This window comes from Leuconostoc falkenbergense (genome assembly GCF_045801155.1).
Classification (GTDB): Bacteria; Bacillota; Bacilli; order Lactobacillales; family Lactobacillaceae; genus Leuconostoc; species Leuconostoc falkenbergense.
Genome location: NZ_CP174386.1, coordinates 1,905,687 through 1,959,437, shown reverse-complemented (window position 1 = coordinate 1,959,437; position 53,751 = coordinate 1,905,687). Strand labels below are relative to the sequence as shown.

Genomic DNA, 53,751 nt, shown 5'->3' with positions numbered 1-53,751 from the left:
AAAAATAATTCAGAAAAACCGAAATTAGTTGTTGACTTCGGAAAAACCGAAGTGTATACTGAAAGTATCGAAAGGAGGTGATTAAATGTTAGCCAATAAACACGCACTGTTTGACATACGAATGCAAAAGCGATTGACGCAAAAAGACTTGGCACATGCTTCTGGATTGTCTGAAAGAACTATCAACACATATGAATCAGACATTGACAATCTTCGAAATGCTCGTTACAAAAACGTTGAGAAAGTCGCGAACGCACTCGGTGTATCAGTAGATGAAATTTTTTTGTCTACCGTTTCGGAAAAACCGAAACAAAAGCAAACTGCATAGAAAAAGCCCGACTAGTAAAGTAGCCGAGCCGTCAAGAAAGGAAAGAGGAAATCGAAATGTTTGAGATTAAAGGATATGGAATGTTCACAGCAAATGAGGTTCAAGAAGAGTTTGAATCCCAATTCGGATATGTCACTGAATCCGTTGAAGAAATGGCGGACGAGTTATCGGTGGTTGGGGTTGCCTGATGACCAACTTCTTCAATCCATCTGGAGCGGCACTTACTTCCAATAAAGACGATTGGGAGACACCGGCGTCGCTATTTAAAAATTTGAACGAAAAATATTCGTTTGATTTAGATGCAGCGGCTTCAGATGAGAATCACAAAGTAGACAACTACTTTACCGAAAATGATGACGCGCTAAAACAAAAATGGGGGGGCAATGTGTTTGTTAACCCGCCATACGGAAGAAACATTCGCGCTTGGGTAGAAAAGGCGTATCAGGAAAGTGTTCGTGATCCAAACAGAAAAATAGTGATGTTGATTCCATCAAGGACGGACACGAGCTACTGGCATGATTTCATATTTCCGCATGCTGATGTTGAATTCATCAGAGGGAGGTTGAAATTTGAAGTTAATGGTCAGGGTGGTAATCCAGCACCATTTCCAAGTGCAATAGTTGTATTTGGTCAACAGAAAGGAACATAAATATGGCATTAGTGTTTGACGATAGAAAGCGTTACACGCAATCAAAAATAATTGATAAAGACCATCTCGACATGACATCTCGTACTTTTCACAAGTACTATACGAGCGATAAAGATTTCCCTAATCCACTTGAGGAATCTGGTAGTCACAAGGTATGGCTTGGCAGGTCGCTAAATTATTTTTTAGATAAGAAGTCAGGAAGGTAAGCAATATGCAAGAAATTATCAAGATTAATCAAAACGAGCAAGGCGAAACACGGGTCAGTGCTCGAGAGTTGCACAAGGAATTAGGCGTTAAGAAACGTTTCAGCGCATGGTTTGAACAATATCGGGAAATGTACGTTGAAGGCACAGATTTTACAGGCGTACCCGGAGGTACACCTGTTATTGGTGGAAATGGTAACGTTCAATATCTTCAAGATTATTCTCTCACAGTCGACATGGCAAAGAACGTAGCTATGATGTCGAAGACTGAAAAGAGTCAACAAATCAGAGATTACTTTATCCAAGTCGAAGACCGTTACAAGAAGTTAGCCAATGATCCATCTTATCAAATGGCACTTGGTCTGAAAGCGTCACAGTTACTGCTTGAGCAGAAAGACCAAATCATTGCCGAGATGAAACCAAAAGCATTGTTTGCGGACGCAGTAGCAACCAGTCATACAAGCGTTCTGGTTGGTGAATTAGCTAAGATACTCAAACAAAATGGTGTCGATACAGGCGCCACACGACTGTTCAGTTGGCTGCGTGATAACGGCTACTTAATCCGGCGCAGGGGTACAGACTACAACATGCCAACACAGAAAAGTATGGAATTGGAATTGTTTGAAATCAAGGAAACATCAATCGCTCGGAGCAACGGTAGTGTCACGGTATCGAAGACACCTAAGGTAACTGGCAAGGGACAGCAATACTTTATTAACAAGTTTTTGCAAGCGGCATGAGGAGAAAAACATGGAAAATATCAACAACCTACTAACGGGGTTTTCGGAACAAAAAAAGCTCATTGAACTTGCTGCAAAACAAGAAAAAGAGCTTCAAATAACACTTGATAAGTTAAGAAATTATCCCATGCTACTGCATTCCGATGATGGTAAATTCGTCGTCAGGTTTGAACAAGATGACTTTTAATGGTTGATTACTATCAAGCAATACAATGTTTGATGGCCAGTCATTAATGTTAATCAAATCATCTTTGTGTGAATTTACAAAGTCTATTATTTTTTCAAGCTTTTCAGCGTTAGACCACTTTGGCCAACGATGTGCAAATTTTATATAATGAGCCTTTTTAAATTCCGTCAAAAAATCAATAAGCCGCTCACTATTTGTGGCTTGATCAATACTTATAGTTTGTGTATCGCCATCCGAATCAGTGTAATGAGTCCAGCATTTACCGTCGTGGTAATCTATGAAGTTTGCCATAAATGAAATATTGTTTTTATCACTAACGACAATTTTAGGATTTACACCAAAAGCGTGAACATACAACAACGAAACGTTTTGAATCTGTCTTAAATTCATTTTAAATTTTTCCTTTCAATTTACTAGGCAGTGCAATGCCAGTAATTAAAGGATATCACCACACAAACAATAAAACATTAGAAAAGAGGTCAGCATGTCAAAGAGCGCAGATTTAGAAGACATCAGGCAGTCGTTACTTGATTACGCACAGGCAGCAATTAGCAAAGGTCGTGAGGCAATAGAGGGTGAAGTTGGTACTGGGTTTAGTCCAATAGACCAAGCCGAAAAGGCGTTGAAATTATTTGAAAGGATAAGCGAATGAAATTTACGGAAGAACAGTATCAGAAGATTGTTGACGCTTGGGATAACCAGATTTTGTATAAAAGCGCAACACAATCTGTGATTGACGAACTAAAAGTAGGTTATCTAAACATGGGTGACCAAGCACTAGCACTCGCCAACCCACTTACTCGTGAATGGGCGCATGACAAGTTTGTTGAGAAAGAGAAGAAATATTACTGGAAACACAAAGATAATTGGGAATTTGGTTTAGCTATTGATGGCATCATAATCAACATTAGTTCGAATAAGAAAAGCAAATTAACCGAATCAGAAATCAAATCATGGGGTTACAACCCAGAAATGTTCGACAGAGAAGAGGTGTGAAGTGGCATACGGAATAGTAGCAATCATTATCGTAGTTGTCGCGATCATCTACTTCTTCTATTCAGAGCGAAAGTTTGACGAGAAAGAAGCGTTGCGTGACATCAACGAGTTAATGGATAGCGGCATGACTTGGAACCAAGCACAGCGACACATTCAGCATGCAAGTGATAACACACGTGCACTTGATGAAGCTAACAAGGTTTTGAATCAAAAGAAAAACGCTTAGCACAATTGTAGTTGGCTAAGCGCAGTAGGTATAAATTGTCCTGAAAAATAATTTATACCTCGATTATAACAAGAAACGAGGTAAAAGCAAATGGTAACAGACGCATTGCATTTCTACCGACCAGACGTTGAAGACGAACGATGGCGTTACAAGCAAGATTTGTTAGATAAATTGCATAGCGAGCGTGACGATTGGTACACAAAGCGTGATGACCTAGAAAACCAAATGTTAGAGGTTGACAACGAAATATCTGAGTTAGATGCAACGATTAATAATATAGAACACGGAGATTAAACATGAGACAAGTTTATGAAGTAAAACCAACAGCGGAACTTAATGCTGCCTTCGGCAAATTGCAACAGCACTTGAAGCAACCAGATAAGACAAAGACCGGTGTTCACGGTGCAAAATATGCAGATTTGTATGACGTGGGTAACGCAATTCGCAAAGCTAATGCGGAATCAAATGCAGGGATTTCATTCACACAACCAATCATCAGTGAGTTAGATGCAAATGGACGTGAACGACTACAAGTTATGACAATTATTATGCATGAAAGTGGCGAGAAGATGGTTGTTGAGGGATTACCTTTAACGGCTGGATCTAATAACAGTCAAGAGGCAATGAAAGCTGCTACTTATGCAAAACGTGGTTCGTTAATGGCAGCCTTTGGTATCACACCAAAAGATGAAGATGATGACGGTGAAGAAATCACAGCGCTACAGCAGTATCAAAATCGTGAACTGGAGCAAAAGCGAATGGTACAAGCGAAAGTTAAGCAGATGTTGGCACTGGTCGACAAAACAAAACTTGACCTTGTATGGGCTTCAATTGGTGCAGAGCGTGGCTCAATTAATGATGTAGACAAATTGTCGATGGCAAAGGCAAGCATGATGTATGGCGCAATTAAGTTCGCAAACGCAGATTTGATGAGCGAGTTAGGAGACAAATAATGATTAACAGAGTAGTGCTTATTGGTCGATTGACCAAAGATGTTGAAGTTAGGTACACACAATCAGGTGTGGCGGTTGGAACATTTAGTTTAGCCGTTAATCGTCCATTTACGAATGCTAGTGGCGAACGTGAAGCGGACTTTATCAATGGTGTTATCTGGCGTAAATCAGCCGAAAACTTCGCTAACTTCACACACAAAGGTGCGCTAGTAGCGATTGAGGGGCGACTACAAACACGCAACTACGAAGACGGAAACGGCAAACGTGTTTATGTCACAGAAGTTGTAGCTGATAATTTCAGTCTTTTGGAAAAGAAGAGTGACAGTCAGCAATCATCACCAGAGTCACAAACACCTGATCCATTTTCAAGTAAAGGCAAACAAAATAAATTTGCTGGTAGTGGCAATACTGAAGTTGACATTTCAGATGATGATTTGCCCTTCTAAGAGGTGAGCTATGGAAAAAGAACAAGACATCAAGTATTTTACACAGATACCTGCATGGGTTGATGAACTTGATAACATCAGCGACTTTCAAGCCAGACTAATCGGGTACATCTACACGTTTGAAAACATCACAGGGACAGTATTCACGAGTAATCAACGTTTAGCAAAGAGGTTTCACAAAAGTTCTAAGACCGTACAAACTGCTTTAAGTGATTTGTACAACAAAGGTATCGTTCACAGCACTCTAGTTTATAAAGAAGATTCAAAGTTAGTTGATAAGCGTTATTTGGAGGTAGTGAAACCAACTGGCATACCCACCCCCAAAAACGAGGGTACCCTATACCCGAAAACGAGCATACCCTACCCTCAAAAACGAGCATACCCTATACCCGAAAACGGCGTAGATAATAAATCAATTAATAAATCAATTAATAGATTAGTTAATAATAACGTCGCTTTCGATGAAATTTGGAAACTTTATCCAAAAAAGTCTGGCAAGACAAATGCGATGAAAGATTTCAATAAAGCGTTAAAAGCTGGTGTTAGTCCTGAATTGATTAAGTCAAAGCTGGAAGAGTATTTGAAACAAATCAAAATCAAGGGTACACCAAAGCAGTATATCAAAAACGGTTCAACATGGTTTCATCAAAAAGGTTGGGAAGATGATTATGACTTCACACCTGATGTGCAGCGTGGATATGGCAACAAGAAACAGATTGTCGAGCCACAGTTAGCTAGTGTAACAGAACCAGTTGATGAGCCAGAAAGGGAGTTACCAGAATGGCTGACGGACGTGGCAAAGGACCTTTAGATTTTGTGCTGCTAGCAATCAGATTAAAGGCAATGGGAATACCGACATCTAGTAACAGTCAATCATTCCCAGCGGTTAATTTTGAAGAGTTGGGTAGACGATTAAAAGAAAATGGATCACTCACAAAAATGGTTAAATGCGCCAGTGCTAATTACGTTTCGATTTTAGAGGTTTGGCAGAGTGCACCCGAAGCGATTGCGGTATTGCAAAAGATGAGAAAGGAAGCAACAAAATGACAGAAACAGTAGTACACGTCACAACTTTAGAGCAGTGGAAGTCAGTATTAGATGTTTGGTTTAAGCAAGGATATCGTTGGGCATACACTAATAAAGGTTATATGGAAAAACTTTTTTATGACGGTAGTAGACAATTGGGTCTTAACGTAAATGGTGAAGATGAAATTTCTTATTGGAGTCTTAACGGTTATAAAGGGAAAAATATAATCGAATATTCAGAGTTCATGGCACAACAGAAAGAGGATAACAAAACGGCAACGGTTTATGAAGTTTCACAATCAGTATTTGATGAATTGCAAAGGATTAAAGCCCACGAAGGTATATCTCTAATTGGAGCGGTAACTTTGAGTTCACAATTTATTAAATCAATTAAGATTGGCAACAAAGCTATTCTTAGATATTTATCTGATGACCCAGCGATTGAGTTCAAGGTTAAAGAGACATTGTATCGTTTGTGGCGTGTTGATGAAGGCGATAGTAAGGTTTATATGAATTTTTTATATGGGACGCCTGATTGGACACCCCTTAGATATGACGCTTTCACAGCACCACTAGAAGAAATCAAAAAGTGGCAAACACCAGCTTGGGAAATTGAGAAGGTTGATGATTAGTGACAGAGCTATTCGCAAAACTGAATAAGGTTGACCCAAACAAAGGTCTAATCACGTTACAGTTGAGCACTGATGATATTCACACGCTAGAGAAGTATCACGCCAGCGGACAGCAACAGGTGGTGTCATTGATAGCGAGTGATGAAAACGGTGTGTCAGCACAACAGCGAAAGTTTGCGTTTGCATTGTTGCATGACATCTGGTGGTCACAGGTTGGTGGTCTATGGATTGAAACCCCAGAAACGGTTAAACAGCACTTCTATGCCATGTACAAGTATTACAACAGCTTAGACTTTGGAGAATTTAGTTTGAGTGCTGCTAAAGGGACTAAGACTGATACAAACCAGTTCATCAACATGTTGCTAGATTATGCAGCGATACATGACATTAGTTTGAGTGTGAAGCCGTTGAACGAGTTAGAACCGCAGGAAATTGCACGGTGGGAGTACAGATGTTTGCTAGACAAACGCTGCGTAATTTGTGGTAAGTCTCACGCCGACTTGGCACACGCCGACAGCGTTGGGGCACATGGTGGTAATCGTCAGAAGATAAACCATTTAGGATTGCTAGCTATGAGCCTGTGCCGTGAACATCATCAAGAGCAGCATAAAATAGGCATTCAGTCATTTATGAATAAGCACCATCTGAACGGCATCAAGATTGACGAAAAAATAGCATTGGCACATGGACTGAATATAAAGTGATTTAAGCGTTTAAAAGTAGTTTTAGTGTAATTATGCCAAACTGATGTTTGCAAGTCACAAACAGATGTTTTGGTACGAATAAGAGCAAATGAGCGGAAAGGAAACAATATGGATTTAGTGGCAGGTTTGGTAGCACGAGAAAGACAGTATGGCTATATGTCTGACGAGGCGATTTCTTGGTTCAGAAAAGAAATGTCTAAAAGCACATACAATGACGGCAATGTTGAGTATGATTCAACAGGTCGCAGGCTGCCAGCGATTGAACAGCTTCCTAAAGGTGTACAGGCAGATATTGTTGAGATGTATCGGTTGGGCTATACACAGACCGAGGTGGCTAACTATTTTGATTTATCAACTAGAAAACTATCGACGTTTTATAACAAGATGTTCAAGACTGGTGTTTTGGTTAAAAATACAGCAAAAGAGCGGTTTCAAATGCACGAAGAGTTGATACGTCAAGAAGACAGAGGACGTTTCAACAGCGCAAAGTTAAGTATCGCTCACGGTCGAAGAAAAGCATGACGATATTTAAATTTGACATTGAACCAGTGGCACAAGCCAGACCGAGAGCTGCACGTATTGGTAACAGCATCAGAATGTACGATCCGAAGAAGACAGCGAATTTTAAAACTGATTTACGCATGATGGCGCAAATAGCTGCAAGAGGAAAACACTACAAGCTTTTAGATGGTGGATTAGATGTAAGCATTAACGTATTCAGACCTATTCCAAAATCGTGGTCACGTAAAAAGCGTACAGAGGCGGCTAATGGTTTGATTTTACCCACAACAAAGCCGGATATGAGCAATTACATCAAAAGTATCGAAGACGCATTGAACGGCGTTTTATGGCATGACGATAATGCAACCGTAGATATACACGGTAAAAAAAGATATGCAGAAACCGGATATTTGACGGTTGAAATTAAAAAAATAGAGGTATCAAACAATGAAAACATATTACAGCATTTATGTGAATGATGATTTCTGGAGAGCGTTTGATACAGAAACAGAAGCCGTTAAATATCGACACGAATTTCAAAAGACACATCATGTGAAAACGGAAATTATTGCAACAGGTGGCAAGAAAGTGTGATGAGATGAAAATAGTTAGCTTACAGAGCGTGGGATTGGGAGCAGCATATACTCGCGGAGACGGTGAACGAATTATTGCACCAGATGAAATTTACGTTGGTACAACCTTTCTAAATTCTTCTGGAAATTCGTTAGGTGTCACGGTTACTGAAATAAATTATCAACAGGGCGATTTTGATGCGTATGGTTTTGAAATATACTCCGTCCACACATCAGACGGACACATCAGAGTGTTGCCAGCAGATAAGTACATTGCGGAATGGAGCGACGACACCAACCTTATCAGTCCTGATGACATCGGCAATGATATTCATGAGTTTTTACACGGAGGAGATAAGTGATGACAGAACCAGTAGCATATTTACAACTTGATATACATGGAAAAGAAATGGTTCATATTGAAAAAGATATGAATGGGTATGAAACTAAACCACTTTACACAGCAGATCAGTTCCACAAACATGTGAAGATGACTAGTAAATTACGTGATAAATTTATTGATATGAAAATGAAGTACGCAACGTTTTATAGCTTCTCAAAAGAAATATATGAAAAAGGTAATCCGTTTTATAGTATTACAGAGCATGATTTAATGAGAGCGTGGTTAAATCCAGAGGAAACGATTGAGATTATGCCGACTGTGAAGTGGTTTGTGAGAAGTAAGCAACCATATCAACCAGATATTGTTCAAGGTCTTCCTGAAAGTGGTTATCTTTATCTGACAGATGGTGGTGGTTATAGTATTGAATATTGTGAAATGACTACATTTAAAGACGACGCCACCAAATTTGACACCAAAGAAGAAGCAGAGCTTTGGACTAACCCACTAACAGAAGCGGTGCAGTTACCAGAGGAGGGCGAGTGATGAAAATATTGGCATGGAGCGTTATCACAGCAGTTATAGCATTGGTAATTTTCATTATCGTTTCTGGCTTAATGTCTAGTAATCCGTTGAATAACTTATTAGCGACAATTTCAACAGCTTTGTTAGGTGCAATGATAGTGATCTTGCTAGTTACTTGGGCAATTTATGAGGTATTTAAATGATTGAAATAGGACACAACTTACAGTATGCGATTGATGGTGAAAAGTATGAAGAAATTTAAAAACATAGAACAGTTACTAGAATTGTTAGTGATTCTATTTACCACGTTTGCACTGTTTTGCATTCTTGTAATAATGCCGATTTTGATTATATATGAAGAAATTATAAGTCTATTTATGTGATGCTAAATACGCAATAAGCAAAGAAACTAAAGAAATTAGAGTTGATAAAGCAACAGGAAGCCAAAATCTAAATGAGTCTCTTTTGTCTTTGAACAATTCGATAAATTTAGCATTTAGATCTTCGCTCTTGACATAATGAGATAGTTTTTCATCAAAGTTTTTGGTTATTTTGGTTAATTGTTGTTCTGTATATGTGTACAGTTCACGTAATTGAACATAGCTTTGTAATTGATTATTTAAGGAATTTTCATCAACATAGACCATTCCTTTATGATTGGATTTTAAAGATGGGGTCATTTACTTTCTCCGTTTATATAAATCCAAATACTAGTTGACTTTGTATCTATAACCTCACTAGAACTCTTTAATTCAACTTTAAAGTTATACAATTTTGGTTTATCAAGACCATCAATTTCAACTTCAAAAAAACCTGTGACTCCTGTTAATTTTGATGTGGAGTTGTGAATAAGTGACGCGGTAGTTTCTGGCAGATCAGTCAAATCAATGGTTTGATTGTTTAAAATTGATCCAGATTCTTGTTCTGAAAGGAAAATGTCGTATGGCACTGAGTTATCTATGTTTAGCTCAACACTATAGTTCACATGCAGCTTCAGCGGAGTGTGGGCGAAATATCCTGCAGTAGCAATTGGAACAGGAATAACATTATCTTTCACGGTGATATTCGGATTTGAAACAAATGTATTTGAAATAAAAGAATTAGGCATAATTTTATCCAATGTATTTTAAATTAATTATCACACATTGGATTGTTATATCACAATATTAAATTTATAAATATAAGAATAGTTAAAGGAGCAAAGCGTTGAATTATGACCGCAAAAGAACAATTAAAAACGTGTCAAGTTTCTTCGGTGATCCAACCGCTATAAATAGTTCAAGTGAATTTAAGGACCTGATAGACTTGGCACATCTCACAAGTAATGACTTGATGTATCATTCACCGGTTATATCAGATATGCCAAAAGCAACTTCGTTTGGTAATCACACCGAAGATGCAACGATACGGTTGATGGAAAAGATGTCGGAATCAGAAATAGCAAAGTGGAAGATACAGTGCATTCTTCGTGCTATCAGAAACATGGACGGACGGTTTGGCAACTTATTGTTCAACCGACACTTTAGAAACATGACATTTGATGAACTAGCAGATTTAACTGGCTATTCAAGTGCTAATCTTAGTAAATTACTCAATACTGCATATTTAAAACTAGCGTTATGGACGGCTGATGAACTAGATTTGATAGTTTCAGTAGATGATTAGTAGAGATAGAGTAGAGATTGAGTATAAACACAGTGAATATATATGCAGTATATTAGTAGTGTTGATAGTTAACAAACAGGGTTATTGCTCATCCATTAAAAGCAACGTTACACACGCTTGCAGGAACAAGGATTAGTGGTAATGTAAAATAGATAGGTTGAAATATCTATCATTATGACAGGTCGCGGAACAGAACGCTCCAGTACCTTACATGAGCAACTGGGTTAGAAATATCGTTTGTAAGGTGCAAATCCTTACCCTGTTAATTAATTTGGTGGTATTATTTAGTTAGGCTATGTGCCAAAAAATAAGGACGGTAACTGACCATGAATAAAGATGAGATTGTTGAAAAAGTAAAGTCATTGATGAGTGAAGGTAATCTCGACAAAGCTAAAGATTTTATAGAAGAACACAAAGAAGATTTGGGCGAAAACTTTGATAAGCTGAAAGGCATGATTGATGATAATGCTGAAGGTGTAATTGGTAAAATCAAAGGGTTATTTGATAAGAAGTAACACGATGTGTTATCAAGCTGTTTGATGAAATAAGCAGCTATGAAAAAAATTCAACACGAAATTGTCAATGAAAATTATCATACCTTTGCAATGAAAGCAGTCGCTTGCCTGCGATTGCGTACATAGGTTCCAGGTATACAAAAAGCGCTCCCGGTTATTGGTATAGATTTAACCGATTTCGTGAAGTTGATAGGACATTGCACACTGGTCAGATGTCGATTTCTAACTGTTAGTGGTAAATTCAGTTAGATGTACATAAAAACTAAACTGGTTGAAAAAGACCAGTTTAAACACGCACCTTCACAGGTGCTTTTTTATTGAAAAGAAAGAAGAACTGGTATGACAACGTTTAAAGGCACATGTCGTTTTTGTCAGCAAAGAGAAGTGATATGAAAATAGATCGCGATTATGGACTTGTTGCCAGTGATGATGAATTAAACATCTACCGCAGGTTAGACAAGCAACAAAAATATAATAAGAAACACAAGAAGGCATCTAAACGCAAGTCAAATACAGACAAGCGCAAAGATGCCTTTTATGATGATAGGAAGTGGCGATAATGGGCTACACAAAATGGACTGATGAACATAAGAATAGAGTTGCAGAATTAGGCAAGCAAGGTTTGTCATCTAGCAAAATAGCGCAACGATTGTTTGATGAATTTGGTGAAAACTTTAGTAGGCGAACGGTATCACAATATCTTAGCACAGGTTCAACCAATGGACGTGTTAGGACAAAACCCAATCAACAATCAGACAATAAAGTCAAAGATGTAAAACGTGGCACTGAAATTGTCATCAACAAAGACGGTAGCACAACATCAACAACAACTATTGAAAACATGAATCGCGAAAAAGCAAAGGACATTGACTTTGTTTTGCGAGCACATGGATTTGCTCCAGAAGACTGGGACATCGTCTCTGCTAAGAGCAATTTCTGGCAACAGAATAGTGTTGAAAAAGGTTTGATTGACCTATGCCAGTCTAAGATTACGGTTAAGCCTAAAGTTGACAACGACATTAAGCGAGCGGTTGAAGTATTAACACGTGATATTAAACCGATTAAAGTTCAACAGTCAATTAACCCATCACGTAAGCGCAACTTAGTCATACCGATTACAGACAACCATTGGGGTATCACTCATTTATCCGATGTGCAAGACAAGTTGGCAGAACTACTAGATATCATTAAGCAAGGATATGGCACGATTGTTATTGAGATGATTGGTGACATGCTTCACTCGGATAAGATTAACAGCACCGAAACAGTCAGTGGCACAGTGCTTGAAGATGTCGATATGCCAAAGGCGATTGATGAAGCTATGCAATTTACAGAAGCCATTTTGGTTACAGCGTTACAGAATGCTAATACAGTGATGATTAAGTCAGTTGGCGGTAATCATGATTTTGATATCTCGTACATGTTTATGATCTGGATTAAAGAACGATTCAAACAAGCCCAAGTAGATGTTAACAACCGTTATCGCACAGCTTACTTATTAGGTCATGTGCTTATCTCAATTCAACACGGCAATGTAAACAAAAAGAATCCTGCACAGATACTAGCTAATGAATGCAGACACTTGTGGGGAATTGCAACGACAACTGAAATACATTCAGGACATCTTCACTTTGATAAGACAGAAGACCAAAACGGTGTTGTGTTCAGACAGTTCTCAACACCTAAACCTAGTGATGATTGGGAAACCATGAACGGCTTTGTTGGTTCAAACAAATTGATGTATGCACTTGAGTACAATGATGACCGATTGAAAGTTGAACACTTTATTTAGTTGCCGAGTGGCACGTTTAGGAGAAGTATTATGAAAACAGCAATCTTCATTATTGTATATTCAATAGTAAATACCCTTATTATTTCTAATGGCGGTGACAACTTCTGGGCTGGTTGGTACATGGGATTGTCAGTTATTTTTGTTTATCGAATTTTAGATATAATTTCTGAAAGAAAAGCCAAACACGATAAATACAAAGATTGGGCTGATAAATTGAATCGAGGAGAAAAATTATGATTAACACATTATTGATTATTGGAATTATTTTTGGGTTGCTTTGGTCATTTGCGCTCGTGTTCTTAATTACCTTTGTAATTAGATATATGATGAGAATGAATGATCGTCGCAAGAAGTTTGAAAAAGATTTCGACAAGGAATTTGATAAGATGTCTAAGCGTTTCGATAATTTCTAATCCAACCCACGTCTCTCTAGTAGTATAATTACATGACGAGTAGATGAGGGGAGATATTATGTTTAGACTTGCGGCAACAAAAAATACTGATGCAGATAATTTCTACATGTATCTTACACTGGCAGCGCTAATGCTTGGCATGATGATTGTGGCGGCTGTATATTATCATTTCAAAAATCGAAGATAGATTGATTAAGTGCTTTAGTAGTATAATTACTGCTATTGGAGGAATTAAAATGAAAGAAAAGTATTCAGTACAACCAATCAACTATCTATTCAAAAGAACGGTGTCGTTAGAAGATGAAATATCGTCCAGTTTTTTTATATGTTTAACGGAGGACATCGGAAATTATCCGATTAATCAAGTAACCAAAAAAGATATTTATACAATAATTAAATCTGAAGCGGATACGCATAAGATAGATTTATACGTAAACAATGATGGTACAATCCAGGGAGAGACACCTGCTAGAGAATTTGTCGCATGGATAAATGAAAATTTAAAGTGAAGTGCAAACAGAACAAGCGCATAAGCGCTTTTTATTTTGCAGTGAATTTGAAAGGAGGTGACACGATGACATGAAATTAACACCAAAGCAGAAGAAGTTTGCTGATGAGTATATCAAGACTGGAAACGCAACGCAGTCAGCGATTGAAGCTGGTTATAGTAAGAAGTACGCTAATACAAATGCACCAAAATTACTACAAAACACTACATTAAAGCAATACATAGAAAAGTGCATGGCTGAAATAGCGTCAAACCGTGTTATGAGCTACACAGAAGCCGTTGAATTGCTTACTAGTATAGCTAGAGGTGAAGAGAAAGAAACGGTCGTTGTGGCAACTCCTGTGAGTGTTGAGAAAGTCGAGAAAGAAGCAGATTTAAAGACAAGAATTAGTGCCTTGAAAGAGATACTTAAACGTTATCCAAACAATGACAAACTCATTGAGCAACAGATACGCAAGTTGAGCGCTGAAGCTGATATTGCACAAAAGAAAGCGGAGCTGCTATCTGGTAGCAATGGTGACATCACCATTAACATCAATCCATTTGAGGAGGATATTTAATGTCTACAATCAATTGGAATCTAGCTAAAATGGTCAGTAAGGCTTATGCGCCTTTATTTAATAGTAAAGCACGGTATATAGCGTATAAAGGTAGCCGTGGTAGCGGTAAGAGTGAGGGAGTGGCTACTAAGATCATTCTTGATATTGTGACAAAGCCATATGTGAACTGGCTTGTGTTGAGACGATACGCAAATACCAACAGACAATCAACATTCACATTATTACAAAAGGTTGCTAATCGCATGGGCGTTGGTAGCCTTTTTCAATTCAATGGTTCGCTACCTGAAATAACATATAAGCCAACAGGGCAAAAGATATTGTTTCGTGGTGCTGATAAACCATTGTCTATCACGTCAATAGCCGTTGAGCATGGTAACTTGTGTCGCTTGTGGGTTGAGGAATCATACCAGTTGGAATTAGAGGACACTTTTAACACAGTTGATGAATCTATGCGTGGTGTGATTGATTATCCTGATGGCTTTTATCAAACGGTACTGACGTTTAACCCATGGAACGAAAATCACTGGCTAAAACGTAAATTCTTTGATGAAAAAACAAAGGTTGCTGACTCACTGGCGCTAACAACAACATATCGTGATAATCCATTCTTAGATGATCAGTATATTGCAAAGATGATTAACATGAAAAAGACTAATCCTAATCGAGCAAGAGTTGCTGTTGACGGTGAGTGGGGTGTAGCAGAAGGGCTTGTATTCGAAGAGTTGTTCGAGCAGAAAGACTTTAGTTTAGAAAGTATTGCAAAACTACCTAAAACAATAGGGCTTGACTTTGGTTTCAAACACGATCCCACAGCGGGTGTGTTCATGGCGATTGACCAAGTAAATAGACTTGTATACGTGTATGACGAAATATACCAGCAAGGCATGTTGACGCGTGACATTGCGCAATCATTAGCTAAACACAAAGCTTATGGTCTGCCAATAGTCGCTGATAGTGCCGAACAAAGACTAATCGCAGAGCTGACAGGTGTTTACAACGTACCTAACATCAAAGCAGCAGGAAAAGGCAAGGGCAGTGTGGTACAAGGTATTCAATTCATGCAATCATATCATTACATTTTGCACCCAAGCGTTGAGGGACTGTGGGAAGAGATGAGCACTTATGTATATGACAAGGACAATATGGGAAATTGGCTTAATGAACCAGTTGACGCCAATAATCACGCTATTGATGCTTTGCGATATGCAATGGAGCCATTCACGTTTATGATTAATAATCACTATGGAAACTATCAAGAGCGTACGCAAATGCTTAAGAATTTAGGACTATAAAATACTATGAATAATTATCTACTACAATATTGGGCTTACAATCCAGAACGTGAAACAGACACGGTGTTACGCACAAAAGATGTACTAGTATCACAAGAAACAATAGATATGTTCCTTAATGGTAAAGACAAGCAATTCTTTGAGTTCGTTATTAAGGACGGCGAAAAGATGATTCTTAATAAAGACTACATTCACAGTCTGACCGAAGACTTCACAAGGAGAAATTAATGCAAAAGATTTTTAGTGATAATCAAAAAGCTAATTTAATCTATCAAGACAGCTTGGATAATCTGACGCTACAACGTGTTATGCAGTTTGTCAAACATCATAATCAGTATCAGAGACCACGACTTGAAAGGTTAGACGAGTATTACAAAGGGTTGAATGTTGGTATTTTAGAACAAGAGAGCCGCCGTGTTGATGAAGACAAGGCAGACCACAGAGCTGTACACTCATTTGGTAAGTACATCGCTGACTTTCAAACCTCATTCAGCGTTGGTAATGCCATTTCTGTTCAACATGATGATGACGCGAGACTTGATACAGTTGAAAACATCAACAACTTTGATGAGATTAACAGTGATCTATTCCTAGATATGACACGTTTTGGACGTGCCTATGAGTATGTTTACCGAGGACATGATGACATTGAACATAGTGTGGCACTAAGCCCACTAGAAACGTTTATCATCTACTCACTAGACGTTGAGCCGCAACCAATTATGGCGGTGCGCTATCACTTGATTGATACCATTGATGATGATGTTATCTCAAACGAGTACCGTGTTGAGACGTGGACTTCAACAGAATACACAAGCTACCAACCAACCTCAATTAATGGCACACCTGTACAAGATGAGGCAAGTGAACTGTACGTGTTCCCAATGATTGAGTATAAGAACAATAAGTTTAGAATTGGTGACTTTGAAAACGTTATCCCACTAATTGATTTATATGACGCAGCACAATCAGATACAGCCAACTACATGACTGATTTGAATGACGCTATGCTTGTCATCAAGGGTGATATTGATACATTGTTGCAAGGTTCAAGCATGATGAGTGGCATTGACCCAACAGACGAGAGCGCAGCAATGCAGTTAGCTAAAGACAAGATGGAAATGTTGAAGTCTATGAAGTCAGCTAACATGTTGCTATTGAAGTCTGGCGTATCAATGACAGGACAACAGACGAACGTTGACGCAGGATATATCCACAAAGAATATGATGTAAATGGTACAGAAGCGTACAAGGATAGACTCGCACATGATATTCATAAGTTTTCACACACACCTGATTTAACAGATGAAAACTTTGCAGGTAACGCTAGTGGTGTAGCTATGAAGTATAAAGTATTGGGAACGATTGAGTTAGCAAGTACCAAACGCAAGGCTTTTGAAGTTGGTTTGTATCAACGTTATAACATCATCAAAGCATTAGAAAATCTATCAGCAAGTGGTATGAGCGTAGATCCAAATGAGATTAGCTTTGTATTTACAGATAACATGCCGGTTGATGACGTTGCGACTATTGCACAAGTGGTCAGTGCAGGCGCTAGAGTGCCACAAGAGTATCTGTATCAATTCCTACCAAACGTGACTGACCCTAGTGAAATTACTGATTTGTTAGCACAAGAGCAGGCTACACAAGTACAACAAGCCAGAAATAGTTATGGTGTTCAAGTAGATTCAGAAAAGGCAGATGACCAAAATGGCACAGAGACCGAAACAAACTAATAAATATTGGGAAAAGCGTCTCAAACAAGAACAGGCCTACATGAACAAGGCAACAAACACTGATGATATTGTCAGACGGTATGATTTAGTCATTGATGATATTACACGTAAGATTGAAGCCGAATATGCAAGACTTGAATTACGTGGCTTTGAACGTAGCATTGTTGAAACTGCCGACATTGAAGCTTATGAACGCGAAGCCAAAGAGTTAGTGGCATACGCTAACAAATTACGTGATAAGTTAGGTAGAAACGCTGCTAAAACAGACTTTACAGCCGAAATGAATAGACGAATGAAAGTCTATAACGCTACAATGCGTATCAATAGGCTAGAATATCTCAAGTCACAAGTGGCACTATCACTGGTTAAGGCTGGCGTTGATACTGATGTTGACCTGCAACAGGAATTATCAGACAAGTATGTCGCCGAAAAGGCACGTCAGGCTGGTATTCTAGCTTCAACAGTCGTACCAATGTCACACACTAAGCTATTTAAGATAGTGGCTGCACAGGTTGATGGTGCTAACTTTAGTCAAAGAATATGGCAGAACACAGACAGTTTAAAGGCTGAATTGGACGTGTTGCTGACTAACAATATCATTCAAGGACAGAACTCTAGTGTGATTGCAAGACGTTTGCGAAGTTTGTTAAACGGTCAATACAAAGATAACGCCAGGTATATCACTGAACGATTAGCACGAACAGAGTTTACACGAGTGATAGGGCAAGCGCAGAAAGACAGCTACCGTGAAAATGACATTGAATATGTCAAGTGGATGGCTGAATCTGGTGCGTGTCGCTATTGTGTCGCTGCTTCAGAGGGTGGTTTAAGAGGTGAAGGCATATACAAAATAGGTCATGAGCCAAATTACCCTCAACATCCGAATTGTAAATGCAGTTTAGCGGCTTATTATGAATAACTTGAACACTGACGAAAGTTGGTGTTTTTATTTTGACCTGAATATGTCATGAAACTGTTCAAATAAGTGTGTATGGGCTGTTATTAGCGTTGTGCGTGGGCTTAATTGTGTGCGTGGGACAATCTAAAAGCGGTAACGGTGTGTATGGGCTAAAAAGGAGAAATTAATATGGCAGATGAAGTTGAAACGACGAACGCCAATCAAGTCGTTGAGGATAATCAAAACGATGATAAATTGACGTTTACACCAAAGGAGTTTGATTCAGAGGTTGATACGCGAATTGCTAATGCATTGGCAACGGCGAAAGAAAAGTGGGACGAGGAAAAACAGGCTGAAATAAATCAAGCCGAAGAACTCGCTAAACTTTCAGCAGCTGACCGTAAAAAGGCAGAAGATGAGGCACGACAAAAGGCGTTAGATGAACGCGAAAGTGCTTTGAATAGACGTGAATTAACGGTCAACGTGTCAAGCCTGTTGAAAGAGCGTGAATTGCCTACTGATTTAGCTGAATCGTTGGTTAAACTTGGCAATGCTGATGAAATCTCAACCGTTGTTGACAGCTTACAACAAGCAATTCAACAGGGTATCAACGATGGTGTTAAAGACCGTCTACGTCAAGACCCACCAAAGAATGACGCAACAAAAATCAGCGGTGATATTGGCAATGTGGAATTTAACGCTATGACCGCAGCAGAACGTGTTGCTTTCTCAAAGAGCAACCCAGAACAATTTAAACAGATTACAGGAGAATAAATAAATGGTTAACACATTAACACAACTAGCAGATTTGGTAAACCCAGAAGTATTGGCACCAATCGTATCATACGAATTTAAGCAAGCGATGCGCTTCACACCATTGGCAAGTGTTGACTCAACACTGCAAGGACGTTCAGGTGACACATTGAAGTTCCCAGCATTCACTTACATTGGTGATGCACAAGACGTTGCAGAAGGTGCACCAATTCCATTGGACAAGCTTGGTACAACGACCAAGAGTGTGACTATCAAGAAAGCTGCCAAAGGTACAGAAATTACAGATGAAGCAGTATTGTCTGGATATGGTGACCCTGTTGGCGAATCTACAAAGTAATTAGGCTTGGCAATCGCTAACAAGGTTGATAATGACATCTTGGCGGCAGCATTGACTTCTACACAAACAGTTAACTTCGCTGCAACATCAGACGGTGTTCAAGCAGCGTTGACAGTATTTGCAACTAATAGTGATCAAGACGATTCACCTGTTGTTGGTTTGTTTAACCCAGCAGATGCAGCAGCATTGCGCAAGGCAGCACGTGCAGAGGGTACAGGTTCAGACGTTGCACTAAACGCCTTGGTAAACGGTACTAAGTTTGAAGTGCTTGGCGTGCAAATTATCGAATCTAACAAGGTTACAGCAGGACAAGCTATCTTCATCAAGGTGAACCCAAGTGTTCCAGCTTTGAAATTGGTTATGAAGCGTTCAGCGGAGGTGGAAAACCAACGCAACATCATCAACAAGACTACCGTTTTGACTGCTGATGAACATTACACAGCTTACTTGTACGACCCAACAAAGGTTGTTGTTGCAAAAGCGAGTAGTGGTGTCTAATGGTATTACATTAAGTCAAAAGACAGCAACAATTAAAGTTGGTGCAACTAAGCAAGTGACTGTTTCAGCAAACCCAACCAACGCATCAGACGCTAGTGCTGTGGTTTCAGCAACTACTTTCTCATCAAGCGATGAGGCTGTGGCAACCGTAACAAATGACGGTACTATTACTGGTGTCGCTATTGGTTCGGCAACTATTACAGCTACTAGCGGAACATTCACCGCAGGAGTTGCTGTTACGGTGACAGAATAGTCGCATGGTGTCGCTTAATAAATAAACAATACTGCAAAGGGCGGCTATTAAGGAGGTGATGATTTGGAACTTAGCGATTTAAAAACTATGCTACAAATCAAAGATAATAAGCGTGACGATATTCTCAATCTTATTATCAAAAACACAACGCAAGCATTGTCGTTTAAATTAGGTTTAAAGGCTGGTGTCTCTATCCCTGATGTCTTAGACTATATCGCACTTGAAGTGTCTGTAAAGCGCTACAATCGGCTTGCTAACGAGGGTATGAGTTCGTATACACAAGAGGGACAAAGCATTACATTTAGCGCAAATGATTTTGATGAGTTTGCAAATGATATTGATGCTTGGAAAGATGAAAACGGCGTGAAAGATAATAATTCAGGTCGTTTTTTGTTTTTGTAGGTGACGATATGAGATTTCCAGACAATATTCAATTTTATTCAGAGGTCAAAGAACACTATGACCCAAAGGTTGGTGATTATGTGGGCGGACCCGAATTGGTTGGTGAAGCAATAGCCAATGTTACTGAAACAGGCACAAACACAAGTGTGCAGGACTTTGGCGACATTACCACCAAAAACCTTGTTATACGGCTTGTAAATGATATTGACTATAAGTGGTCATATCTCACTGTAAACGGCTTAGAGCAGAAATATAAGCCTATTACAACGAGGAAACCATTGAAGAATAACACGTTGATTGTAGGTGAGATGAATGAGTAATATAAGTTTTTCTGTTACCGGAGTTGATAAGTTAAGTAAAGCGCTGTTGTCTCGTGCATCGGCTGGTGACATCAAGAGTGTTGTCAAACGTAACACCACACAAATGCAACAACAGGCGATGTCTAATGCTTCAAGCGTATTTACAAAGGGGTATTCTACCGGAGATACAAAGAAAAGCATTGGTGTTTCATTCAAGGATAGCGCCATGAGTGGTGTAACTGGTTTGGGTATGGATTATAACCAATATACCGAATTAGGAACTCGTTTCATGTCAGCTGAACCATTGCTAAAACCTGTTTTCAATAAACAAAAGACGGTATTTAAGTCAGATTTGGAGAAGTTACTCAAATGATTAGTCCGCAAAAAATACTGTTCGATACTTACTACGACTTGTTACAGAGTGACGGCTACAATGTCTATGATTATTTACCGCTTGAAAATGAACCGGTTGATTATCCAATTGTGGTGATAGGTAACATACAACAAACTAGTGCAACAACTAAGTATTCACGCAATGACCATGTGTTCTTAACAATCGACGTATGGGGCAGTAAGAAACAACGCAAAAAAGTTAGTGAAATAGCTGATTACATTTATAATCTGGCGATTGGATATATTCAAACAGACAGCTACACGTTTTATGGGCAAGCAAACCAACAAAACATGCAGATGTCTATTGATACATCAGTGCCAAACACAACGTATCAGCGCGCTAACATACAACTAGAATTTACAGTAGATTAAAGGAGATTATTTAATGGCATTATCAACATTAAAAGGTGTCAACGCAGTAGCGTTCGCACGCAAATTGAGTAACGCTTCAACAAAAGAAGCCGAACTTATCCCATGGCAAACATCATTGTCATTTGACCCATCACGAGACAGTGATTCAACCGTGACTAAAGACGGCAACGTCAATACACAATCAAGTGTTTCAACAGATCTTGAAATTGAGTTTATTAACAACACATCAGCGATTGCAGACGCATTCTATGACAGTTTGCTAGATGGCGACAAGATGGAATTTTGGATCGTACACAAAGACCGCAAGAATGCAGAGGGCAAGTATTTCTCGTGGTATGTACAAACATCTGTATCAGAAGACAGTAACGACAACGATGCTGATGATAACTCAACTCGTGATGTTACATTCTCTGTTGACGGCACACCAAAGCGTGGCTGGACTGCACTAACAGAACAACAGTCAAGTGACGTTGACTATGTATTCCGCGGCTTGGATAAAGTTGCAGGTACCGGTCTTAAAGAAACCAATGGCGGTAAAGCTTGGGTTAAAGAGACTGACGGCGGCGTGAATGGCGCTCCGTCCGTTACGTCAACTGCAGTGTAACAGCCTTACGAAAATAATTAAATAACACAAAGACAGAGACGATTGAAGTGAGACGATAAAAGGAGAAATCATGCAAGTTAAAATCAACAATAAAGAAGTAGAATTGAAGTTCGGTGTGAAGTTTGTTCGTGAATTGGATAAGGTGGCAGGTCTGGACGTGAATGGTGCTTCATTTGGTATGGGACTTACAAAGTCTATCCCAGCACTTAACACAGCAGACCCAGCCGTATTGGCAGATGTTATTTATTCAGCTGCTTCAACTAACAAAGCATTCCGTCCATCACAAGATGATGTCGATAACTTTATTGATGACTATGATGGCGACCTTGAAAAGCTGTTTGATGATGTAACTAAAGAAATGTCAGCAGCTAATGCAATCAAGGTGGCTTTAAAAAACGCACAAGCCTAGATGATGAGGACACAGGAGAATACAAAACTAGTGAGCAAACATATCATGAAATTGTATTGAACAGCCTCACTCGTCTAGGCTTTTCTGTGTATCAAATGTATGAAATTGAGACTATGACGCTGCCTGATTATCAATTAGCTATGGAAGCGTACGCTATTAGACAGGCTTTGAGACGTGAAGACATAGCTTTACACGCTTGGTATAACCAAACTGTTCAAGCTACCAAAGGGAGCGACAAGCACCCTAAACCACGTTATCAAAAGTTTAGTGATTTCTACAATACAGCAGAACAAGAAGATGAAATACGTGCAAGTTTTGAGAGTGATTACACTTCCGAATTGACACGTAAACGAGAAGAAGAGGCGCTTATTCAACAGCGTTTCGCAAAGCTTCAAGAATTAAAACAAAAGAGGAAAGGTTAGTGTAACAAATGACAGAATCATACAAAATCACAAAGAAAATTGAAGCACATGGTTTAGAAGAATTAAAAAACCTGACCGAGCTATTGACTAAACAAGTTGGTCAGGTTGAAGAAACAATCAATAAAATAAATGATCTTGAGGTTAATTTTTCACTTAAAGATTAGATGAGGTATTGATGAATATGGAAAAAATAAGTATTGACAATGATATAAAGCAGTTAGCACACAAGGTTTTAACAAGTGATGGCATAGAAAAAAGCCCTGAAATGATCGGAGCAATTTCAAGACTTTTAAACACTTACTATGGATTTCATTAAACGGTAAAGTGGGAGATTTTGTTGGCATCAACATAGTTAATGTTTTCTTTAAAACCCAGCATTATAATATCGCTTTCATGATCAACTAGTCTATCGACGGCTATGGTAGAACCACTGTCCATTGTCACAATAACAGGTTTATGCAAAATTCCGTTGTCGTTTTGTAAAACGGTGACTAGTCTATTAGAAATATTACTCATAAACAAACTCCTTTCAATTACTAGGCAAATGAGCCAGTAAACAAAGGATAGCACAACAAAAATAGAAAGGAGGACAATAAATGGAAAGTTATTCGGTGCAAGCCGTGTTATCTGCGGTTGATAGAAACTTTAGCAAGACGTTTGCTTCAGCGACTAAAGCAGCAGATTCATTTGGTAACAACACAACCAAGTCAACAGGTCTTGGCGGAAAGGGCATGATTAAATTCGGTGCTGTGGCTGGTGCTGCAACGGCTGTTGTTAGCAAAGCATTGTCTGTGGTTACAAGTAACGTCGGTAATGCCGTAGATCGTTTTGATACCTTGAATAAATATCCCGTCGTGATGAAAGCGTTGGGATATTCGACACAAGATACTGGAAAATCAATGAAGTTGTTGAGCAATGGAATTGACGGACTGCCAACATCTTTGAATGAAATTACAAGCGCTGCTCAACAGTTTGCGCCATTAACAGGTAGCGCTACATCAGGCGCTAAAGCAGCATTAGCATTAAATGACGCATTTCTTGCTTCAGGTGCAAGTGTTGCTGATACATCACGTGGAATGCAACAGTACACGCAGATGTTAGCTACTGGGAAGGTTGATATGCAATCATGGCGTACATTGCAAGAGACAATGCCTATTGCGCTTAGAAAGACGGCTAACGCCTTTGGGTTCACTGGTAAATCAGCTGAACAAGATTTGTTTAAGGCACTTCAATCAGGACAAATCACGATTGATGATTTGAATAAGAAATTTGTTGAGTTGGATAAGGGACAAAATGGCTTCTCATCACTAGCAAGAAAAAACAGTGTTGGAATTAAAACCTCATTCACTAACTTAGGAACAGCTGTCACAAAAGGTTTAGCTGGAACATTAACAGCTATTAATAATGGCCTTAAAAAAGCCAAGCTAGGTGGAATAGCTGATTTAATCAACAACATGAAGGGCGGTATAAACACAGCTTTTGACGCTATAAATGGCACGATAACTACGTATATACCCGTAATTGTAAATACAATCAAGACAATGGTTGACTTCGTTAAAAAGAATAAAGGGTGGATTATGCCACTTACGGCTGGTATATCTGGTTTTGTCGCCGCATTCGTAGCAATGAATAAAGTTATATCAATTGTTAAATCTGTCGGAAGCGCAATGTCAGGTCTGTTTAGTATTTTGACAGCAAACCCATTTGTCTTGGTGATTGCTTTAATTGCTGCGTTGGTTGCTGGGCTATATTACTTTTTCACACAAACTAAAATAGGAAAGAAACTTTGGGAAAGCTTTTCAAAGGCTGTTGGTGGTTCTGGTAATGCTATAAAAATTGCCGGACTGGCGGTAGTAGCATTGGGGACTGGATTGTTAGGACTAGTGCTGGCGTTTAAAAAACCGCTAGGAATGGTAAAACAATTCACAGGAACCACTAAAGCAGCAGGAAAGTACGCAGGAATATCAGGTGGACAATTAGCTGGTATGGGAGTTAAAGCAGCGGGAATTGGTATCGGAATAGGTGCCGCAGCGGCTGGTATTGGTGTACTAGCGTTTGGTATTGCTGCATTAGCTAAAACAGGGACTAAAGGTTTGGTTGCACTTGGTGCAATGACTGGTACTATTATCGTATTAGCCGCTACATTTGCTATATTACAAGGTCCACTAACCGCTGCTGTTCCTGCAATGCTATCGTTGTCGGCGGTTATGTTAAGTGCCGGAGCTGCTGCGTTAATGATTGGTGGTTCCATCGCATTGGCTGGTTTAGGTATCAAACTAGCCAGTCAAGGTGTCATGATTTTAGTACAAGCATTCATTTTGCTTGGAAATAATATTAATATGATTATTCCTTTACTAACAGTGCTCGGTGCTGGATTAGCAGCTTTGGTTGTAACATTTCTATCAAGAGTTATTTCAGCCGTCCCACAAATTGCAGCTCAATTTTTTACAATGTTTACCACGTTATTGAACATGATTGCAACATATACACCAGTCTTGGTTGCTGGATTTGCAAGCATTGTAATTGGTTTCATATCATCACTAATAACTTACGTACCTCAAATAGTTGCTAAAGTTGTTGCACTATTGGTTGCTATGATGAATGCGGTAGCCCAAAACGCACCGTTATTGATAACGGCCTTTGTGAACATGGTTGTTAAGATACTACAATCGTTGACGGATAATCTACCAAAGTTTATATCAGCCGGTGTTGATTTTATTGTTAGCTTATTGAAGGGTGTTGAAGATAGCATTGGGAAGATTGTACCGGTTGTTATTGATATAATTGTTGAATTTATAAATTCTATCGCTAACAATTTGAGTAAAATAATCAATGCAGGTATCAATTTACTAGCTAAGTTCATTATGGGTATTGTGAATGCAATACCGAGACTTGCTTCAATAGCTGTTCAGGCAGTTGAAAAGTTCGTTTACGGTGTTGGTAATGCTTTGGGTCAGGTTTTGCGTTCAGGTACGAAATTGCTTGGAATATTCGTTCAGGGGATAATGGACGGATTCGGTAAAAGTCGCAGCAGTGGTAGTGGGGCTGCCAACGCTGTAAAGGACGGTATTATGAGCATCAGCCTAAGTGGTGCCGGCAGAGCAATTATGAACGGTTTCTTGGGTGGCTTACAGTCAGCGTGGGGAGCTGTTCAATCATTTGTTGGCGGAATTGCTAGTTGGATAAGGCAACACAAAGGTCCTATTAGTTACGACCGCAAGTTACTTATCCCAGCTGGTAACGCAATCATGACTGGTTTGAACGCTGGACTGGTTGAAAACTTTAAGACAGTACAGAAAAATGTCAGTGGCATGGCTGGAAGTATTTTAGACGCAGCAACAAGCGTCGGTAATTTAGCAACGAATGCTATTGGTGACCCGATCAATGCTTTGAATAATAACATTGGTGGTTCGTACTCAAGCGTGATGACACTAGATCATACAAGTACGACACAACCAGCCAACATCACAATCGGCTTTGATAAGCACGGTTACACTGCTTATGTTGATGACATTAACAATCAACAAGGCAAAACGGCGCTATTAAAGAGAAATAATAGTGTTCAACTATAACAGAAAGGAGGACACACATTGAGCTTATATGAATTTACAGACCTGACCGTTGGAACATCTGCGGTTTCATTGCCAAGTGAATCTATCACGTTCAACGGTCATAAGCTGGATAGTGAGCTAGTGGGCTACCAAACTCTAAACGTTGAGGGGCGGTCAAGCTTCACAAGGTCATTATCCACGGCTACTGGTTTGGCAGACGGTGACTTATTTTTATCATCAAGGATAGAATCAAACAAAATCAGTGTGAAGTATATGGTTTCAGCTAAAACAAATAGCGATTTCAACACCTTAAATGATACCTTAAACAAGTATTTACAAGGCAATGAAGTCGCTTTTAATTTTGCAGATGAAACTAATTACACGAGATACGGCACGGTAACCGCTAATAACTTGGATAATGCAGGTCGATTATCAACTACCGGTGTGTTTGAAATTACAATGTCAGACCCATACAAGTACGGCGCAGCTAAGAGTTCGTCTGGAACAACAGCAATAACTGTTTCTGACGCGTCTTTAAGCTTTGCACAAGGCTTTGACACGATTGTCTTAACCAACAAGGTGGACGTCTCTAAAATCGTTCTAACGGTTGATAGTTACACGTTGACATTGGTTGGCTCGTTCAAGGCGGCTAATGTATACACAATCGACTACAAAAACAAGACAATCGCGGAATTAACACCAAGCACTAATGTTAAAAAGTCAGTTAATGCAACAATCGACATCAACAACAGTAATATTTTTGAAGCCAAGATTAAAAATGGTACGAAAATTGCTAGTACACAGGCAAGTTCAATTGTGTTGTCTTATCGGGTGAAAGCACTATGATTTATATTTTTGATAAAAAACAAGCAATTATAAAGGCGCTGACCAATGATGATTTCACGGCAGCACATCTAAACTTTAAAATTAACACGGCAACAACGTTTGAGTTCTCGCTACCTGCAAGCAAGGCGTTGCCAAGCGGTTCAAAGTATGTGGCGACACCTCACCCATTAAACGACAGCAAGTTTATTATGCTGCGTTTGACCGAACGTGTTGATAACACAGAAACAATCGACTATTCAGCCTATGAGTTGGCTTATCAAGAGTTGGCTACCGATGGTTATATTGAAGATAAGCGCCCACAAAATCAGAGTGCATTGAATCTGATGAAAATTGCACTTAATGGTTCAAATTGGGAGCTTAACAACGTCAACGTTTCTGGCACAGCGACAACTAATTTCTATTACGTTGACCGATTAAGCGCAATCAGCAAAGTTGTAGACCTGCTAGGCGGTGAGATTGTATTTTATATTGAGATACAAGGAAACGCCATTAGCGGGCGTTATATGGACTATCTAGCACGTCAGGGAGCAGATACATCAAAGGTGTTTGCAAGTGGTTCAAACTTACTAACAGTTGAACGACAAAGCGATACTTCGAACATCTACACGGCTATCCTACCACGCGGTAAGGGTAAAGAAATTGACAACGGAGAAGCTGACACACCAGACGGCTATGGTCGCAGAATTAACATTGCTGACGTTGAATGGAAAAAGTCCGCAGGTAAACCATTAGATAAGCCAAAAGGCTCAATCGTTCTATCAGACCCAGACGCTACGGCCGAATGGGGACAGATTAACGGAAACGCTAGGCTGTTGCTACAAACGTATGATGATATTGATGATGTCAATGTTTTAATCAATTCAGCATATAAAACTCTGCAATCTGTTAATCACCCACAAATTCAGTATTCGGCTACGGTTGCTGATGTTGGTGGGCTATCACTTGGCGACACGGCCTTAATCATGCACGGTGATAGAGATTTGAGCTATAAGACACGTGTGTTTGAAGTGAAGTATGATCTGTTATCGCCAGACCAAACAGAATTGTCACTTGGTGATGATTTAAGTTCAAACAGTATCACTTCGCAACTCAACAGCTTGAATGCTGTTGCAGACACTACTAGTAGTCAAACACAGTGGACGATTAACCAGATTGGCAGACCGGGAACAACCTATGGCGCAACAGCTCCCAATAGTCCAAAAGTTGGTGACATCTGGTTTAAATACTTAGCAGATGGTGGGACTGAAATATACCGCTGGAATGGTAATATATGGGAGTTACTCGCTTCACCAACTACCGCTGATGACATAGCCGCTGCCGTCACTGACGCAGTCGCACAAGCCAAATCACACACTGATGAAGTGAAGCAAGGTCTTTCAAGTGATATTGCAACAGCAAAGTCACAGGCAGCTTCACTAGCTAATGCAGCAGAGGCTAATGCTAAGAGTGCGGCAACGTCTCAGTTTACGCAGGCACAGAACGCTTTGTCTGATGCTAAAACAGACTTGACGAACAGCATCGCTAGTGAAGCATCAGCTCGTAATCAAGCGGTAGCTGCTGCTAATTCACAAGCACAAACTTATGCTAATCAAGCTAAGGCTGACGCACTAAACACAATAGCCAAAGAGGTTACAGACCGACAGAATGCAGTTAGTGCATTAGACACTAAAGCCACTAACGCAGTTAATCAAGCTAAAAGTGATATTACTGATACGATTAATGCTATTAGTGTTGGTGGCAGAAACCTACTATTAAACTCAAAAACTTTATCATGGGGTGTAGGTACCAATACAGCTACAACATCAACCAAAGTTTCCTATGATAGTACCACAAATATGTGGCATATAACGTCGCCTAAAGGCGGTTCTGGAAATGCGGGTATTTATTTTTCACAGACTAATAATGTCAGTAATTTAATTACAAAAGGGCAACAATGGGCGTTTAGTTTTGATATTAAAGGAACTGGTGTTTATTCACAATTTGGTATTGAAGCCTCATTACCATTTAATAATATATCTGGAAATGTTCCTACGGACTGGACTAGAGTTTCTTCGACAGGAACAGCTACTGGAACAAATTCAATTGTCATTTACTTTAATAGTATTGACGTTGCTTTAGATGTATATATTAAACTACCTGAACTAGAAACAGGTAATCTTCCAACCGACTGGACTCCAGCTCCAGAAGATGTTTTATTAGACTATACGACTAAAGATGACCAAATTAAAACAACTATCTCGCAGTATCAGACGACTAACGATGGCAAGGTTACTAAAGCACAAACGGACGCCACAACCGCTTTGGGGCAAGTCACAACAAAGGTATCACAGACTGATTATGACACTAAGACAGGTGATTTAACCACGAAATATACACAGGTTAAGCAAACTGCCGATTCACAGGCTGCGGATATTGTTGACATTAAGAAAACAGCCATGAGCCAAGCCTCTAAGATTAACAGTATATCAAGTGATGTTGATGGAACTAAGCAAAGCATAAGTGACATCGAGACAACACAAGATAGTCAATCTGATAAGATTAACCAAATTACAACTGATGTCGATGGTACAAAACAATCCATCACTGATATTCAAACTAAAGATGGTAAGCAAGACACTAGAATGGGGACTATTGAAACCTCCGTATCTGGCGTTAAAAGTGACTTCAGTAGTTATAAGACCACTAATGATGGTGTTGTTAAAACAGCTCAAACAACCGCACAAACCGCAGTTGATGGTTTGAAAAATAAGGTTAGTCAGACTGACTACAATACTAAGACTGGTCAACTCCAGACAGACTTAACAACTACAACGCAAACCGCTAATCAAGCGAAGACAGATATTGTATCTATCAAGCAAAAAGACGGTGACCAAGATTCTCGAATGACGCAGATTGAATCTGATGCCTCTGGTGTAAAAACAACTGTTAGTGACCTTAGCACTGCACAAGGCAAACAGTCTGGTGACATCAGCACACTACAACAGAGAGCTGACGGTTTTGATGCAACAGTTACTAAGGTTGATAGCCTAGGACAAATTAACCAATTGATGAACACAGAGTTTAGTCCTGATTTTGCAGGTTGGTATGACAGAGGTCTTTATGGCAAAGATATTGCCGCTAGCTTAGGAGCTGCTGTGAATGGGTCAAATGTATTTATGAAAGTTGATGGCGGTCCAACTAGATTACAATCAGCACCAATTGCAGTCATACCAGGAACTAAAATATCATATTCTGTTCAAAAACTCACTTCATCTAGCATGTGGTCATATATAAATAATGTGGACGTTAAAGGAAATATGGTTAATGTTCCCGGAACATCATCACCAGAATTTGGTGCCAAAAATTCTGTTGGCTACACAAAAGTAGAAAATATTACAATTCCAAGCGGCGTTGTGTATATATCTTTTGGAATTTACTTAGGTGGTATATCTAACGGAAATGTATTTGCACAGCCTATGCTAGTATTTTCAGACCACGCTGGCACATACATTCAGGGTAACTATAACAACAACAGTGCAATAGCGAAAGCGCAACTAACAGCTGATAATGCAGCATTGGCAATTAGTGATTATAAAACCAATGCAGACGGACGAATCAGTCAAGCGCAGGCTGATATTACAGCGACAGCGAAACAGGTAGCGACTAAGGTCTCACAAACTGACTACGATAAGAAAACCGGTGACCTAACCACAGCTGTTTCAAAAGCGCAAACCACCGCCGATGGCGTAGTTACAACAGTTGGTAATTATCAGACAAGCAATGATAAACGAGTTAAAGCAGCAGAATCAGCAATCTCACAAAATGCTAATGACATCACTTTACGAGCCACTACATCTGATTTAAACAGTGCTAAGAGTGATCTAAATTCATCTATATCACAAGTAAAAATCACCGCAGACAGCATTTCTAACTTTGTGCGTGATTCAAGTGGCAACATCTCATCTGACTTCCAAACAGCGTTGAGCAAAACGTCTATCATCACAGGTAGCACGTTAGCCACGAGTATTCAGACACAGACATCATCACAGATAACATCAGCGTTGACCGACAATAATAAAAATATTATTGCCATGATTAACCTTGATACTTCTGGTGTTCAAATTGCCGGTAAGAATATTGTATTAGACGGTGATACAACGGTCACTGGCGCGTTTAAGGTCAGCCAAGCTAATATCGCTAACGGTGCAATTGGTACGGCACAGATTGGTGACGCAGCGATTACCAGTGCTAAGATAGCTAACTTAGATGTTTCAAAGATAACTGGCGATGTGACTAATTTTGTTAAGTCTGGTTGGAATAATGCTTATGGTTCTAACGTTACAATTGATGGAACTGGTATGGTGGTCTCATATGGCAATACATCAACATCTTTTGAAAATGGGAATGTATTATTTAAGCAATTGGCTGACTACGCAGACGGTTCTAATCAAGTCGAAACGATTGGCTCAATAAGCACAACACATGGTGGAACAGTCAATAATATTGTTATTGGACTGTATGATCAGACACATATACCGTTTGGATCAACCGATGGCAAGAAAATAGGCTCACCCACTGGTGAAATATATGGTGGTGATTTAATTGCATTCGGTAAAGCTCGTGATTTTAATGGCAATTTTGATCATATCTTCTCATACTCAAACCAGACAGCTTCTCTTTATTATGGTATTACCGAGGGATTCAACTTTAGAGACAAAGTTAATTTCAATTCAAACGAAATCGTCTCTGGTTCTGTTAACTATAACCTGAAGATTGGTGCTTTGAAGTTCAGTGGTAAATTTGACGGAAGATATGTACCAGTAATCGTTGCAACTTGGTCTGGATATATAGGTGGTGGAATTGCATTTGGTGGTGACAACGTTGTTGCGTTTAACCAAACACAAGCCACTATTATTTCATAGGAGAATTAAAAATGAGTACAACAGCATATATTAAAAATGAAGTAGCAGATAGTAACAATAATATTCTATATAGTATACATGCAACTATATCTGGTGATGGTGCAACGCCGATGATTAAAACGATGATGGGTTCTAAGGTGCCAGTTGGATATGCAGATGATGGTATGCCAATCTATCAGGAGATAGATGAAAAAGATGTTCAGATTGAGGAGCAAAAATTTATGGCGCTGTCTATAAAGTTGCAGAAAGCGTTTAGCGAATACAATGGTCTCAATCCAGATGTAGTTAATATGATAGGAGATGAAAGCAAGTGAAAATTAAGAATTTAGAACTATTCCCACTCATTAATTTTTTAGAAAAAGTAGATATGAGTGCTAAGGCAAGTAGAGCGAGAACAAAACTCGTAAAGCGTTTAAGAAATTGGGGAGATGAATATACAGAAAGTCAAAAACAAATCGTGCTTGAAAACGGTGGTATTGTTGATGAAAATGGCAGTGTATCATTTGTTGGTAAGGAAGAAAACATTCCCAAAACGTCCGCAGAAAGGACAGAACTAAGTTTAGAGACCGTCAATGTTAGTGAAGACTTTGATGGGCAATTCAAATCACTGAAGACGTTTTTTGAGGATTGGGATGGGGTCGTTTCAGCAATGGATGCCCCAGCGTTCGATAAGCTATTAGATATTTTAGAAGATGAAGAGGAGAAATAATCATGAATATGACAGTTGGAGATTTACAAGTAAGTTTTGTTGACGGTAAACTGACGGTGAAGTACGCGTCCGTTCAATTTAATGCAGGCACGTTCCCAAATAGCTTGAACGGTAATTTGCAGGTTACACCAGAAGACGGTGTTAGCATTACATCAACAGAAGTTGACATCAAGGCAGCAGCTAAGAAGAAAATTCAAGCGCTTATCGCAGAAGCTCCGGCTAAAACAACGGAGGTATAATATGGAATTTCCGCATGACGTTTTAGGTTGGATAGCAGTGGGTAGTGCGGTTGTAACTGTTTTAACAGCGGTTGTAAAGGTGTGGATAGTTAATCCGTTGAGTACGCAAATCCGTGAATTAAACGGAAACTTTGGAGCATTAAACACAGCGCTGTCTAAAAGTCAGATAGAAATTGACGAGCTTAGTAAACATCTTAGTCAACATGATGTTACTTTGGCTACCCACGGTGAACAGATCCACACGTTGTTCAATAAAAACGATAAGTAGAACACGAAGCTAAGCGCAATGCCTAGCTTTTTTATATAGGAGGAAATTATTCATGAACGAAGTATTAAAAGTTATCCAGACGCTTGTATTTGTATTTTTTGCAGGCGGTTTCGGTTATGGTGGCGCAAAGTTTTTGAAGAAGCAAGCGTCTGTTCAAAAGAACGAACACATCAAAACTATCTTAACGTTCGCAAGTCAAGCAGTCTTATCAGCACAAGCATTGCTTGGCGATGGTAAGGTGCAACAAGAGTCAGCTGCTTATGATGTTAAAGCACGCCTAGATGAAAATGGTTTGGGTGATAAGTTTACGCAAGCCCAAATTCTAACTTATATCAAGCAAGCTTATGCAACGAATAAAGCAGATGGCTCATTGGCCACTGTTAAGCCGGTTGTATCAGCGGAAGAGTTAGCAGAAGCAGAAAAAGTAGTGACAGCTACCGATAACAAAGCAGCCGCACCAACAGAAGCACAATAAGGAGGTATCACATGGGATATACAATTAAATCAGATATTGTAGTGCCAAACGGATATGTCTATCAGCAAAGCGCTTTACAGCCTGGATTTCATCAAATCCACATGCACTCGACTGGTAATCCAACCGCCAGTGTTCAGAATGAACGTGATTATTTAGCGGGTCACTATAACGCAGCTAACTACACACATTTGGTCGGAATCACCAATGGTAATGTCGATATTCGGCAAGTGATGAATACAAACGGCGGCGCATGGGACGTAGGTGGCGATTGGAATTGGGAGACGTATGCGGCTATTGAGTTTTCCGAGGGTTCTATCAAATCACAAGCAGACTTTAACAAGGCTTATCCAGCTTATATCTGGTTAGCTCGCTATCTGGCTAAACAAGCCGGTATCACATACACAATTGACAACCTCAATACAATTGGTATTAAGTCGCACAATTATGCTTCGGCTACTGGTCACGGTTCAGATCACGTTGACCCAATCCCATTCTTAGCAAAATGGGGTGTATCACGTGACAAGTTTAATCGTGACTTGGTTAATGGCGTTGGTGATGACACACCAGTAGCCCCACAACCAGTAACACCATCTAAACCAGCTAATAATCAGCCGGTATCATCATCTATCCAAGCTTTCAAAAACGCAGGTAATCACTTTACGAATACAAAAACTTTCAAGGTTAACGCTTTGAAAGATGTTAATGGTGGTTATCAAATGATTAACTACAATCTAGCTGGTGGCAAAGACGCAGACTGGACTAACAACGGCATTCCATTGGATATTGTCGACAATCTGACGCGCGGTATGTCACCAACGCAAGTAGGTGATGTGATGAGGTTTAGTCGTGGTTATGATAACGGTACGATTGATAAGTACGACGTATCAACCAACGGTGTAGGTATTGTATTTGGTAAGTACGGTATTATTTGGTTTAATGCAGACGCATTTATTAAATTGTAATTTTAATTAGCCAAAGCACAACAGGAATTAGCTGATGCACAAGCAAAGGTTAACGACTACAAAATTGAATATAATAAAAAACGCTCAACTAGAATTTAATCCGGTTGAGCGTTTTTTATTTGCATTCCACCCACACAATTGATACCATTAAATAGCCCAACAAACATGTTCTTTGAACAGTACAAATTATTCTCTCTCACAATGAATAGTGTTTGTTGGGTTTTTATTTGCTATAAATTAGTAAGTGATATACAATAAATACGTGAGTAGATGCCTCAATTATACTCACTCCCCCAAGTGTACGTCTCCTCAAGATGTGCACTTTTAATTTGCCATCAACCCGCACAAGTGATACCATTAAATAGCCCAACAAACACGGTCGTAAGTATACAATTTGTTTGTTGGGTTTTTGTTTGCATTTAAAATTTAAATATATTACAATAAGTGAGTCTTATGTTGACACTACCCAGCAGAATCATATTTTCATGTCTCCTAACTTTAATTGTATGTATCCATCTGCTGGGTTTTAATTTGTGATAAAATAAATGAGTAGTTCTTTCAAGGGTGGACTACATGCTCGACAGGATAATTTATGTTACACTGTCGAGCTTTTTATTTGCTTTCAAAAATTAAGAGTGATATTATGTAGTCAGCCCAACAATCGCTATCGAAGTTTAACGTCTATCCTTCTGATATCAGCGCAGATTGTTGGGTTTTAATTTGTTATATATTAGTAAGTGGTTTACAATTGTACTTGTAATCTTCCCCTATAAGATTACACCCTCAAAGCGCGTTCGGCCAGTTTAAAAGCTGGCTGTTTTTTTGTTGCGATCAGAATCGAAAACACCGACTAGAAATTAATCTGGTCGGTGTTTTTTATTTGTTATGAAATTATCCAGTGCTACAATAGTGCTCCAAATAGCTATCAAACCCTTGTCACTGCGTTACTTTAATGATCCACCCGGGAGTCGAACCCGGATTTCAAGAACCGGAATCTTGCGTGCGATCCATTACACTAGCGGATCATAACTATTCAATTATAGCCTATTTCACTGGAATTTCAAAGAAAGTTATGTCACCAATATCAAACCCAATATTACCAGCAAATTGATTCGTCAGTGTATTTTGAAAGCTAGGCAGTCCTACTTCAGACACAGGGACGATTAAATGAACGTTTTCATCGTAATTTGTGGTCATAATGTGATAGTCATTTTGTGTTAACCAGTAAGTGAGACTGTCAACGTGCTTATAGGCAATCGTAATGGTCACTTGATGCAACGATAGTCGTTCGACAAATCCGGCTGCTTTTAACCCGTCTGCTGTTGTGCTAGCATAAGCACGAATTAAGCCCCCAGCACCTAGTTTGACACCACCAAAATAACGTGTCACAACGGCAACAACGTCGTGAATTTGATTTTTTTGGAGGACTTCTAGCATTGGAACGCCAGCCGTACCATTAGGTTCGCCATTATCACTAAAACGTTGTATTTGATCTTGATCACCAAGCATGTAGGCAAAAACATTGTGACTGGCTTTGTAATGTTGTTTGTTTATTTTTGCAATAAACAGGCGTGCTTCTTCTTCAGAAGTAACTCGCGCTACATTCAAAATAAAACGGGATTTTTTGATGACTTGTTCCCAAGTATATGTTTTTGGAGAAATTGTGAAGTAATGTTTCATACATCGTATTATACAGTATGAAAATAGAAAATCTCTACGGAAGACAGTTAGTCTCTCCTAAAATAGATAATAATTTAGGCGAATCAAGGTCTGCATTTCAGGATGGTATTTGCCAACGTTGTAACCAAAAAGTAGTAGCGCCATTACCCAATGACGCGTTTTATTGCCGTGCCTGTCTGACGCTTGGCCGTGTTAGTTCATTAGATAACTTGGTCTCTTTGCCTGAACCTAATCATTTTAGCGGGAAAGTGACACTAAGTTGGACAGGTACTTTAACCCATCAACAGCAAAAAGTTAGTGAAGACTTATTGACCACTTTAGCACTACATCGAGAGCATTTAGTTTGGGCTGTGACAGGCGCAGGCAAAACGGAAATGTTGTTTCCACTCATTTATCGTGCATTACAGCAAAAATTACGCGTCAGCATTGTTGCACCACGTGTTGATGTCATTGTTGAATTGTCGCCACGATTACATGCTGCATTCGCACGGACGGACATGGTGACGTTATATGGGGAACAGACCGATTGTTATCGGTATACTCAGCTTGTGTTGGCAACAACACACCAGCTCCTGAAATTTAGAGAAGCCTTTGATGTCCTAATTATTGATGAAGTTGATAGTTTTCCATTTGCTGGTAATGACATGCTCACGCATGCTGTCAACAATGCGGTTAAAGTTTGCCATACGATGGTTTATCTGACCGCAACACCAACACGACAACTTAGAAAACGGATTAACAAAGGATTACCAGTGTCGTATTTGCCACTGCGATTTCATCAACATTTGTTACCAGAAATTCAATTGGCACGCCTCAATAAGTGGCGCAAAAAACTACCTAAAAAGTTTCAAAAACAGCTTAGTCACTTAGTAGAATCAAATAAACGATTTTTGATCTTTGTGCCCAAAGTTGCAGATTTAAAACCAGTTCACGACACGATTAATCGGTGGTTTCCTAAAATGCGTGGTGATTTTGTTCATGCCAATGATAAACGTCGACAAGAAAAAGTTAAAAGTATGCGTAATGAAGAGGTGCAATATCTTGTAACAACAACAATACTTGAACGTGGTGTGACTTTTCCTGGCATCAATGTCATTATTTTAGGCGCTGACGATGAAATGTTTACTGAGAATGCTTTAGTTCAAATTGCTGGCCGAGTTGGTAGAAAATCTGATTGTCCAACTGGTCTTGTGTTGGCTTACGTTGAACATGTAACATTAAAAGTCAAAGCAGCTCAACGTCAAATTATACGGCTCAATCGACTTGGGGAGAAATTACGTGAATCCATGTAGACGGCTATGTCAACTTTGTGAATTGCCTTTACCAAGCAATCAATCATTTTTAGCGTTGTTAGGTATAATGCCCGACGATTCGGCTAAGTTGTGTGATGATTGTTGTAACCAATTGGTGCGTATTAATGACAAGTGTTGCCCAAATTGTAGCAGGTTGCAAACCACACAGGAAATGTGTTTTGATTGCATTCGCTGGCAAAATAAAGGCTACCCGTTATTGCGACATCGTGCCCTTTATCAGTATAATGATGTCATGAAACATTATATGCAGCAATATAAATTTAACGGTGATTATTTATTAAAAGGAGTGTTTAATCACGACTTAATCCAGTTGATTGATAATATTGATAAGGATATTGTTGTCCCAATTCCAGTCAGTCACTATACTATGCAAACACGTGGGTTTAATCAAGTTGTTGGCATGCTAGATGGGCAAACTTTATCCGACATACTGTCCATTGCTGCAAGCAAAAAAGATCACCAATCACAATTTGGGCGACGTGAGCGTATGAATCGTCAACAGCCTTTCGCCCTCAATGTATCAAGCCAATTAATTGTAGGTCAGCGTATTTTATTAGTGGATGACGTCTACACAACCGGTAATACAATGTACCATGCGGCTAATTTGCTTTATCAGGCGGGCGCGAAAACTGTCAAAAGTATCTCATTGGCCCGTTAAAAATGAAAAAATGGTGAATTTTACAGAAAACGCTTACAGTTGTGATATAATGTAGTTAGCAACAAGATAAAAACCACGCTGAATTTGATGATACTTAGATTATTATCATAATAAAGCGTGTATGGAGGAATTTATTATGTTAGATTATAATGTACGTGGTGAAAACATCGAAGTAACAGACGCAATCCGTGACTATGTTGAGAAGCGTTTAACGAAGTTGAATCGTTATATCGAAGAAAGTGCAAAAGCAAATGTCAATTTACGCACATATCGTTCGGATAACTCTGGTAAAGTAGAAGTCACAATCGTATTACCATACGTAGTGTTGCGAGCTGAAGATACAAATGCTGACATGTATGCGGCAGTAGACAATGTATCCGAAAAAATTGAACGCCAAATTCGTAAGTATAAGACAAAAATTAACCGTAAGTCACGTGAAACAGGCTTTAAGGGTATTGATTCACATGATGAAATTCCTGAGACTGACGTTGACGATTCGGCATTACAAATTGTACGTACAAAGCAGGTCGATTTGAAGCCAATGTCACCTGAAGAGGCAGCGTTGCAAATGGATTTGCTAGAACATGATTTCTTTATCTTTAAGGATGCTGAATCTAACACAGATTCAGTCATTTACAAGCGAACAGATGGTAAATATGGTTTGCTTGAAACAGCTGAATAATAACAAAAACAACCAGCTATCATTGAAAGTGATAACATGTGGTACATTCCTAGGGAGTTGTGCTACATCGCTTTCTATACTAGCTGGTTTTAATTAATTGTTGATATGAAAGGTTTATCACATGAAAACAATTCAAATTGGTAATACAAATTTGACGGCAAGTGCAGTTGCCTTGGGTGTCATGAGAATTGCCGACAAAACATCAGATGAGGCAAAAAAAATTGTTGAAACGGCATTGGTTTCCGGCATTAATTTTTTTGATACAGCAGATATTTATGGCAGTGGTCGATCATCCATCGTTTTTGGTCAGGCATTGAAAGATATAGGTGTCAAGCGTGACGATATCTTCATACAGTCAAAAGCTGGTATTATTTTACCTAACGGTCAAGTGAACGGGGATGGTGAAAGAGGGCCACGATTTGATTTTAGTTATGATCACCTGATTGCTAGTGTTGATATTGAACTAGAGCGTTTACAAGCTGATTATCTTGATACATTTTTGCTGCATCGACCAGATACATTAGTTGACGTTAATGAGTTAGCACGTGCTTTCACAGACTTGAAAACCACTGGGAAAGTGCACCATTTTGGTGTTTCTAACATGAACCCATATCAAATTGCGCTGATTCAAAATGCTTTAGGAGATGAAAAGCTGCAAATTAACCAGCTGCAATTTGGTATTATGCACACTAATATGATTGATTCCGAACTGCATGTGAATATGAATGACGCAGCCAGTGTTGATCATGATGGTGGTATTCTATCTTACGCAAGGTTACACAATCTGACAATTCAAGCTTGGTCACCATTCCAATTTGGATTTTTTGAAGGTGTTTTCATTGATAATGAAAAGTTTCCAGAACTTAATCAAACGTTACAAAAGTTGGCTAGCAAATATGACGTATCAAAAAGTGCAATTGCCGTTGCCTGGATTTTGCATCATCCGGCCAACATGCAAGTTATTATTGGATCAATGACGCCAAGCCGTATTATTGATATGACCAAGCTTGATTTTCAGTTGACTAATCAGGAATGGTATGATGTCTATACAGCAGCAGGGAATACTTTGCCATAATTTCTTTAAAAATGATAAAACTTTATAAAGTTATCCACAAGGCCACTTCAATCTCGTATGCTATTAGTAGCAGAGTTTAAGATGAAGAGGTTTTTTATGTTGGGTTGGCAAACGGTGTTTGGGAATAAACGTATATTGGGAAAGTGGCTACTAGCAGTGATTTTACCGGTCTTACTGATCGGAGGCTATTTGGGGGCAACTGGTCACAGTAATCAGAAAACTGACCGACTAGTCGTAGCGGTAATAAACCAAGACAAGTCAGCATCTTTGAATGGTAAAAACCAGCGATTTGGCGACACGTTGCAGCAACAATTAAAGGAAAGTAAGCATTTCAAAACCAGTACTTATCAGTCAACTCGGGTAGCAAAGCAGGCGCTAAAGCAAGGGCGTATTAGCGCGATAGTGGAGATTCCGGCTGCATTAACGACGCAATTAGCAAATTATAAAAAGAGTGGCAAATCGGGTACTGTCAATGTTAGTGTTGCAACAGGAAATAGCCAATATGGTACGCAATACATTGAAAACCAAATCAATGCAGTGATTGCACTAGCAAATAATAAGTTGTCTTTGGGTAACACAAGTGACTCAACGCTATCAAAGTTGAGTTCACAAAGTCAAAATTTAGCAAAGCAAACAAAAGACCTACAAACCAATTTACAAGCGGTAGGAAATGCTATCGATGTTAATGCTGCAAATGATTTGCAGTCTGATGCATCTGACCTAATCACTGATTTGTCTACCTATTCAGCGCAGCTTAATGATGCTGTTAATGCGGATGATAAAACAAAAATTCAGTCTTTAGCGGTCGAAATTAACAATATCTCGTACAAAATGCAAACAACAATTGCTGGTGGCATAGGTAGTCTTGCCACCAATTTAAGTAGTACGAAAGCATTGAGTGACCAGTCGGGTGTTATTCAATCAAGTGCAAAAGATATCAATAGTGGACAGCAACAAATTTCAAGTCAACTAAAATCACTATTGAGTAATCAGCCAGATAAAAATACGGCACTGACACAGATGCTGATGTTAAAAATGACTGATATCAAGCCAATCAAAACGCAAGGGCAAGTCTTAATGGCTTCATTATTAGTCGTTGGTGTTTCAGTGATGTCTGTTCTGTTTGGATTATTATTGCCAGTTAAGCCGACTAAAACCGATGCTTTAGCATTAGAACAATGGTGGGAAAACTTTCAAATTGGTGGTTTGCTAAGCATTTTGGGTAGTTTTTTGATGGTAGGAAGCGCTTTGCTCTGGCATGTGAACATCGGTAATTTTTGGTATATGACTGGTATCGCGTTATTGAGTCAATGGGGCATGATGAGTTTGGTTTGGTATTTGAAGCAATGGCTAGGACAGGCTGGTTGGTGGCTGTCAACTGTACTATTAGCTATCCAAACTGTCTTTGTTGTGCCTAATGATCCAGTTAGCTTACAGGATTCAATCTTTGCATTTATAAGACCATTTTGGCCATTGTCAGCTTTGAAAAATGCAGTCAATTCACTTGTTTTTGGCGGTAATGATATTGAGCAAAATGTCATGATTTTGATTATTTGGCTTTTGGCACTGACAATTTTACTTGTTACGTACTATCGCGTCAAACAACGCGAAAATTTGAAACAAGAATTAAACGTATAAAAAAGACGATACACGGCATTGCTGAGGTATCGTCTTTTTGTTGACTTGTGTGATTAAAAAACAGTTGTAGCATCATTGAAGTTAATAATATCAGCTTGATTATCAGCTGATAAGTCGAGCTGCATGACTGCGCCGTTCGCAACACTGATGGCTGACAAGTCACGTCTACCGAAATATTCGGCAATAGCACGAATAGTTGTGCCATGCGAGACGAGCAGAATATTATCACCATCATGGTGCTGATTTAGTAGGTCATTGAAACCATGTTTAATCCGTTTTAGGAACGCTTCGTGATTTTCAGCTAAATTGAAAGGATCTGCTTCAGCCATGACGTTCATTGCATCAGCCATGCTGTAACGTGTGATAACATCCGAAAAATTATTAAACTGGTCATGCTTATAGGCACCTAACGTTGTGAGTACAATTTCACCGCTAATACCTTCAAAGGCACCAAAATTTTCTTCTCGGAAATCAGGAAGTTGCGTCGGATCTGAAAAATTAGACGCCGCATTGTTAGTTAGAATGTAACGCGCGGTATGGATAGCACGCGTTAAATCTGATGAGTAGGCACCATCAAAATGCACATTTGCTAATCGAGTGCCGGCATGATAACCATCTTGAATGCCCTTTTCAGTTAGAGGGGCATCAGACCACCCTTGAAAACGATGCAAAAAGTTGAAATAAGTTTCTCCATGGCGCACCATGTAGATATGGACTGACATACTGTTCCTCCTCAATATAATAATTCCATTTTACCATAATCACGAACAATTAAATTAGTGATAAAGTAAAGATTAGTAACCAATCAAAAAAACGAGTATGTTTTACTCGTTTTTGACTAATCAATGATTAGATAATTCACTTTCAGATTGTGACTCAGACTCAAGTTCTTCATCATCGAAAATGCCATTACTATTAACATCTTCTTTTGGTGTAGGGAGCTCTTTCACAATGAATTCAGATATATAAGCATTATCGTAATCAAGTGCTGTTAACTGGAAATTGGCAACAGCCATAGTATCACCTGCCCGGAACTCAGGATCGTGGTTCAATACATAACCGGTCAATGTCACTGCATCATCATTTTCTAGTTCTTTGATATTTTTATCAAAGTAGCGTTCAAAGTCATACAGAGTCATCTTACCAGAAACTTTGAAACGATGATCACCAAGTTTTTCAATGTAATCGTCTGATACATCATCTATTTCGTCACGAACTGTACCAAACAGTTCTTCGTAAATATCCTTATCAGTAATTAAACCAGAAGTACCACCATATTCATCAACAACAATGGCGATAGGCGAACGCTTGATGATCATTTCATCCATGACATCGTGCAAGTCCATATTTTCAGGAACGGCGGGGATGTCACGCATAATTTTTGAGACAGGGTCAGATGATTTAATACGTGCTTGACGGACAAGATCGTAGTTAAAGACATAACCTAATACTTTATCCTTGTCATTGTCTGCAACAACTGGAAAACGTGAATAACGTTCTTGTAAATATAAATTAACACCTTCTGCAATAGAAGCTTTAACATCAATAACGGTCATTGATGTCCGATCAATCATGATATCAACAGCTACTTTATCATTCATTTCAAAAGCACGTTGCATGAAAGTTAAATCTTCTTCATCTAATTCGCCGGCTGCCGCAGCATTTTTAGACAATGATAAAATTTCAGTTTGAGAATATATATCCTCTTCGCCATCAGTTCTAAATCCCAATAAATGTGTAATGCCGTTTGACAAGTGATCCAACGTCCATATTAAGGGGAATAAAGTGATATGAAAGAAACGAACAGGTCGAACAATGAATAGTAGGACTTTTACAGGCGATTCAATCGCAATATTTTTAGGAACAAGATCTGTAAATACAGCGTGCACGATTGTGAAGATAATCATGGCTGCAACTGAAGCAACTGCGTGGGCATATTCGGCAGGAATAATACCAGAGTTGAGAATGATGTCGGCGACGGTTTCTTCACCAATCCAACCTAAAATCAAACTTGTTAATGTGATCCCGACTTGCGCCGTCGAGAGATATTCAGTCAGGTGTGTTACCATGTGAATGGCGTTACTGATGTTGCGTGAAGGCTTATCGCGGTCCTCTTGCAACACTCTTAGCGCACTAAGGCGCACCTTAACTAATGAATATTCTGTTAAAGTAAACAGAATAGCTAACAACAAGACCACCAAAATAACAAAAAAGTTGATGATCAAAGACGGACCAGAATCCAAATTCGTAAACCTCTTTTCTTATATACTAAGAGTTATTATACCAAAAAAAGTCATCATACGGTGATTTTTATCGCTTCTTAAAATTTAACGAATGATTAAGTTTTAAGTTGATATTGAGAGGTATAAAGGCGAACAAAAATTACCTTAATGATTTCTTTAAAATTTAAATTTCACAAACAAAACACCTTAATACATCGAGTGTCTACCGCTTTTATTAAATTAGTTCACAGTGTCTTAATTAATATAAACCTTGATATATCAACACTTTAAATGTTCGTGGTAGGTGCTTGTGAAATTTTATGATTTATGTGGTTTGTGAATTCGCCTATGACTTGATTTTATCGAACAAATGTTTGTGAAGACAGTTTTGGTCCTTGTGTAATTATGGAATTGCGGTAAACTATTAATCAACAGTTCTAGCTAAAACTAAACAAAAATAATAGATTAAATGAGAGGTACACGTCATGGAAAAAGTAACAATATACACAAAATATAATTGTGTGCAATGCAAGATGACGAAAAAGTTTTTGGAAGCGCAAGGTATTGCCTTTAAAGAAGTCAATATTGAAGAAGAAACACAATATGTTGATGAATTGAAGGCTAATGGCTATCGTCAGACACCGGTCGTTGCTATTGAGGGTATGCCATCATTTTCTGGCTTCCGTCCAGACGTGCTCAAAAAAATATCCGCTTAATTCAAGCCGTATTTCGAGCATCTTGCGACGTAGTCGTAATGATGCTTTTTTATTAGATTATTTTGTGGGATGAGCAGTACAAAGATGAAACAAAAAAGGGGATAGCGTTATGGCATTGAAAACATTAGATATTGATAAAGTTACTTACTTTGATTTAAACAACCAAATCAACATTCCAAAAAACAATCAAATTCAAATTGAAAAGGATCAAGAAGCACTTGATGCATTTTTAACCGAGAATGTATGGCCAAATGTGCTGAAATTTGATTCATTAGCACAAAGATTTGAATGGCTTTTTGACAATGATTTTTTGGAGCGCAGTTTTATTGAAAAGTATCGAATGCCATTCATTGAAGAACTATACGCTTACCTTGACAGTGTTCATTTTAACTTCAAGTCATTTATGGCTGCCTTTAAATTCTATAATCAATATGCCCTAAAAACTAATGATGGTGAGCATTACGTTGAAACATATGTTGATCGTGTTGCAATGAATGCGCTGTACTACGCAGACGGAAATGAAGCGTTGGCATTGCGATTGGCTGATGAAATGATTCACCAACGCTATCAGCCAGCAACCCCTTCCTTTTTAAATGCAGGACGCGCGCGTCGTGGCGAATTGGTGTCATGTTTTGTGATACAAACGTCAGATGACATGAACTCGATTGGCCGAACAATTAATTCTGCATTACAATTATCAAAAATGGGTGGTGGCGTCGGCATTAATGTTTCTAACGTTCGTGAAGCTGGTGCGCCAGTAATGGGCATTGCAAATGCTGCGGGCGGTGTCGTACCAATCATGAAGCTGCTTGAAGATTCCTTTACTTTTTCATCACAAGTTGGTGCACGTCAGGGTGCTGGTGTTGTCTATTTATCAGTTTTCCATCCCGATATTTTGTCATTTTTGTCAACTAAAAAAGAAAATGCGGATGAAAAAATCCGTGTTAAAACCTTGTCACTTGGATTAACTGTTCCAGACAAGTTTTATGAATTAGTTAAAGAAAATCAACCAATGTATCTTTTTAGTCCCGAAGACATTGAAAAAGTTTATGGTGAGCCATTCAACTATGTTGATATTACGGGTGAATACGATAATATGGTCGCTAATGAGGCCATTCGTAAATACCGCATTGACCCCCGCATGCTTGAAGAAGAAATTTCTAAGCTGCAGCAAGAATCAGGCTATCCTTATATTATTAATCTTGATACTGCAAATAAGACTAACCCAATTAAAGGTAAAATAGTATCTTCGAATTTGTGTTCAGAAATTTTGCAGGTCCAGACACCATCAGAATTGAACAATGAGCAGCAATATACAAAGCTTGGATCAGACATCAGTTGTAACTTGGGATCAATCAACATTGTTAATATGATGCAAACTGATAATTTTGAGGAATCGGTTGATACAATGGTGCGTGCATTGACTTTTGTCTCTGACTCATCAAATCTAGATGTCGTGCCTTCTGTTGCTTTAGGTAATCGTGAAAAGCATGCAATTGGATTGGGTGCAATGGGGTTGGCAGCTTACTTTGCCCAAAATAAAATGTATTATGGTGACGAGGAAGCATTGGACTTTACATCAACGTTCTTTATGGCGCTGAATTATTACTCAATCAAGTCATCTATGAAAATTGCCAAGGAACGTCATGAACAATTCTTTGAATTTGACCAATCAACCTATGCTACCGGCGAATACTTCAATACTTATTTAGAAAAAGATTGGGCACCAAAAACTGCGAAGGTTCAAGAAGCATTTTCAGATCATCACTTGCCAACGAAACAGGATTGGGCTGAATTACGAGATAATGTGATGAAGTATGGCATGTACCATGCTTATCGTCATGCCATTGCGCCAACTGGTTCTATTTCTTATGTTAATGACACGACCGCTTCTTTGTTACCAATCGTTAATCGTATCGAAGAGCGACAAGAGGGCATGATTGGTAAAGTCTATTACCCTGCACCAGGATTGAGTAATGAAACAATGCCTTATTACATCTCTGCCTATGATACTGATATGAGGAAAGTAGTTGACGTCTACGCTGCTGCCCAAGAGCATATTGACCAAGGTATGGCATTAACATTCTTCATGAGATCGACTTTGTCAGATGACCTGTATGAATGGAAAAAGGGACGCACAGATAAAATGACAACGCGTGACTTAACCATTTTACGCCACTACGCATTTAATAAAGGCTTAAAGTCAATCTATTACGTTCGAACATTTACTGATGATAACCAAGAGTCTGGTGTGAGTGAGTGTGAAAGTTGCTCGATTTAACGATTAAAAAATGTTGCGCAAGTAATCACGGTAAAAGATTCTGGATGAGAGTTGAGTTGAATGACACACATTAATTTATTATATGCTTCAACAGAGGGTAATACGAAATCATTTGTTGAAAAGCTTAAAAAAGTTGCTATGGAACAAGGGGATACTTTGGATGCTCGATTAATTGGTGAGGAAACAGAGTACGCTAATGAAACAGAACCTTTTGTTGCCCTTGTACCAACGTATTTGACAGGCGGAACGGGTACAGGGCCAGAAGTTACTGAGGTCTTTACTAATGCGTTGGGCGAATATATTGATTTTGGTAACAATGCAAGTTATTTAAAGGGAATTGTCGGATCAGGTAATCGTAATTTCAATGTTCAGTTCAATTTAACGGGTATTCGTTATGCGAAAAAATTTAATGTGCCAATGATTGCTTCTTATGAGTTGCGTGGCAGTGCATTTGATGCTGAAGTAATATATAATAAAATAAAACGTAATATTGGAGAACAATAATGGCACATATTAATAATGGCTCATATACGGCAATCAACTGGAACAATATTGAGGATGAATTGGATAAGGCAACGTGGGAAAAGTTGACGCAACAATTTTGGTTAGATACACGTATTCCGATTTCAAACGACTTGAAGCACTGGCGTGGCAACATGTCTGATCAAGAGCGCGAAACAATGAATTTAGTGTTTGGTGGACTAACAACACTAGATACACTTCAGTCACAAGATGGCATGGCGCAACTTAAGTTAGATGCTATTAACCAGAAAGAAGAAGCGGTGTTGAATAATATTCAATTTATGGAATCTGTTCATGCAAAATCTTATTCTTCTATTTTTGAAACGTTAAATGAAAAAGCTGAAATTGAGAAAATTTTTGATTGGGCTGATACCGACGAATTTTTACAATTTAAAGCACACCGGATTAACGATATTTACCAAACAGGCACAGCGTTACAAAAGAAAATTGCCTCTGTCTTCCTAGAAACTTTCTTATTCTATTCAGGTTTTTATACGCCATTATATTTTTTGGGCCATAATAAAATGTTGAATGTTGCTGAAATTATTAAGCTGATTATTCGAGATGAGTCAGTTCATGGTACTTACATTGGGTACAAATTTCAGATTGGTTTTAATCAATTATCGGAAGAAGAACAAACAGAATTACAAACTTGGATGTATAATTTGCTTTATGAATTATACGAAAATGAAGAAAAATACACACATGAGTTGTACGATGAAATTGGGTGGACAGATCAAGTTTTGACTTTCTTGCGTTATAACGCGAATAAAGCGTTAATGAACTTAGGGCAAGAACCAATGTTTCCTGATGGCGCAGATGATGTGAATCCTGTTGTTATGAACGGTCTTTCAACTTCAACAGCTAATCATGATTTCTTCTCGGGTGTTGGCAATGGTTATCTACTTGGCGAAGTTGAAGCCTTGGATGATGATGATTATAAGAAATGGCTATAAACTAAAAAAAAATCGCGTTAGCGATTTTTTTATATCTCTTCGTTTTTGAAAATTGATAACTTGGTTAGACGCTTGGCAAGCGTGGCATAAAGGGAGGCGGCTAAAATAACCCAAGCGTAGGCAAATAATATACTGGCAATTGTGTCGCTCAAATAGTTAGCGCTAAAGTATAAACGTGACAGCAAGGACATGAGACCTACTAATATGATAGCCCAACCACCAATCAACTGGCTCCTTGAAGAAGTGATATTGGGTATAACGAGTAATAACAAAATGAAGATAGCTGTAAAAATACTAAATATGTGTAGACTTGGAAAGGAATAACCGGTATCGCTAAGTAGGTGACCAATTGGTCGATTGCGTTCTACTAATTGGCACACGATGAAAGCTAAAATTTCACCAATAACAATTGTCAGAACGGACCATATAGCTGGAATTCGAAGACCAGCCACTAGTAAAATGCCAGCTAAGATAAAAATATAAATCAAATCAACAACAGGAGAACCAAGAAATGAAAAAATCGACATGACGATATCGTTTAATCCTGCTTGTGTTGTTGACATAAAATATCGGACACCATCATCTATAACGGGTATAATAAAATTAATTTTGACAAGTATTGTTATTAGAATTGCTAATATGACACACAAAATTGCGCGCCGTATTTGCTTGCTTTTAACGGAAATAATCATGCAACTAATCTCCAAAATATCTTTTTCTATATTCTTCTAGTATAAAGGAAATCATATGCCAATTACAATACTATCAATAATTAATACTGATGGATTCATAGCACTTGCTGGTTTTATAGCGTGATGTTGTTCATTGAAGAACAATCATGTGATAGCTTATCGTGCCGGTAGTGATAATTTTAATATGTGGCAGATTGCAAGAATCATCCGAACACCGCATGTTTCTGAAAGACTTTTCGTGGTGATTGCCAGTTGAGCGTTTTCATTGGCCTGGCATTAATCCAATGATTAATTTGATCTAATTCTTTCTGACTGATGGTTTCAATTTTGCGTTCTTTTGGGATAAAACGACGGACATATCGATTTAGCACTTCATTACTACCACGTTCTTCTGGTGAATATGGGTGTGCAAAATACATCGGTATGCCTAGCTGTTCTTCTATTTCATCATATTTTGCAAACTCTCGACCGTGATCAACTGTAATTGATTTAGCATTTTTTATACCCTTGAAAAACCTAATAATAGCTGGTGTCACTGCCTGACTATTGCGCCCACTGACATGTCTCATGATATGTTGTCGACTCAATCGTTCTGTGATGGTCACTAAAACATCGCCACGTGTTTTACCAGATTGCATCGTATCAACTTCAAAATGACCAAATTCTTGTCTTAATTGGACAGCTTTTGGTCGTTTTTCAATTGAACGGCCATGAGCAAAAACACGTCTACGGCCGTCAGATTGACGTTTACGTCGAATACCTTTATCAGGTAAATCTGATAACTTAATTTTAAGCAAACCATGATGAATCCAGTTGTAGATGGTCTTGAAAGCAATACCCAATACATGAGCAGCCGTTTCTGGTGACCACTTCAAGATACCAATGTGATGGTTCAAAAAAGCTGATATTTCAGGTGTTAGGGTCGGATGGCGACCGTGTTTGTGCCGATTACACTGGGCTAAATGATGAGCCTGTTGTGCATTGTATGGTTTAATTCGATTTAACTCGTAGGTAATAGTTGCAGGAGAACGCTTTAAGAAACGGGCTATTTCTCGAGTTGAATGATTAAGTTTGATCATTGTTTCAATGACAGAACGTTCGTGAGCTGATAAACTAGAAGACATAAGCTGCAGATCCTTTATGGTTGATTTTAGTCAATTACCATTAAAGTCTCTGCAGTTTTTTTATGCAAGGTGTTCGGTTTAATTTTACAATCTGCCATGTTTTCATTAAATAACAATCATTGTAAAAGCCATCAATCCTAAAATACAAACAAATATCATGAAAGCCCGAGTAATGATTTGCACAGCCGCAATCATCACTCGGGCTTTTCTCAAACAAACTTAAAAATTATGCGCCAGTATAATCTGGTGATAACTTATTGACTGGTGGCGTGAATTTACGCATTGCTTCGGCAAGATGAACAAAATTGGTAACCAAATGCTGGTTAGGTGCTTGTGTACCATTTTTGTCAGCCAAATCCGCAATCCAACCGTTGATATAATCAACTTCTGTTGGGCGACCTTTGACAAAATCTTGATACATAGATGGAAAATGTAAGGGATTGGCAACATTTGAGACATAATCAACTTGTTTAACCATGTCGTCACGTGATTCAATGAGTTGAATACCAGCCGCTTCAGCAGCATCGTAAGCCTCGTTAACCAATGGTCGAGCAATACCTTCTAAGAAGCCGTCATAGGCCATTAACTGACCCATACGCGATTGGAACATTGTAGCAATTGAGTTTTCCACGGCATTAAAGAAAACTTTTGTCAAAAGAGTACCCATGAAATTTTCAGTGTAAGAAGGATTCAAATGTGCTGCTTGGAAGTCTTTTTGAACCTGATCCATTACTTCAGATGGCTTTTCTGTCAAATTGGCATAAACTGATGAGCCGGCACTTTCAGCGCCCATGAAATCAACGTCGCCGTAATCATTCAAGACAGTGGCAATCATCGCTGTACCACCAATAATATGTTCGTCATCAAAATAGTGTTGCAGTTTTTCGATATGTCCCATACCATTCATTGCACCAAGTGCTGTTTGACCTGGTTTAAACTTTGGTGCAAGACGATCAAGTGTGTCTTGCAATTGCATTTGCTTCATGAAGAAAATCCAAACATCTGGATCACCTTCATATTCTTCAGGTGAAAAGATGTTGATTTTAATTTGATGTCGGTCTTTGTGATCGCGAGATTTCCAAACTTTGTTATCTTGCTGGCGAATTTTATCCAAGCTTGCTTGTGTTGGCTCAACATAGTCAACTGAAACGCCGGCATTTTCTTGCAGTAAAATACCATAACGTAGTCCCATTGCACCCGCACCTACAACTGTATATTTCATAATTTTTAACGTCCTCCAATAAATAATAATTTAATACTAATCTTTTTCTAATAAACTGTCAATATGAATACGGAAATGTTTGAAAAAAATATCATAAACTGATGATTTAATCAAATTTTTTTTTGATTTATAAGAAAGGGCTTGCAAGGAATTTGGAAAGGTTATATAATGATTTATGTAAGTTGGTTGTGTAAACCAACCAACCCGAAAACAATTAAAAGGCAGATGTTTAATCATCTAGGAGGAACAAACGACATGGCTGAATTATTCTCTTTTCCTAAAGTAGAATTCGTAGGTAACAAATCTTTGCAAGCTGGAGATGGCTTCCACTACTACAATGCAGATGAAGTTGTAGCAGGTAAGAAGATGAGCGAATGGCTCAAGTTCTCAGTTGCATACTGGCACACAATGGACCAACGTTTGGTTGATCCATTTGGTGAAGGAACAGCAACACGTCCTTGGGATAAAGAAGGTGAAGAAGGTTCAATGGCTTTGGCATTAGCTAAAGTTGATTACATGTTTGAATTTTTGGAAAAAACAGGCGTTGAATACTTTGCATTCCACGATCGTGATTTGGCTCCTGAAGGCAACACTTTGGCAGAAACAAACGCAAATCTTGACAAAGTAATTGACAAGATTGAGCAAAAGATGCAAGAAACTGGCAAGAAGTTGCTTTGGAACACAGCATCATTGTTCACTAACAAGCGTTTCTTGGCTGGTGGCGCAACATCACCATTTGCTGAAGTATTTGCATACGCTGCTGGACAAATCAAGCATTCATTAGACATTGCTAAGCGTTTGGGTTCAGAAAGTTATGTATTCTGGGGCGGTCGTGAAGGTTACGATTTCTTGTTAAACACTGATACAAAGCGTGAATTAGATCATATTGCGGCCTTCTTCAAGCTGGCTAAAGATTATGCTAATGAAATTGGCTACACAGGCCAATTCTTGATTGAGCCAAAGCCAAAAGAACCAACACAACATCAATACGACTTTGATGCCCAAACAACAATTGCTTTCTTGAAGACTTATGGTTTGGAAGACACATTCAAGTTGAACTTAGAAGGTAACCACACTTATTTGGCTGGTCACACATACGAACATGAAGTACGTTTTGCACGTGAAGCTGGTTTGTTGGGATCACTTGATGCTAATATGGGTGATAAGTTGATTGGTTGGGATATTGATGAATTCCCTAACGACATCTATGAAGCAACATTGGTTATGTACGAATTCTTGAAGAACGGTGGCTTGCCAACTGGTGGTTTGAACTTTGATTCAAAGCCACGTCGCCAAAGCTTTGAAATGGACGATTTGTTCTATGCTCACATTGCTGGTATGGACATCTACGCTGCTGGTTTGAAAGTAGCAGCTAAGTTGATTGAAGACCAAGTGATTGAAAATGTTTTGAAAGAGCGTTATGCTTCATTTGACGAAGGTATTGGTGCAGACTTTGAAGCCGGCAAGTTGACATTGAAGGATTTGGCTGAATATGCTGAAAACAAGACAGATGCTGATATCAACGCAACTTTGAAATCTGGTCGTCAAGAACAAATTAAGCAAACATTGAATAATTACATTTTCTCAGTATTGGGTGCATAATTTAAATTTTCCGTGTTCCACCAAAAAAAGATTTGCACGGACGAGGGTCGGGACGTTGTGTTCCGGCTCTTTTTATCACAACAAACAAAATAAGAATGGAGTATTAACTATGACATCAGTTGTTTTAGGTGTTGATCTTGGCACGTCTGCGGTTAAAGTTTCAGCCGTTGATCGTACGGGTAACATCGTTGCGCAACAAAGTTTTGATTATCCACTTTCATATCCAAAACCCGGATATGCAGAACAA

The 53,751-nt window shown here is 38.8% G+C and carries 75 protein-coding genes and 1 pseudogene (1 of these 76 cut by a window edge); 66 read left to right on the top strand and 10 right to left on the bottom strand.

Annotation, left to right across the window (positions count from 1 at the left end; genetic code table 11):
• Window positions 1-85 precede the first annotated feature (85 nt).
• The 5 genes from ACI3ES_RS10010 to ACI3ES_RS09990 are packed head-to-tail and all read left to right on the top strand — an operon-like array spanning window position 86 to window position 1,920.
• Entirely contained in the window at window positions 86-328 is a 243-nt protein-coding gene (locus ACI3ES_RS10010) for a helix-turn-helix transcriptional regulator (protein ID WP_317211703.1), read from the top strand.
• Between the two features lie 56 nt (window positions 329-384).
• Complete coding sequence (locus ACI3ES_RS10005) at window positions 385-516, top strand: hypothetical protein (RefSeq protein ID WP_267287227.1); 132 nt, start codon at window positions 385-387, stop codon at window positions 514-516.
• Entirely contained in the window at window positions 516-977 is a 462-nt protein-coding gene (locus ACI3ES_RS10000; protein ID WP_317211707.1) for a phage N-6-adenine-methyltransferase, read from the top strand. Before ACI3ES_RS10005 ends, ACI3ES_RS10000 begins: the two co-directional genes overlap by 1 nt.
• A gap of 2 nt (window positions 978-979) precedes the next feature.
• Entirely contained in the window at window positions 980-1,183 is a 204-nt protein-coding gene (locus tag ACI3ES_RS09995; RefSeq protein ID WP_061399521.1) for a hypothetical protein, read from the top strand.
• A 5-nt stretch (window positions 1,184-1,188) separates the two neighbouring features.
• Window positions 1,189-1,920, top strand: a complete 732-nt coding sequence (locus tag ACI3ES_RS09990; protein WP_407631989.1) for a phage antirepressor KilAC domain-containing protein — start codon at window positions 1,189-1,191, stop codon at window positions 1,918-1,920.
• Between the two features lie 130 nt (window positions 1,921-2,050).
• On the opposite strand, the gene ACI3ES_RS09985 is transcribed toward ACI3ES_RS09990, so the two are convergent.
• Window positions 2,051-2,497, bottom strand: coding sequence for a hypothetical protein (locus ACI3ES_RS09985; RefSeq protein WP_114667467.1), 447 nt, complete (start codon window positions 2,495-2,497; stop codon window positions 2,051-2,053).
• 94 nt (window positions 2,498-2,591) lie between these two features.
• On the opposite strand from ACI3ES_RS09985, the gene ACI3ES_RS09980 reads away from it, so the two are divergent.
• The 16 genes from ACI3ES_RS09980 to ACI3ES_RS09905 all read left to right on the top strand — a co-directional run bounded on the left by ACI3ES_RS09980 (window position 2,592) and on the right by ACI3ES_RS09905 (window position 9,231).
• Entirely contained in the window at window positions 2,592-2,759 is a 168-nt protein-coding gene (locus ACI3ES_RS09980; RefSeq protein ID WP_317211828.1) for a hypothetical protein, read from the top strand.
• Entirely contained in the window at window positions 2,756-3,103 is a 348-nt protein-coding gene (locus tag ACI3ES_RS09975) for a hypothetical protein (RefSeq protein ID WP_317211830.1), read from the top strand. Before ACI3ES_RS09980 ends, ACI3ES_RS09975 begins: the two co-directional genes overlap by 4 nt.
• A 1-nt stretch (window position 3,104) precedes the next feature.
• A complete protein-coding gene (locus tag ACI3ES_RS09970) occupies window positions 3,105-3,329 on the top strand; it encodes a hypothetical protein (protein WP_317211831.1) in 225 nt (74 codons plus the stop codon).
• 90 nt (window positions 3,330-3,419) lie between these two features.
• A complete protein-coding gene (locus ACI3ES_RS09965) occupies window positions 3,420-3,623 on the top strand; it encodes a hypothetical protein (protein WP_317211833.1) in 204 nt (67 codons plus the stop codon).
• A gap of 2 nt (window positions 3,624-3,625) precedes the next feature.
• The gene (locus ACI3ES_RS09960) at window positions 3,626-4,282 is read left to right on the top strand and encodes an ERF family protein (RefSeq protein WP_317211834.1); all 657 of its coding nucleotides are present in this window, start codon (window positions 3,626-3,628) and stop codon (window positions 4,280-4,282) included.
• Window positions 4,282-4,728, top strand: coding sequence for a single-stranded DNA-binding protein (gene ssb / locus ACI3ES_RS09955; protein ID WP_317211836.1), 447 nt, complete (start codon window positions 4,282-4,284; stop codon window positions 4,726-4,728). Before ACI3ES_RS09960 ends, ssb begins: the two co-directional genes overlap by 1 nt.
• 10 nt (window positions 4,729-4,738) lie before the next feature.
• Window positions 4,739-5,539, top strand: a complete 801-nt coding sequence (locus ACI3ES_RS09950) for a helix-turn-helix domain-containing protein (protein WP_317211837.1) — start codon at window positions 4,739-4,741, stop codon at window positions 5,537-5,539.
• The gene (locus tag ACI3ES_RS09945) at window positions 5,509-5,775 is read left to right on the top strand and encodes a hypothetical protein (protein WP_317211839.1); all 267 of its coding nucleotides are present in this window, start codon (window positions 5,509-5,511) and stop codon (window positions 5,773-5,775) included. Before ACI3ES_RS09950 ends, ACI3ES_RS09945 begins: the two co-directional genes overlap by 31 nt.
• The gene (locus ACI3ES_RS09940; RefSeq protein ID WP_317211840.1) at window positions 5,772-6,386 is read left to right on the top strand and encodes a hypothetical protein; all 615 of its coding nucleotides are present in this window, start codon (window positions 5,772-5,774) and stop codon (window positions 6,384-6,386) included. Before ACI3ES_RS09945 ends, ACI3ES_RS09940 begins: the two co-directional genes overlap by 4 nt.
• On the top strand, window positions 6,386-7,090 hold the full coding sequence (locus ACI3ES_RS09935) for a putative HNHc nuclease (protein ID WP_317211842.1): 705 nt from the start codon (window positions 6,386-6,388) through the stop codon (window positions 7,088-7,090). The genes ACI3ES_RS09940 and ACI3ES_RS09935 overlap by 1 nt, the downstream gene beginning before the upstream one ends.
• A gap of 108 nt (window positions 7,091-7,198) precedes the next feature.
• Complete coding sequence (locus ACI3ES_RS09930; protein ID WP_084013399.1) at window positions 7,199-7,612, top strand: hypothetical protein; 414 nt, start codon at window positions 7,199-7,201, stop codon at window positions 7,610-7,612.
• The gene (locus ACI3ES_RS09925) at window positions 7,609-8,070 is read left to right on the top strand and encodes a RusA family crossover junction endodeoxyribonuclease (RefSeq protein ID WP_317211845.1); all 462 of its coding nucleotides are present in this window, start codon (window positions 7,609-7,611) and stop codon (window positions 8,068-8,070) included. Before ACI3ES_RS09930 ends, ACI3ES_RS09925 begins: the two co-directional genes overlap by 4 nt.
• A complete protein-coding gene (locus ACI3ES_RS09920) occupies window positions 8,039-8,185 on the top strand; it encodes a hypothetical protein (protein WP_317211846.1) in 147 nt (48 codons plus the stop codon). The genes ACI3ES_RS09925 and ACI3ES_RS09920 overlap by 32 nt, the downstream gene beginning before the upstream one ends.
• A 4-nt stretch (window positions 8,186-8,189) precedes the next feature.
• Entirely contained in the window at window positions 8,190-8,525 is a 336-nt protein-coding gene (locus tag ACI3ES_RS09915; protein ID WP_317211848.1) for a hypothetical protein, read from the top strand.
• Window positions 8,525-9,049, top strand: a complete 525-nt coding sequence (locus ACI3ES_RS09910) for a hypothetical protein (RefSeq protein WP_317211849.1) — start codon at window positions 8,525-8,527, stop codon at window positions 9,047-9,049. The genes ACI3ES_RS09915 and ACI3ES_RS09910 overlap by 1 nt, the downstream gene beginning before the upstream one ends.
• The gene (locus tag ACI3ES_RS09905) at window positions 9,049-9,231 is read left to right on the top strand and encodes a hypothetical protein (protein WP_289456428.1); all 183 of its coding nucleotides are present in this window, start codon (window positions 9,049-9,051) and stop codon (window positions 9,229-9,231) included. Before ACI3ES_RS09910 ends, ACI3ES_RS09905 begins: the two co-directional genes overlap by 1 nt.
• A 168-nt stretch (window positions 9,232-9,399) precedes the next feature.
• Here the strand turns inward: ACI3ES_RS09905 and ACI3ES_RS09900 are convergent, their stop codons facing one another.
• Entirely contained in the window at window positions 9,400-9,708 is a 309-nt protein-coding gene (locus tag ACI3ES_RS09900; RefSeq protein ID WP_317211851.1) for a hypothetical protein, read from the bottom strand.
• Entirely contained in the window at window positions 9,705-10,136 is a 432-nt protein-coding gene (locus ACI3ES_RS09895; protein ID WP_317211852.1) for a hypothetical protein, read from the bottom strand. The genes ACI3ES_RS09900 and ACI3ES_RS09895 overlap by 4 nt, the downstream gene beginning before the upstream one ends.
• Window positions 10,137-10,234: 98 nt before the next feature.
• On the opposite strand from ACI3ES_RS09895, the gene ACI3ES_RS09890 reads away from it, so the two are divergent.
• The 25 genes and pseudogenes from ACI3ES_RS09890 to ACI3ES_RS09770 all read left to right on the top strand — a co-directional run bounded on the left by ACI3ES_RS09890 (window position 10,235) and on the right by ACI3ES_RS09770 (window position 23,486).
• The gene (locus ACI3ES_RS09890) at window positions 10,235-10,693 is read left to right on the top strand and encodes a hypothetical protein (protein WP_243132419.1); all 459 of its coding nucleotides are present in this window, start codon (window positions 10,235-10,237) and stop codon (window positions 10,691-10,693) included.
• A 326-nt stretch (window positions 10,694-11,019) separates the two neighbouring features.
• Window positions 11,020-11,208: a hypothetical protein gene (locus ACI3ES_RS09885; RefSeq protein WP_317211855.1), complete on the top strand. Its 189-nt coding sequence runs from the start codon at window positions 11,020-11,022 to the stop codon at window positions 11,206-11,208.
• A gap of 389 nt (window positions 11,209-11,597) precedes the next feature.
• Window positions 11,598-11,768, top strand: a complete 171-nt coding sequence (locus ACI3ES_RS09880; protein WP_181809930.1) for a hypothetical protein — start codon at window positions 11,598-11,600, stop codon at window positions 11,766-11,768.
• Window positions 11,768-13,000, top strand: a complete 1,233-nt coding sequence (locus ACI3ES_RS09875; RefSeq protein WP_317211857.1) for a helix-turn-helix domain-containing protein — start codon at window positions 11,768-11,770, stop codon at window positions 12,998-13,000. The genes ACI3ES_RS09880 and ACI3ES_RS09875 overlap by 1 nt, the downstream gene beginning before the upstream one ends.
• Before the next feature lie 30 nt (window positions 13,001-13,030).
• Window positions 13,031-13,237, top strand: coding sequence for a hypothetical protein (locus tag ACI3ES_RS09870; RefSeq protein ID WP_317211858.1), 207 nt, complete (start codon window positions 13,031-13,033; stop codon window positions 13,235-13,237).
• The gene (locus ACI3ES_RS09865) at window positions 13,234-13,413 is read left to right on the top strand and encodes a hypothetical protein (protein WP_273706676.1); all 180 of its coding nucleotides are present in this window, start codon (window positions 13,234-13,236) and stop codon (window positions 13,411-13,413) included. The genes ACI3ES_RS09870 and ACI3ES_RS09865 overlap by 4 nt, the downstream gene beginning before the upstream one ends.
• A 58-nt stretch (window positions 13,414-13,471) precedes the next feature.
• Window positions 13,472-13,600, top strand: coding sequence for a hypothetical protein (locus tag ACI3ES_RS09860; RefSeq protein ID WP_317211859.1), 129 nt, complete (start codon window positions 13,472-13,474; stop codon window positions 13,598-13,600).
• 49 nt (window positions 13,601-13,649) lie between these two features.
• Window positions 13,650-13,922: a hypothetical protein gene (locus tag ACI3ES_RS09855; protein ID WP_317211860.1), complete on the top strand. Its 273-nt coding sequence runs from the start codon at window positions 13,650-13,652 to the stop codon at window positions 13,920-13,922.
• Window positions 13,923-13,992: 70 nt separating this feature from the next.
• Window positions 13,993-14,481, top strand: coding sequence for a terminase small subunit (locus tag ACI3ES_RS09850; RefSeq protein ID WP_114667446.1), 489 nt, complete (start codon window positions 13,993-13,995; stop codon window positions 14,479-14,481).
• Complete coding sequence (locus ACI3ES_RS09845) at window positions 14,481-15,773, top strand: PBSX family phage terminase large subunit (protein WP_317211861.1); 1,293 nt, start codon at window positions 14,481-14,483, stop codon at window positions 15,771-15,773. The genes ACI3ES_RS09850 and ACI3ES_RS09845 overlap by 1 nt, the downstream gene beginning before the upstream one ends.
• A gap of 6 nt (window positions 15,774-15,779) precedes the next feature.
• Window positions 15,780-16,001, top strand: coding sequence for a hypothetical protein (locus ACI3ES_RS09840; RefSeq protein ID WP_273709460.1), 222 nt, complete (start codon window positions 15,780-15,782; stop codon window positions 15,999-16,001).
• Window positions 16,001-17,509 (top strand): phage portal protein, encoded by a 1,509-nt coding sequence (locus ACI3ES_RS09835; protein ID WP_407631988.1) that lies wholly within the window; start codon window positions 16,001-16,003, stop codon window positions 17,507-17,509. The genes ACI3ES_RS09840 and ACI3ES_RS09835 overlap by 1 nt, the downstream gene beginning before the upstream one ends.
• Complete coding sequence (locus ACI3ES_RS09830) at window positions 17,484-18,428, top strand: minor capsid protein (protein ID WP_317212168.1); 945 nt, start codon at window positions 17,484-17,486, stop codon at window positions 18,426-18,428. The genes ACI3ES_RS09835 and ACI3ES_RS09830 overlap by 26 nt, the downstream gene beginning before the upstream one ends.
• A gap of 168 nt (window positions 18,429-18,596) precedes the next feature.
• A complete protein-coding gene (locus tag ACI3ES_RS09825; protein WP_407631987.1) occupies window positions 18,597-19,181 on the top strand; it encodes a DUF4355 domain-containing protein in 585 nt (194 codons plus the stop codon).
• A 4-nt stretch (window positions 19,182-19,185) separates the two neighbouring features.
• Window positions 19,186-20,016 (top strand): annotated as a pseudogene (locus ACI3ES_RS09820) (N4-gp56 family major capsid protein).
• Window positions 20,009-20,269, top strand: coding sequence for an Ig-like domain-containing protein (locus tag ACI3ES_RS09815; protein ID WP_242029688.1), 261 nt, complete (start codon window positions 20,009-20,011; stop codon window positions 20,267-20,269). The pseudogene ACI3ES_RS09820 and the gene ACI3ES_RS09815 overlap by 8 nt, the downstream one beginning before the upstream one ends.
• A gap of 63 nt (window positions 20,270-20,332) precedes the next feature.
• On the top strand, window positions 20,333-20,671 hold the full coding sequence (locus tag ACI3ES_RS09810; RefSeq protein WP_114667753.1) for a phage head-tail connector protein: 339 nt from the start codon (window positions 20,333-20,335) through the stop codon (window positions 20,669-20,671).
• Window positions 20,672-20,679: 8 nt separating this feature from the next.
• A complete protein-coding gene (locus ACI3ES_RS09805) occupies window positions 20,680-20,991 on the top strand; it encodes a hypothetical protein (protein WP_142511776.1) in 312 nt (103 codons plus the stop codon).
• The gene (locus ACI3ES_RS09800) at window positions 20,984-21,343 is read left to right on the top strand and encodes an HK97-gp10 family putative phage morphogenesis protein (RefSeq protein WP_188353845.1); all 360 of its coding nucleotides are present in this window, start codon (window positions 20,984-20,986) and stop codon (window positions 21,341-21,343) included. Before ACI3ES_RS09805 ends, ACI3ES_RS09800 begins: the two co-directional genes overlap by 8 nt.
• The gene (locus ACI3ES_RS09795) at window positions 21,340-21,735 is read left to right on the top strand and encodes a DUF3168 domain-containing protein (protein WP_142511778.1); all 396 of its coding nucleotides are present in this window, start codon (window positions 21,340-21,342) and stop codon (window positions 21,733-21,735) included. Before ACI3ES_RS09800 ends, ACI3ES_RS09795 begins: the two co-directional genes overlap by 4 nt.
• Window positions 21,736-21,748: 13 nt before the next feature.
• Window positions 21,749-22,339, top strand: coding sequence for a phage major tail protein, TP901-1 family (locus ACI3ES_RS09790; RefSeq protein ID WP_407631986.1), 591 nt, complete (start codon window positions 21,749-21,751; stop codon window positions 22,337-22,339).
• A 70-nt stretch (window positions 22,340-22,409) separates the two neighbouring features.
• Window positions 22,410-22,748, top strand: a complete 339-nt coding sequence (locus ACI3ES_RS09785; protein WP_004912507.1) for a tail assembly chaperone — start codon at window positions 22,410-22,412, stop codon at window positions 22,746-22,748.
• A gap of 113 nt (window positions 22,749-22,861) precedes the next feature.
• Window positions 22,862-23,170, top strand: coding sequence for a hypothetical protein (locus ACI3ES_RS09780; RefSeq protein WP_407631985.1), 309 nt, complete (start codon window positions 22,862-22,864; stop codon window positions 23,168-23,170).
• Between the two features lie 8 nt (window positions 23,171-23,178).
• Entirely contained in the window at window positions 23,179-23,334 is a 156-nt protein-coding gene (locus ACI3ES_RS09775) for a hypothetical protein (RefSeq protein WP_317211268.1), read from the top strand.
• 11 nt (window positions 23,335-23,345) lie between these two features.
• Window positions 23,346-23,486 (top strand): hypothetical protein, encoded by a 141-nt coding sequence (locus ACI3ES_RS09770; protein WP_317211270.1) that lies wholly within the window; start codon window positions 23,346-23,348, stop codon window positions 23,484-23,486.
• Here the strand turns inward: ACI3ES_RS09770 and ACI3ES_RS09765 are convergent.
• The gene (locus tag ACI3ES_RS09765) at window positions 23,483-23,686 is read right to left on the bottom strand and encodes a hypothetical protein (protein WP_317211273.1); all 204 of its coding nucleotides are present in this window, start codon (window positions 23,684-23,686) and stop codon (window positions 23,483-23,485) included. The genes ACI3ES_RS09770 and ACI3ES_RS09765 overlap by 4 nt on opposite strands.
• Before the next feature lie 80 nt (window positions 23,687-23,766).
• Here ACI3ES_RS09765 and ACI3ES_RS09760 point away from each other — a divergent pair, with 80 nt between their 5' ends.
• The 9 genes from ACI3ES_RS09760 to ACI3ES_RS09720 are packed head-to-tail and all read left to right on the top strand — an operon-like array spanning window position 23,767 to window position 35,121.
• On the top strand, window positions 23,767-26,742 hold the full coding sequence (locus ACI3ES_RS09760; RefSeq protein WP_317211275.1) for a tape measure protein: 2,976 nt from the start codon (window positions 23,767-23,769) through the stop codon (window positions 26,740-26,742).
• An 18-nt stretch (window positions 26,743-26,760) separates the two neighbouring features.
• Complete coding sequence (locus ACI3ES_RS09755; protein ID WP_317211276.1) at window positions 26,761-27,567, top strand: distal tail protein Dit; 807 nt, start codon at window positions 26,761-26,763, stop codon at window positions 27,565-27,567.
• Window positions 27,564-32,468 carry a phage tail spike protein gene (locus tag ACI3ES_RS09750; RefSeq protein WP_407631984.1) on the top strand — a complete coding sequence of 1,635 codons (4,905 nt, stop codon included), beginning with the start codon at window positions 27,564-27,566 and terminating at the stop codon, window positions 32,466-32,468. Before ACI3ES_RS09755 ends, ACI3ES_RS09750 begins: the two co-directional genes overlap by 4 nt.
• A gap of 11 nt (window positions 32,469-32,479) precedes the next feature.
• Window positions 32,480-32,782 carry a hypothetical protein gene (locus ACI3ES_RS09745; protein ID WP_188353873.1) on the top strand — a complete coding sequence of 101 codons (303 nt, stop codon included), beginning with the start codon at window positions 32,480-32,482 and terminating at the stop codon, window positions 32,780-32,782.
• Window positions 32,779-33,177 carry a hypothetical protein gene (locus ACI3ES_RS09740; protein WP_188353872.1) on the top strand — a complete coding sequence of 133 codons (399 nt, stop codon included), beginning with the start codon at window positions 32,779-32,781 and terminating at the stop codon, window positions 33,175-33,177. Before ACI3ES_RS09745 ends, ACI3ES_RS09740 begins: the two co-directional genes overlap by 4 nt.
• Before the next feature lie 2 nt (window positions 33,178-33,179).
• Complete coding sequence (locus ACI3ES_RS09735) at window positions 33,180-33,416, top strand: hypothetical protein (RefSeq protein WP_317211812.1); 237 nt, start codon at window positions 33,180-33,182, stop codon at window positions 33,414-33,416.
• A 1-nt stretch (window position 33,417) separates the two neighbouring features.
• Window positions 33,418-33,684: a hypothetical protein gene (locus ACI3ES_RS09730; protein ID WP_317211814.1), complete on the top strand. Its 267-nt coding sequence runs from the start codon at window positions 33,418-33,420 to the stop codon at window positions 33,682-33,684.
• Window positions 33,685-33,736: 52 nt separating this feature from the next.
• A complete protein-coding gene (locus ACI3ES_RS09725; protein WP_317211815.1) occupies window positions 33,737-34,159 on the top strand; it encodes a hypothetical protein in 423 nt (140 codons plus the stop codon).
• Between the two features lie 11 nt (window positions 34,160-34,170).
• Window positions 34,171-35,121 (top strand): N-acetylmuramoyl-L-alanine amidase, encoded by a 951-nt coding sequence (locus tag ACI3ES_RS09720; RefSeq protein WP_317211817.1) that lies wholly within the window; start codon window positions 34,171-34,173, stop codon window positions 35,119-35,121.
• A gap of 1,044 nt (window positions 35,122-36,165) precedes the next feature.
• On the opposite strand, the gene ACI3ES_RS09715 is transcribed toward ACI3ES_RS09720, so the two are convergent.
• The gene (locus ACI3ES_RS09715) at window positions 36,166-36,801 is read right to left on the bottom strand and encodes a YigZ family protein (RefSeq protein ID WP_114667213.1); all 636 of its coding nucleotides are present in this window, start codon (window positions 36,799-36,801) and stop codon (window positions 36,166-36,168) included.
• Between the two features lie 17 nt (window positions 36,802-36,818).
• Here ACI3ES_RS09715 and ACI3ES_RS09710 point away from each other — a divergent pair, with 17 nt between their 5' ends.
• From ACI3ES_RS09710 to ACI3ES_RS09690, 5 genes are all read left to right on the top strand, one after another.
• Window positions 36,819-38,093: a DEAD/DEAH box helicase gene (locus ACI3ES_RS09710; protein WP_181809849.1), complete on the top strand. Its 1,275-nt coding sequence runs from the start codon at window positions 36,819-36,821 to the stop codon at window positions 38,091-38,093.
• Between the two features lie 265 nt (window positions 38,094-38,358).
• Window positions 38,359-38,772: a ComF family protein gene (locus ACI3ES_RS09705; RefSeq protein ID WP_004912839.1), complete on the top strand. Its 414-nt coding sequence runs from the start codon at window positions 38,359-38,361 to the stop codon at window positions 38,770-38,772.
• Between the two features lie 136 nt (window positions 38,773-38,908).
• Entirely contained in the window at window positions 38,909-39,454 is a 546-nt protein-coding gene (gene hpf, locus ACI3ES_RS09700; protein WP_004912837.1) for a ribosome hibernation-promoting factor, HPF/YfiA family, read from the top strand.
• A 121-nt stretch (window positions 39,455-39,575) separates the two neighbouring features.
• Window positions 39,576-40,529 (top strand): aldo/keto reductase family oxidoreductase, encoded by a 954-nt coding sequence (locus ACI3ES_RS09695; protein ID WP_114667214.1) that lies wholly within the window; start codon window positions 39,576-39,578, stop codon window positions 40,527-40,529.
• Between the two features lie 96 nt (window positions 40,530-40,625).
• On the top strand, window positions 40,626-42,167 hold the full coding sequence (locus tag ACI3ES_RS09690) for an ABC transporter permease (protein ID WP_114667215.1): 1,542 nt from the start codon (window positions 40,626-40,628) through the stop codon (window positions 42,165-42,167).
• Between the two features lie 53 nt (window positions 42,168-42,220).
• Here the strand turns inward: ACI3ES_RS09690 and ACI3ES_RS09685 are convergent, their stop codons facing one another.
• Window positions 42,221-42,889, bottom strand: coding sequence for a histidine phosphatase family protein (locus ACI3ES_RS09685; RefSeq protein ID WP_114667216.1), 669 nt, complete (start codon window positions 42,887-42,889; stop codon window positions 42,221-42,223).
• A gap of 120 nt (window positions 42,890-43,009) precedes the next feature.
• A complete protein-coding gene (locus ACI3ES_RS09680; RefSeq protein WP_080518973.1) occupies window positions 43,010-44,410 on the bottom strand; it encodes a hemolysin family protein in 1,401 nt (466 codons plus the stop codon).
• Window positions 44,411-44,874: 464 nt separating this feature from the next.
• Between ACI3ES_RS09680 and nrdH the strand changes: the two genes are divergently transcribed.
• The 4 genes from nrdH to nrdF all read left to right on the top strand — a co-directional run bounded on the left by nrdH (window position 44,875) and on the right by nrdF (window position 48,864).
• On the top strand, window positions 44,875-45,105 hold the full coding sequence (nrdH, locus tag ACI3ES_RS09675) for a glutaredoxin-like protein NrdH (protein WP_010279343.1): 231 nt from the start codon (window positions 44,875-44,877) through the stop codon (window positions 45,103-45,105).
• Between the two features lie 109 nt (window positions 45,106-45,214).
• Window positions 45,215-47,386: a class 1b ribonucleoside-diphosphate reductase subunit alpha gene (gene nrdE / locus ACI3ES_RS09670; protein ID WP_004912817.1), complete on the top strand. Its 2,172-nt coding sequence runs from the start codon at window positions 45,215-45,217 to the stop codon at window positions 47,384-47,386.
• 60 nt (window positions 47,387-47,446) lie between these two features.
• On the top strand, window positions 47,447-47,890 hold the full coding sequence (locus ACI3ES_RS09665; protein ID WP_004912816.1) for a class Ib ribonucleoside-diphosphate reductase assembly flavoprotein NrdI: 444 nt from the start codon (window positions 47,447-47,449) through the stop codon (window positions 47,888-47,890).
• Entirely contained in the window at window positions 47,890-48,864 is a 975-nt protein-coding gene (gene nrdF, locus ACI3ES_RS09660) for a class 1b ribonucleoside-diphosphate reductase subunit beta (protein ID WP_114667217.1), read from the top strand. The genes ACI3ES_RS09665 and nrdF overlap by 1 nt, the downstream gene beginning before the upstream one ends.
• Before the next feature lie 29 nt (window positions 48,865-48,893).
• On the opposite strand, the gene ACI3ES_RS09655 is transcribed toward nrdF, so the two are convergent.
• The 3 genes from ACI3ES_RS09655 to ACI3ES_RS09645 form a co-directional block, all read right to left on the bottom strand.
• Window positions 48,894-49,427, bottom strand: coding sequence for a phosphatase PAP2 family protein (locus tag ACI3ES_RS09655; RefSeq protein ID WP_242029738.1), 534 nt, complete (start codon window positions 49,425-49,427; stop codon window positions 48,894-48,896).
• A 332-nt stretch (window positions 49,428-49,759) separates the two neighbouring features.
• Window positions 49,760-50,680 carry an IS30 family transposase gene (locus ACI3ES_RS09650; RefSeq protein ID WP_012268558.1) on the bottom strand — a complete coding sequence of 307 codons (921 nt, stop codon included), beginning with the start codon at window positions 50,678-50,680 and terminating at the stop codon, window positions 49,760-49,762.
• A gap of 226 nt (window positions 50,681-50,906) precedes the next feature.
• Window positions 50,907-51,902, bottom strand: coding sequence for a ketopantoate reductase family protein (locus ACI3ES_RS09645; protein ID WP_114667219.1), 996 nt, complete (start codon window positions 51,900-51,902; stop codon window positions 50,907-50,909).
• 255 nt (window positions 51,903-52,157) lie between these two features.
• On the opposite strand from ACI3ES_RS09645, the gene xylA reads away from it, so the two are divergent.
• A complete protein-coding gene (gene xylA / locus ACI3ES_RS09640; protein ID WP_004912802.1) occupies window positions 52,158-53,504 on the top strand; it encodes a xylose isomerase in 1,347 nt (448 codons plus the stop codon).
• A gap of 109 nt (window positions 53,505-53,613) precedes the next feature.
• Window positions 53,614-53,751, top strand: the 5' portion of a protein-coding gene (gene xylB, locus ACI3ES_RS09635; protein WP_142511313.1) for a xylulokinase. 1,374 nt of this gene lie beyond the right edge of the window; the window shows 138 of its 1,512 coding nt (coding positions 1-138); it begins with the start codon at window positions 53,614-53,616; its stop codon lies beyond the right edge, outside the window.

What these genes read in the sequence shown, in the direction of transcription:
- ACI3ES_RS09645 (WP_114667219.1), bottom strand. Translation starts at nt 51,902, where the DNA reads ATGAAATATACAGTTGTAGGTGCGGGTGCAATGGGACTACGTTATGGT.
- ACI3ES_RS09725 (WP_317211815.1), top strand. Translation starts at nt 33,737, where the DNA reads ATGAACGAAGTATTAAAAGTTATCCAGACGCTTGTATTTGTATTTTTT.
- ACI3ES_RS09915 (WP_317211848.1), top strand. Translation starts at nt 8,190, where the DNA reads ATGAAAATAGTTAGCTTACAGAGCGTGGGATTGGGAGCAGCATATACT.
- ACI3ES_RS09765 (WP_317211273.1), bottom strand. Translation starts at nt 23,686, where the DNA reads ATGAGTAATATTTCTAATAGACTAGTCACCGTTTTACAAAACGACAAC.
- ACI3ES_RS09715 (WP_114667213.1), bottom strand. Translation starts at nt 36,801, where the DNA reads ATGAAACATTACTTCACAATTTCTCCAAAAACATATACTTGGGAACAA.
- ACI3ES_RS09775 (WP_317211268.1), top strand. Translation starts at nt 23,179, where the DNA reads ATGACAGAATCATACAAAATCACAAAGAAAATTGAAGCACATGGTTTA.
- ACI3ES_RS09760 (WP_317211275.1), top strand. Translation starts at nt 23,767, where the DNA reads ATGGAAAGTTATTCGGTGCAAGCCGTGTTATCTGCGGTTGATAGAAAC.
- ACI3ES_RS09705 (WP_004912839.1), top strand. Translation starts at nt 38,359, where the DNA reads ATGCAGCAATATAAATTTAACGGTGATTATTTATTAAAAGGAGTGTTT.
- ACI3ES_RS09745 (WP_188353873.1), top strand. Translation starts at nt 32,480, where the DNA reads ATGAGTACAACAGCATATATTAAAAATGAAGTAGCAGATAGTAACAAT.
- ACI3ES_RS09805 (WP_142511776.1), top strand. Translation starts at nt 20,680, where the DNA reads ATGAGATTTCCAGACAATATTCAATTTTATTCAGAGGTCAAAGAACAC.
- ACI3ES_RS09710 (WP_181809849.1), top strand. Translation starts at nt 36,819, where the DNA reads ATGAAAATAGAAAATCTCTACGGAAGACAGTTAGTCTCTCCTAAAATA.
- ACI3ES_RS09945 (WP_317211839.1), top strand. Translation starts at nt 5,509, where the DNA reads ATGGCTGACGGACGTGGCAAAGGACCTTTAGATTTTGTGCTGCTAGCA.
- ACI3ES_RS09785 (WP_004912507.1), top strand. Translation starts at nt 22,410, where the DNA reads ATGCAAGTTAAAATCAACAATAAAGAAGTAGAATTGAAGTTCGGTGTG.
- ACI3ES_RS09735 (WP_317211812.1), top strand. Translation starts at nt 33,180, where the DNA reads ATGAATATGACAGTTGGAGATTTACAAGTAAGTTTTGTTGACGGTAAA.
- ACI3ES_RS09655 (WP_242029738.1), bottom strand. Translation starts at nt 49,427, where the DNA reads ATGTCAACAACACAAGCAGGATTAAACGATATCGTCATGTCGATTTTT.
- ACI3ES_RS09865 (WP_273706676.1), top strand. Translation starts at nt 13,234, where the DNA reads ATGATTAACACATTATTGATTATTGGAATTATTTTTGGGTTGCTTTGG.
- ACI3ES_RS09950 (WP_317211837.1), top strand. Translation starts at nt 4,739, where the DNA reads ATGGAAAAAGAACAAGACATCAAGTATTTTACACAGATACCTGCATGG.
- ACI3ES_RS10005 (WP_267287227.1), top strand. Translation starts at nt 385, where the DNA reads ATGTTTGAGATTAAAGGATATGGAATGTTCACAGCAAATGAGGTTCAA.
- ACI3ES_RS09650 (WP_012268558.1), bottom strand. Translation starts at nt 50,680, where the DNA reads ATGTCTTCTAGTTTATCAGCTCACGAACGTTCTGTCATTGAAACAATG.
- ACI3ES_RS09975 (WP_317211830.1), top strand. Translation starts at nt 2,756, where the DNA reads ATGAAATTTACGGAAGAACAGTATCAGAAGATTGTTGACGCTTGGGAT.
- ACI3ES_RS09770 (WP_317211270.1), top strand. Translation starts at nt 23,346, where the DNA reads ATGAATATGGAAAAAATAAGTATTGACAATGATATAAAGCAGTTAGCA.
- ACI3ES_RS09830 (WP_317212168.1), top strand. Translation starts at nt 17,484, where the DNA reads ATGGCACAGAGACCGAAACAAACTAATAAATATTGGGAAAAGCGTCTC.
- ACI3ES_RS09875 (WP_317211857.1), top strand. Translation starts at nt 11,768, where the DNA reads ATGGGCTACACAAAATGGACTGATGAACATAAGAATAGAGTTGCAGAA.
- ACI3ES_RS09840 (WP_273709460.1), top strand. Translation starts at nt 15,780, where the DNA reads ATGAATAATTATCTACTACAATATTGGGCTTACAATCCAGAACGTGAA.
- ACI3ES_RS09860 (WP_317211859.1), top strand. Translation starts at nt 13,472, where the DNA reads ATGTTTAGACTTGCGGCAACAAAAAATACTGATGCAGATAATTTCTAC.
- ACI3ES_RS09925 (WP_317211845.1), top strand. Translation starts at nt 7,609, where the DNA reads ATGACGATATTTAAATTTGACATTGAACCAGTGGCACAAGCCAGACCG.
- ACI3ES_RS09870 (WP_317211858.1), top strand. Translation starts at nt 13,031, where the DNA reads ATGAAAACAGCAATCTTCATTATTGTATATTCAATAGTAAATACCCTT.
- ACI3ES_RS09730 (WP_317211814.1), top strand. Translation starts at nt 33,418, where the DNA reads ATGGAATTTCCGCATGACGTTTTAGGTTGGATAGCAGTGGGTAGTGCG.
- ACI3ES_RS09960 (WP_317211834.1), top strand. Translation starts at nt 3,626, where the DNA reads ATGAGACAAGTTTATGAAGTAAAACCAACAGCGGAACTTAATGCTGCC.
- nrdF (WP_114667217.1), top strand. Translation starts at nt 47,890, where the DNA reads ATGGCACATATTAATAATGGCTCATATACGGCAATCAACTGGAACAAT.
- ACI3ES_RS09850 (WP_114667446.1), top strand. Translation starts at nt 13,993, where the DNA reads ATGAAATTAACACCAAAGCAGAAGAAGTTTGCTGATGAGTATATCAAG.
- ACI3ES_RS09895 (WP_317211852.1), bottom strand. Translation starts at nt 10,136, where the DNA reads ATGCCTAATTCTTTTATTTCAAATACATTTGTTTCAAATCCGAATATC.
- ACI3ES_RS09900 (WP_317211851.1), bottom strand. Translation starts at nt 9,708, where the DNA reads ATGACCCCATCTTTAAAATCCAATCATAAAGGAATGGTCTATGTTGAT.
- ACI3ES_RS09795 (WP_142511778.1), top strand. Translation starts at nt 21,340, where the DNA reads ATGATTAGTCCGCAAAAAATACTGTTCGATACTTACTACGACTTGTTA.
- ACI3ES_RS09750 (WP_407631984.1), top strand. Translation starts at nt 27,564, where the DNA reads ATGATTTATATTTTTGATAAAAAACAAGCAATTATAAAGGCGCTGACC.
- ACI3ES_RS09720 (WP_317211817.1), top strand. Translation starts at nt 34,171, where the DNA reads ATGGGATATACAATTAAATCAGATATTGTAGTGCCAAACGGATATGTC.
- ACI3ES_RS09910 (WP_317211849.1), top strand. Translation starts at nt 8,525, where the DNA reads ATGACAGAACCAGTAGCATATTTACAACTTGATATACATGGAAAAGAA.
- ACI3ES_RS09985 (WP_114667467.1), bottom strand. Translation starts at nt 2,497, where the DNA reads ATGAATTTAAGACAGATTCAAAACGTTTCGTTGTTGTATGTTCACGCT.
- ACI3ES_RS09930 (WP_084013399.1), top strand. Translation starts at nt 7,199, where the DNA reads ATGGATTTAGTGGCAGGTTTGGTAGCACGAGAAAGACAGTATGGCTAT.
- ACI3ES_RS09980 (WP_317211828.1), top strand. Translation starts at nt 2,592, where the DNA reads ATGTCAAAGAGCGCAGATTTAGAAGACATCAGGCAGTCGTTACTTGAT.
- ACI3ES_RS09940 (WP_317211840.1), top strand. Translation starts at nt 5,772, where the DNA reads ATGACAGAAACAGTAGTACACGTCACAACTTTAGAGCAGTGGAAGTCA.
- ACI3ES_RS09685 (WP_114667216.1), bottom strand. Translation starts at nt 42,889, where the DNA reads ATGTCAGTCCATATCTACATGGTGCGCCATGGAGAAACTTATTTCAAC.
- ACI3ES_RS09780 (WP_407631985.1), top strand. Translation starts at nt 22,862, where the DNA reads ATGACGCTGCCTGATTATCAATTAGCTATGGAAGCGTACGCTATTAGA.
- ssb (WP_317211836.1), top strand. Translation starts at nt 4,282, where the DNA reads ATGATTAACAGAGTAGTGCTTATTGGTCGATTGACCAAAGATGTTGAA.
- ACI3ES_RS09995 (WP_061399521.1), top strand. Translation starts at nt 980, where the DNA reads ATGGCATTAGTGTTTGACGATAGAAAGCGTTACACGCAATCAAAAATA.
- ACI3ES_RS10000 (WP_317211707.1), top strand. Translation starts at nt 516, where the DNA reads ATGACCAACTTCTTCAATCCATCTGGAGCGGCACTTACTTCCAATAAA.
- ACI3ES_RS09880 (WP_181809930.1), top strand. Translation starts at nt 11,598, where the DNA reads ATGAAAATAGATCGCGATTATGGACTTGTTGCCAGTGATGATGAATTA.
- ACI3ES_RS09800 (WP_188353845.1), top strand. Translation starts at nt 20,984, where the DNA reads ATGAGTAATATAAGTTTTTCTGTTACCGGAGTTGATAAGTTAAGTAAA.
- ACI3ES_RS09690 (WP_114667215.1), top strand. Translation starts at nt 40,626, where the DNA reads ATGTTGGGTTGGCAAACGGTGTTTGGGAATAAACGTATATTGGGAAAG.
- ACI3ES_RS09990 (WP_407631989.1), top strand. Translation starts at nt 1,189, where the DNA reads ATGCAAGAAATTATCAAGATTAATCAAAACGAGCAAGGCGAAACACGG.
- ACI3ES_RS09845 (WP_317211861.1), top strand. Translation starts at nt 14,481, where the DNA reads ATGTCTACAATCAATTGGAATCTAGCTAAAATGGTCAGTAAGGCTTAT.
- ACI3ES_RS09825 (WP_407631987.1), top strand. Translation starts at nt 18,597, where the DNA reads ATGGCAGATGAAGTTGAAACGACGAACGCCAATCAAGTCGTTGAGGAT.
- ACI3ES_RS10010 (WP_317211703.1), top strand. Translation starts at nt 86, where the DNA reads ATGTTAGCCAATAAACACGCACTGTTTGACATACGAATGCAAAAGCGA.
- ACI3ES_RS09665 (WP_004912816.1), top strand. Translation starts at nt 47,447, where the DNA reads ATGACACACATTAATTTATTATATGCTTCAACAGAGGGTAATACGAAA.
- ACI3ES_RS09905 (WP_289456428.1), top strand. Translation starts at nt 9,049, where the DNA reads ATGAAAATATTGGCATGGAGCGTTATCACAGCAGTTATAGCATTGGTA.
- ACI3ES_RS09855 (WP_317211860.1), top strand. Translation starts at nt 13,650, where the DNA reads ATGAAAGAAAAGTATTCAGTACAACCAATCAACTATCTATTCAAAAGA.
- ACI3ES_RS09965 (WP_317211833.1), top strand. Translation starts at nt 3,420, where the DNA reads ATGGTAACAGACGCATTGCATTTCTACCGACCAGACGTTGAAGACGAA.
- ACI3ES_RS09835 (WP_407631988.1), top strand. Translation starts at nt 16,001, where the DNA reads ATGCAAAAGATTTTTAGTGATAATCAAAAAGCTAATTTAATCTATCAA.
- nrdE (WP_004912817.1), top strand. Translation starts at nt 45,215, where the DNA reads ATGGCATTGAAAACATTAGATATTGATAAAGTTACTTACTTTGATTTA.
- ACI3ES_RS09885 (WP_317211855.1), top strand. Translation starts at nt 11,020, where the DNA reads ATGAATAAAGATGAGATTGTTGAAAAAGTAAAGTCATTGATGAGTGAA.
- nrdH (WP_010279343.1), top strand. Translation starts at nt 44,875, where the DNA reads ATGGAAAAAGTAACAATATACACAAAATATAATTGTGTGCAATGCAAG.
- ACI3ES_RS09920 (WP_317211846.1), top strand. Translation starts at nt 8,039, where the DNA reads ATGAAAACATATTACAGCATTTATGTGAATGATGATTTCTGGAGAGCG.
- ACI3ES_RS09790 (WP_407631986.1), top strand. Translation starts at nt 21,749, where the DNA reads ATGGCATTATCAACATTAAAAGGTGTCAACGCAGTAGCGTTCGCACGC.
- hpf (WP_004912837.1), top strand. Translation starts at nt 38,909, where the DNA reads ATGTTAGATTATAATGTACGTGGTGAAAACATCGAAGTAACAGACGCA.
- xylA (WP_004912802.1), top strand. Translation starts at nt 52,158, where the DNA reads ATGGCTGAATTATTCTCTTTTCCTAAAGTAGAATTCGTAGGTAACAAA.
- ACI3ES_RS09695 (WP_114667214.1), top strand. Translation starts at nt 39,576, where the DNA reads ATGAAAACAATTCAAATTGGTAATACAAATTTGACGGCAAGTGCAGTT.